Raw genomic sequence first — 55,213 nt, 5'->3', positions numbered from 1 at the left:
ACATCCCTGTGCGCTTGATCTCCGGCCATCCATGGCCTCCGACAGTCCCGGAGCGTGGCACCCGCCAGCACCCTGCACCAAACCGACAGTTTCGAGGAATAACGTATGGCGGACGTGAATAACCTGGTATGGATCGACCTGGAGATGACCGGTCTGGATCCTGAGAAAGAACGGATCATTGAAATGGCGACCATCGTCACCGACTCGGAGCTGAACGTGGTGGCCGAAGGCCCGGTGATCGCCATTCATCAGTCAGATAGCCTGCTGGACGCCATGGACGAATGGTGCACCAAAACTCATGGTGAGAACGGTCTCACCCAGCGGGTGAAAGACAGCAAGGTGTCCGAACGGGAAGCTGAACTGGAAACCATCGAGTTTCTGAAACAGCATGTGGAGCCCGGTAAGTCGCCGTTGTGCGGTAATAGCATCGGTCAGGATCGGCGCTTTCTGGTGAAATACATGCCGGAGCTGGAAGGTTTTTTCCATTACAGGAATCTGGATGTCAGCACTATCAAGGAGCTGGCGTGGCGCTGGCGGCCGGATGTGCTGGCGGGCGTGAAGAAAAAGGGCAGCCACTTGGCTCTTGACGACATTCGTGATTCCATCAACGAACTGCGTCACTACCGGGAAACCTTTTTCAAGCTATAGGCCGTGTTGCCTCAAGGCCCATTGGACGTGTTCCCGCACCATGTCTGATGGGTGGTCCGCGCGTTTCTTGAGGGCTTCGATCACCGGGATGGTGGAGGGCGCGTTGCCCAGGCCTACCGCCAGGTTGCGTAACCAGCCTTCGTAACCGGTACGGCGTATCGCCGAGCCCTCTGTTCGCTTCAGGAACTGTTCCTCTGTCCATAGGAACAATTCCGCCAGTTCGCTGTTGTTCAGGCCATGGCGGGGCTGGAAATCGGGTTCCTGTGTGGGCTTGCTGAACTTGTTCCAGGGGCAGACCAGTTGGCAGTCGTCGCAGCCGAACACCCGGTTGCCCATCAACGAGCGTAGTTCTTCCGGGATGCTGCCCTTGAGCTCGATGGTCAGGTAGCTGATGCAGCGGCGGGCATCCAGCAGGTGCGGGCCCTTGAAGGCGTCGGTCGGGCACAGCTCCAGGCAGGCGCTGCAGCTGCCGCAATGGTCGGTTTCAAATGGCTCGTCCACCGGCAGCGGGGCACTGGTGAAGATTTCGCCCAGGAAGAAAAACGAGCCCGCTTTCGGGTGAATCACCATGTTGTTCTTGCCAATCCAGCCCAGGCCCGCACGCTGGGCAAGGGCTCTTTCCAGTACCGGTGCGCTGTCCACGAACGCGCGGTAATCGTAGCCGCTGACCGCTTCGTCAATGCGTTTGGCCAGGGTAGCCAGGCGTTTTCGCATCAGTTTGTGGTAATCGCGACCCAGGGCGTAGCGGGTGACGTAGGCTTTTTCCCGGTTAGTAAGCGCTTCTTTCGGGCTGTCCGGTGACGCCAGATAATCCATCCGCACAGAGATCACCCGCAGGGTTCCGGGCACCAGGGACGTTGGCGTGTAGCGCTTGTCGCCATGATCACCCATGTAGGCCATCTCGCCGTGGTAGCCTTTTGCCAGCCAGCTCCTTAGGCGCTCACCATGGACACCAGTATCCGGCAACGTGATGCCCGCATCGCTGAAGCCCAGTTCCTTCGCCCAGGTGCGGATGGAATCGGGCAGGTTTTCAATGGCTTCGGTCGGTTTCGCGGTCATGGTCAGGCAAGCAGGATGAGCGTACGGAATTTTAATCTGATTAAGTTATGACCTTTTTCTCTGTTTTGCTATGCTTTACAGGTATCTGGCCAATTTTCTTAAACTGATTTCTTTAGCTGGAGCGCGGGTGCATGCCCCTGTCTGATCCACACAGTCTACCAGAAGACCTGTATTCCGCGGATGCCGTGCGGGAGATCGATCGTTATGTGATTGATCATAAGGGGGTTGATGGTTTCGAGCTGATGCAGGCGGCCGCCGCCTCGGTGTTCCGCCGCCTAGTGAAGCGGTGGCCCGAGCCCGGCAGGATCCTGGTGTTGTGTGGCGCCGGAAACAACGGTGGAGACGGGTACCTGGTGGCAGCAGCTGCCGGGCGCCATGGTCTGGATGTGAGCTGTATTGCCGTGGCGCCGGTTGAAAAGTTGTCCGGTGATGCCCGTCTGGCCTGGCAGAAAGCAAAAAAGGACGGCGTAGACATCATCGACTGTGGAATCAGTGCCGCGGAAGAGCTGGATGCCCGTTTTGCTTCGGCGACCGTGATTGTCGATGCCATGCTGGGGACCGGTGTCGCGGGCGCTCCCCGGGAGCCGTTCGCGGATATGATTCGTCGCTGTGAGGACGCCGTCGCCCCGGTTGTGGCGGTGGATTTGCCGTCGGGACTGAATGCCACAACCGGTGCCGCAGCTGGGGATGTGGTGCGCGCGGATATGACCGTCACTTTCATTGGCCTGAAGGCGGGGCTGTTTACCGGTCATGGTCCGGAAGCCTGTGGCGAGATCTGTTTCGAATCTCTGGCTACAGAACAGTGGCTTGAAGACAGTGGGCAGCTCCCCCTGGCGCGCAGGGTTGACTGGGACGCCATGGGGGCATTGGTGCCGCGCAGGCCGGTTACGGCCCACAAGGGGCGTTTTGGTCATGTGCTGGTGGTGGCCGGTGACCGGGGGTTTGGCGGCGCGGGTATCCTTGCCGCCGAGGCGGCGTCCCGCGCTGGCGCGGGGCTGGTGACGCTGGCTACGCGGCCCGAGTACGTTGCGCCGGCATTGGCGCGTTGTCCGTCGATTATGGTCCAGGGGCTGATCCACGGGTCTGAGTTACCCGCACTGCTGGATGCCGCGGATGTCATCGTGTGTGGCCCAGGGATCGGTCAGGGCCCCTGGGGGCAGCAGATGCTGCAGCAGGTGGTGGCCAGCGGCAAGCCCAGGGTGCTGGATGCCGATGCGCTGAATCTGATGGCCTCCCGGGTTGCACTCAAGGATGATGACCATGTTCTGACCCCTCACCCCGGTGAAGCGGCGCGGTTACTGGACTGCCAGGTGGCAGAGATCGAAATGGACAGGATCAAGGCCGTTACCCGATTGCGTGAGGTGTTTGGCGGCACAGTGTTGCTCAAGGGTGCGGGCACCGTGATTGCATCCGCGGAGGTCCTGCCCGGGGTGATTGCCGGGAGTAATCCGGGGATGGCGACGGGAGGCATGGGCGATGTACTTTCGGGTATCATCGGCGCCTTGTACGGGCAGCTTGGCAATCCATCCCTGGCGACCACCATGGGCGCGTGCCTGCATTTGGCTACTGCCAACCTGGCCTCAGAGAGGCAGGGCTTTATGGGATTGCTGCCTGGTGATGTGATTGAAGCCCTGCCGCAGGTATTGGCAGAGGCAGAGCGAAATAACGGCGGTCTGGAAATGCTGGAGTCGAAAACGTGATGCAGTCTGATCAACCGGGGCTCCGGGTCTTCCTGGCTGACGAAGCCGCTACGGAAGCGTTGGGGGGGCAGTTGGCACAATTGGTATCAGGGGCCGGAGGCGGAGTGACCGTCTTTCTGGAGGGCAACCTGGGCATGGGTAAGACCACGCTGAGCCGGGGTGTCATGAGGGGGCTTGGCCACGAAGGGGCCGTCAAGAGTCCGACCTATACCCTGGTGGAGCCCTATGAGCACCTTCACCCGGCCGCCTATCATTTTGATCTCTACCGGCTGGGTGATCCGGAAGAACTGGAGTATATGGGGATCCGGGATTACTTCGAGGGTGACAACTTTTGCCTGATTGAGTGGCCGGAACGGGGGCAGGGTGTATTGCCGCGACCGGATCTGGTGATCACTCTCAGCCGGGAGGGCACGGGTCGTTCAGCGTGCCTGATGCCCGGAACACAAAACGGTGAGTCGCTGTTGGCAAAGTTACAGGATGCTGGCGGAATTCGACCCGGTGCAGCCGGTGCAGTTGCGGGTCAGGACAAGAACAGGTGAGTCGTATGAGTATCATCAGAACATCAGGCACGTCCCTGGCGGTAGGTATGCTGGCCTTGCTGCTGGCTTTTTCCATGAGCGCCTGGGCGGGCAAGGAAGTGGAAGGTGTGCGTATCTGGCCAGCGCCGGATCACACCCGGCTGGTTCTGGATACTGCAGGCAAAGTGGAACATAACGTATTTTCCCTGTCTGGCCCGTCGCGGTTGGTGATCGACATGAAGAACGTCAGCCTGCAAGCCGATTTTTCGAAGCTGGATCTGACCGACAGCCCTATCCGCAGAATTCGCAGCGCACCGCGAAATGGTAACGACCTGAGGGTGGTGCTGGACCTCAAGAGTGATATCAAACCGCGCAGTTTTCAGTTGGAGCCAAACCAGCAATACGGCCATCGTCTGGTGGTGGATCTGATTGATGAAGGCGGGTCGAAAGTGCAAAAGGACGTCAAGCCAACGGTGACAGAAAACGTCAATGGAAAGCGGGATGTCATTGTGGTTATTGATGCCGGTCACGGTGGCGAGGACCCCGGTGCTATCGGACCGCGGGGTACCCGTGAGAAAGACGTCGTGCTGTCCATGGCGAAAACGCTGCAGAAGCTTATTGATGAGAAGCCCGGCTTTACTGCAAAACTGACACGCACCGGCGATTACTATATCGATCTTCGCAGCCGGACGTTGCTGGCGAGGAAGCATAATGCGGATCTGTTCGTATCGGTGCATGCCGATGCATTCCGGACACCGCAGCCCAGGGGCGCCTCAGTGTTTGCGTTGTCTGAGCGTGGCGCAACCAGTGAATCCGCCCGCTGGCTCGCCCAGAGTGAAAACCGTTCGGATCTCATCGGTGGCGCGGGTGGCGTGTCACTGAATGGTCGTGATGAAATGCTGGCGGGCGTTCTCCTGGACCTGTCGATGACCGCCAGTATCAACTCCAGCCTGGGCATTGGCAGCTCGATCCTCGGCAAGCTCGGCAATATCACCAAATTGCACAAGCGTGGCGTCGAGCAGGCGGCCTTTGTGGTGCTGAAGTCGCCGGACATCCCGTCATTGCTGGTGGAAGCGGGTTTTATTTCCAATCCGCAAGAGGAAAGGAACCTTTCCAGCTCCGCCTATCAGCGCAAGTTGGCCAGTGCAGTATTTGACGGGATTTACGAGTACTTCTCCGACACGCCCCCTCCGGGGACGCTGTTGGCGGCCCGGAAGGCCAGTCGGCAGGGTGGCAATTCCGTCAGCCAGTACCGGATTCGTCGCGGGGACACCCTCTCGGGGCTGGCGCGGGAGAACCAGACGACGGTCAGCGAACTGATGCGTTTTAACGGCCTGAACGACGACCGTGTTATGGTAGGGCAAACCATTCATATTCCCGCATCCTGAACAAGAGGTTTTCCCGAAACATGCCCGCCATCCGATTGCTGACTCCACGGCTTGCGAACCAGATTGCCGCAGGCGAAGTGGTGGAGCGCCCCGCTTCCGTCGTCAAGGAACTGGTGGAAAATGCCCTGGATGCCGGCGCCAGCCGGGTTGACATCGATGTGGAGCAGGGCGGCGTGAAGCTGATCCGGGTGCGGGACGACGGCTCCGGCATCGGTGAAGCGGATCTGCCATTGGCTCTCAGTCGCCACGCCACCAGCAAGATAGAAAGCCTGGATGACCTGGAGGCGGTGGCCTCTCTCGGTTTCCGTGGCGAGGCCCTGGCCAGTATCAGCTCGGTGTCGCGGCTTGCGCTGACCTCCCGCACGGAGGATCAGGAAGCAGCCTCCCGGGTCGAAGTTGAGGGGCGCGACATGGATGCCCGCATCTCACCGGCGGCTCACCCCGTGGGCACCACCGTGGAAGTGCGGGACCTGTTCTTCAATACACCCGCCCGGCGCAAATTCCTGAGAACCGAGAAAACCGAGTTCAACCACGTGGAAGAGTGCGTTCGCAGGCAGGCGCTGAGCCGGTTTGATGCCGGATTCACCCTGCGTCACAACCAGCGGGTTATCCAGAGCCTTAGGCCGGCGGAAAATTCCCTCGACCGGGAGCGTCGTATCGGCTCCCTGTGTGGTCAGCAGTTTATCGACAATGCCGTGGTGATTGATGCCGAAGCCACCGGACTGCGCCTGTGGGGCTGGGTCGCCCTGCCCACCTTTTCACGCAGCCAGGCGGATCTGCAGTACTTCTTCGTCAATGGCCGGGTGATCCGTGACCGCCTGGTGGCGCACGCCGTGCGGCAGGCCTACCGCGACGTGCTGTATAACAACCGTCATCCGGCCTTTGTGCTGTACCTGGAAGTGGACCCGGCCACGGTGGACGTGAATGTTCACCCGACCAAGCACGAAGTGCGTTTCCGGGATGGAAGGCTGGTACACGACTTCATTTTCCGCACGCTGCACAAGGCGCTTGCGGATGTGCGCCCGGATGACCATTTGCGTGGCGCCGTCGCCCAGTCCGCAGTGCGGGAAGAGGTTGGCGGCACGGGTGTGGTTGGCGGCGGTGCATCGCCGTTTGCCGGTGGCAGTGCTGCCTCACCCGCCGATCCGGGGATGTCCCGCAGTTGGGGGGAAACCGCGTCCGTATTTCCGGCCGGGGGGAACGGGGTGCATCAGCCGCAGCACGAATGGCAGGCGCGGGATCAGTTGGGATTCTATCAGTCCCTGAACGAAGGCGGTGGTATGGCCGGGCGAGAGCAGGGCGCCCCGGCCCTCACGGTGGGCCAGCCCACGCCGCCGACCGACAGCGAAGCTGAGCCGCCACTGGGCTACGCCATCGCCCAGTTGCATGGCATATACATCCTGGCCCAGAGCCGGCAGGGCATGATTGTCGTGGATATGCACGCGGCCCATGAACGAATTACCTACGAACGCATGAAGCGGGCGCTGGAAGCGCAGGACCTGAAAAGTCAGCCCTTGCTTGTGCCGGTGTCTCTGGCAGTCAGCCAGAAAGAAGCGGCCCTGGCGGAGACCCATGGCAACGAACTGCAGCAGTTGGGGCTTCAGGTCGAGCGCATTGGCCCCGAAACCCTGGCGATCAGGCAGGTGCCGGCCCTGTTGCGGGGTGCGGATACAGAGCAGCTGGTGCGCGATATCCTGGCCGACCTGATTGAAAACGGCCAGAGTGACCGGGTTGAGGCCGTGACTCATGAGTTGTTGGGGACCATGGCGTGTCACGGCTCTGTCCGGGCTAACCGGCAGCTGACCATTCCGGAAATGAATACTCTGTTGCGGGACATGGAAGCGACCGAGCGCAGCGGGCAATGCAACCATGGCCGTCCGACCTGGACCGTGGTGACCCTCTCCGAGTTGGACAAACTGTTCCTGAGAGGGCGTTAGAGGCGTCATGAGCGAGCACCTGCCCCAAACATCCGGGCTTCCTCCTGCCATTTTCCTGATGGGCCCAACCGCTTCCGGCAAGACTGATCTGGCCATGGCATTGTGTGACCGCTTGCCCTGCGACATCATCAGCGTCGACTCGGCGATGATCTACCGTGGCATGGACATAGGCACGGCAAAGCCATCCGCCGCGGAGCTGGCCCGGGCTCCCCATCGTCTGATTGATATCTGTGATCCGGCCGAAAGCTATTCGGCCGCTGATTTTCGACGGGATGCGTTGCGGGAAATGGAGACTATTACCCGGGCAGGCCGGATTCCGTTGCTGGTGGGCGGTACCATGATGTACTTCAAGGCGCTGCTCCATGGTATGTCGAACCTGCCGTCCGCGGATCCAGTGCTTCGGCAGCAACTGGAGAAAGAAGCACAGGAGAAGGGCTGGAGTGCCCTGCATGACGAGCTTAATGCGCGGGATCCGGTGGCTGCCGGGCTGATACACCCGAATAATCGCCAGCGGTTGATAAGGGCCCTGGAAGTGATCAGGCTGACGGGCAAGCCCATTTCAGAATTATGGCAACATTCCAGTGCGGGGGGCGACAACGGGAATAGCAAGTCCCTGAATGTCGAGGATTACACCTATTTTACCCAATGGCAGGCAGACGAATCCCCCTCGCTTCCGTATACTGTAGCCCAACTTGCTGTTGCTCCGGCCGACAGAAAGGTCCTTCACGAGAGAATTCGCCTGCGTTTCATGAAAATGCTTGAGGCCGGCTTTCTTGAGGAAGTCCGGGCGCTGATGGCCCGGGAAGACCTTCATGTGGGCTTGCCTTCCATGCGTTGTGTCGGATATCGCCAGGCCTGGCATCACCTTGCCGGGGACGACGATTATGACACCATGATCAGCAAGGGCGTGGCGGCGACCCGCCAGTTGGCGAAGCGGCAGTTAACCTGGTTGCGCAAGTGGTCCGATGTGGACTGGCTCGACAGCGAAGATCAACATATCGCTGAAGAAGCCTTGAAAATTATCGGACTTCGCACCACATTTAACTCTGATAAATGACGATCTGCACTTACATATAAACAGGAGAAAACACATGTCAAAAGGGCATTCTTTACAAGACCCTTACCTCAATGCCTTGCGCAAGGAACGCATTCCGGTTTCCATCTTTCTGGTTAACGGCATCAAGCTTCAGGGCCAGATTGAGTCTTTTGACCAATTCGTGATTTTGCTGAAAAACACTGTCAGCCAGATGGTCTACAAGCATGCCATTTCCACCGTTGTGCCCGCCAGGAATGTTCGCATTCCGCCCCAGGCTCCCGGCGGCGAAGGTGAGGTTGAAGACTGAGTTGTCCGGTTTTTCCGGTATTGCCACCCGCGCTTCCGACGAACCCTTGATGGTTCCGAGGGACGCGGGTGTTTGTTTTTATACGGCTAACGGTTTGACTGTTTCGGAGTTGTTACCACTTGTTTGAGCGTCCCGACGTTGGTGAAAGGGCAATTGTCGTCCATATTGATTTTTCCTCTCACGACGAGGCTGAAGATCCGGATGAGTTTCGCGAGCTGGTCACGTCTGCCGGTGTTGAGCCGGTCGGTCAGGTGACCGGTTCCAGAAAACAGCCAAGCCCCCGCCTGTTTGTCGGGGAAGGCAAGCTCGAAGAAATTCGCGACGCGGTTGCTGCCAACGACGCCGACGTGGTGTTGTTCAATCACGCGCTGAGCCCCTCCCAGGAGCGCAACATCGAGCGTGAGCTCAGATGTCGGGTGCTGGATCGTACCGGGGTCATCCTTGATATCTTTGCCCAGCGCGCGCGAACCCACGAAGGTAAGCTCCAGGTGGAGCTTGCTCAGCTTGAGCACATGTCGACACGGCTGGTGCGTGGCTGGACCCACCTTGAGCGCCAGAAAGGCGGTATTGGTCTGCGCGGGCCTGGTGAAACCCAGCTGGAAACGGATCGCCGCCTGCTCCGTGAGCGAATCAAGTCGATTCACAAGCGGTTGGAGAAGGTGCGTCGGCAGCGTAACCAGGGTCGTCGGGCCCGCAAACGTGCCGATATCCCCACGGTTTCCCTGGTTGGGTATACCAACGCCGGTAAATCAACCCTGTTCAACCACATCACCACCTCATCCGTGTATGCTGCGGACCAGTTGTTTGCCACGCTGGATCCGACATTGCGGCGGCTGGAACTTCCGGACATCGGTCCGGTCGTAATGGCGGACACCGTCGGGTTTATCCGGCACCTGCCGCACAAGCTAGTGGAAGCCTTCCGCGCAACCCTTGAGGAAACGACCGAAGCCACCCTGCTTCTTCATATCATCGACTGCCATGACAGTCGTCGTGATGAAAACATGGAGCAGGTTGAAGAGGTGCTGGCCGAAATTGGCGCTGACGAAATCCCGGTGCTTCAGGTCTTTAATAAAATTGATTTGCTTGATAATTTTACACCGCGCATCGAACGGAACGAAGATGGTTTGCCCGTCCGGGTGTGGTTGTCGGCCGTCAGCGGCGAGGGCATCCAGGGGCTATTTGACGCCATCGTGGAGCGTCTGGCGGAGGATGTTATCCACCAGTTTGTGATGCTGGGCCCGCGGGATGGCAAGCTCAGGGCGCTGTTGCACCAGGCTGGATCGGTATTGAGTGAAGAGCATCGTGACAGTGGTGATACAGTACTGGAAGTCCGCCTGCAGCATCGGGACTGGCTCCAGCTGTTGAGCCGTGCAGACATACAGGAAAAAGACATCAGATTAGATGCTGGGGGAAGGTAAACCGGCACTGCTATTGCCGGGGCGCTTATAAATCCCTAGTATTTGCAGCCATTCTATAAGTTAGGAACGGAGAGCATTATGGCCTGGAATGAACCGGGTGGTAACCGTAACGACAATGATCCATGGGGAACCGGTGGTGGTCGTGGCGGCAATGATCAAGGTCCGCCAGATCTCGATGAGGCGCTGAAAAAAGGTCTCGATAAACTGAACAGGATGCTGGGAGGCAAAGGTGGCCGTTCCGGTGGCTCCGGCGGTTCTTCATCCGGCGGTGGCGGCGGTTTTGGCGCCATTCTCGCGCTGGCTGCCATAATTGCGGTGGGTTACGTTGTATTCCAGTCCTTTTACACGGTCGACGAACAGGAACGGGCTGTTGTGCTGCGGTTCGGTGAGTTCAGCCGCACCGAAGAGCCGGGCCTCCGTTTCAAGGTCCCTCTGATCGACGATGTCACCAAGGTTCGTGTCACCAATGTGCGTACGGCCGAATCCAGCGGTCAGATGCTGACCCAGGATGAAAACCTGGTGACGGTGGACCTTCAGGTCCAATATCGTGTTGGCGACGCGAAGGCGTACGTGCTGAATATCAGGGATTCCAATCAGGCGCTGGCATTTGCTACCGACAGTGCTTTGCGTCATGAGGTGGGTAGTTCCACTCTGGACCAGGTGCTGACCGAAGGTCGTGTCGAACTGGCGGTACGCGTTGAACAGCGGTTGCAGAGGTTCCTGCGTGATTACGGCGCCGGTCTGCAAATCGTGCGGGTGAATGTTGAAAGCACCCAGCCGCCTGATGCCGTGCAGGATGCTTTCCGTGAAGTCCAGCGTGCTCGCGAGGATGAGCAGCGCGTTAAGGAAGAAGCGGAAACTTATCGTAACAAGGTTGTGCCGGAGGCTCGTGGCCAGGCCCAGCGCATGATTGAAGAGGCCAACGCCTACAAGGAAGAGGTGATTGAGCGCGCCAACGGTGAAACCGCGCGCTTCCTGGCCATGCTGGAGGTCTACAAGATGTCTCCGGAAGTGACCCGTGAGCGCATGTATCTGCAGGCGCTGGAAGGCGTGCTGTCGAGCACCAGCAAGGTTCTGGTGGATACCGAAAGCAGTGGCAACATGATGTACCTGCCGCTGGATCGGCTGACCCAGGGCCGTATGGCCGGTGGCAGTAAAGGTTCGTCGGGTGGTTCCGGGGAGCAGATGGATATCCAGACCCTTACCGACCAGGTGATTCAGGAACTGCGTGGACGGCAGGAAACCGGCATTCGGAGGAGCAGATAATTATGGGACCCAAAGGTGTAGTGGGCCTTGCAGGCGCCCTCATTGTAGTCCTGCTGGTTTTGTCGAGCGTATACATTATTCCGGAGACTCACCGTGGCGTGAAACTTCGCTTCGGCGAGTTGGTTCAAACGGATCTCCAGGCTGGCCTGCACTTCAAGGTGCCGGTGATCGATCAGATCCGGGAGTTCGATATTCGTGTGCTGACAATGGATCTGCCTTCCCGTCAGTACCTGACGATCGAGAAGAAGCCGCTGGATGTGGACTCTTATATCGCCTGGAAGATCCGCGATGTGGACCAGTTCTATCGGGCGACCGGCGGTGATGAATACCGGGCCCAGTCCCTGCTGCAGTCCCGGGTGGATAACGGTCTCCGTAATGAGTTCGGTGTCCGGACCATGCATGAGGTGGTCTCCGGGCAGCGTGACGAACTGATGCATACGCTGCGGGATCGGGTCAACGAAACGTCTGTGACAGAGTTTGGTATCGAAGTTCTGGATATTCGAGTCAAGGCGATCGAGTTGCCCGGGTCCGTAAGTGAAAACGTCTTTCGCCGTATGGCGACCGAGCGTGAAAAGCTGGCCCAGGAATTCCGTTCCCGGGGCCGCGAGCTCGCTGAAGGTATTCGTGCCGATGCTGATCGTCAGCGCACCGTTGTACTGGCAGAAGCGTTCGCTGAGGCGGAAGAAACCCGCGGTGAAGGCGATGGAGAGGCTGCGAGAATCTATGCCGATGCATACGGGGCGAACGAAGAGTTTTACAGCTTCTATCGTAGCCTGCAGGCCTACCAGACTACCTTCTCAAGCAAGGACGACCTCATGGTGATCGACGCCAACAGCGACTTCCTGCGGTTCCTCAAGGATCCCCAGGGCGGCCGCTGAGAGTCATTGCCCTGACCTAAAACCGGAATACCTCGGTATTCCGGTTTTTTTGTGCCTGCCAACAGTGTAAAATTCTGCCGGTTTTGGTTCGGGTTTTCTCCTGCTCCGGACCTCGCCCTAAAATCCTGTGCATTCCCCCCGGCTTCGGTTGCTGCGGGGCAGAACGGACAACGGAATCTCATGACAGTATCTGATCGCTGGTTACTGCCGGATGGCGTGGAAGACATTCTGCCGCCTCTCGCAGGACAGATAGAATCCCTGCGCCGGGATGTAATGGACACCTGCCAGCGCTGGGGGTACCAGCTGGTAATCCCGCCGCTGATTGAATACCTGGAATCCCTGTTTACCGGAACCGGCCACGATCTTGAACTGCAGACGTTCAAACTGACCGATCAGCTGACCGGCAGGATGATGGGCGTTCGCGCGGACATGACCCCCCAGGCGGCCAGAATTGATGCCCATACCCTCGGGCAGGAAGGCATTACCCGGTTGTGTTATGCCGGCCATGTGCTGCATACCCGTCCACGGCACATGCTCACGGGCCGTACTCCGATCCAGGCCGGTTGTGAGCTGTTTGGCAGTGCCTCCGAAGCGGCGGATATGGAAGTGATCAGTCTGATGCTGGAGACCCTGCGGGTTTCCGGCATGCCCAGGGTGCACCTGGACCTGGCTCACGTCGCCATCTATGAAAGCCTGATGGGAGAAGCCAGCTTCGATCGGGATACCGAAGCGGCCATTTTTGACGCCATGGCCCGCAAATCCGTTCCCGAACTGGACGAACTGCTCGGTTCCTGTGCTGCCGACACCGCCGGTGGTCGTCTGCGGGAACTGGCCCGGGTCAGTGGCGGAGCGGAAGCTTTGCAGGAAGCCAGGAAGATTCTTGAAGGTGCGCCCGAAGCCCTGACTGGCGCCCTTGACCAGTTGGGCCGCGTGGCGGATATGCTGACCCGTGACTTCCCGGAAATCAGTTTCGGCTTCGATTTCTGCGAATTGCGTGGCTACAACTACCACACCGGTCTGGTGTTTGCCGCCTACGCGCCGGGCCACGGTGATGCGGTGGCCAAGGGTGGCCGCTACGACGCCATCGGTAGTGACTTTGGCCGCGCCAGGCCGGCAACCGGCTTCAGCCTGGACGTTCGTGCACTGGTCTCCCTGGGGGAGCGCGTGGTGCGCCGCACCGGCGCTGTGTGGGCGCCCGCCGATGCAGATCCTGCACTGGAAGGGGTGATTTCCGGACTGCGCCTGACGGAAACCGTGGTGCGGGCATTGCCGGAAGATGCGGATACTGACCCGAAAGCCAGGGGTTGTGACAGAGTTTTGGTAAAGCGTGACGGCCAGTGGGTCGTGGATCAACTGAGCTGAATTGAGAGAGAATCATGGGTAAAAATGTAGTTGTGCTGGGCACCCAGTGGGGTGATGAAGGCAAGGGCAAGATTGTTGATCTGCTGACTGACAAGGTCGCAGCCGTGGTTCGTTTCCAGGGTGGCCATAACGCCGGCCACACCCTGGTTATTGAAGGCAAGAAGACCGCGCTGCATCTCATTCCGTCCGGTATTCTCCGTCAGGAAGTACAGTGCCTGATTGGTAATGGCGTTGTGCTGTCACCGGAAGCCCTCCTGAAGGAGGTGCGTGAACTGGAAGCCAATGGTGTGGCGGTGCGTGATCGCCTGCGTATCAGCCTGGCGTGCCCCATAATTCTCAGAACCCACGTCCGTATTGACCAGGCTCGCGAACGCGCCAAGGGCAATGAAAAGATTGGTACTACCGGTCGTGGTATCGGGCCGGCCTATGAAGACAAGGTGTCCCGCCGTGGCGTTCGCCTTGGGGATTTGTGTAATCCGGCAGCGTTTGAGGAAAAGCTGCGGGAGATCATGTCCTACCACAACTTCGTGTTGACCGAGTATTTCAAGGAAGAGGCCGAGGATATCGACGCCGCATTGGCGGAGCTCAGGCTGATGGCTGAAGAAATTCTGCCGATGGCTGCGGACGTCACCGACATCCTGCATGACTACCGCAAACGCGGTGAGAATATCCTGTTCGAAGGCGCTCAGGGCTCGCTGCTGGATATTGACCTGGGTACCTACCCCTATGTCACCTCGTCCAACACCACGGCGGGTGGAACCGCAACCGGTTCCGGTTTCGGTCCGCTGTTCCTGGATTATGTGCTGGGCATTACCAAGGCCTACACCACCCGCGTGGGTTCCGGTCCTTTCCCGACCGAGCTGTTCGATGACATGGGGCATCACCTGGCGGTGAAAGGCAACGAAATCGGTACCACTACCGGGCGTTCCCGTCGTTGTGGTTGGTTTGATGCGGTAGCCCTGCGCCACGCGATCCAGATCAACAGTGTCTCCGGTATCTGTCTGACCAAGCTGGACGTACTGGACGGCATGGACACGGTGAAGGTGTGCGTGGGTTACAAAACCCCCAAGGGTGAGATTTTCCGTCCCCCCATTGGGTGTGACACCTACGATGACATTGAGCCGGTGTACGCTGAACTGCCGGGCTGGCAGGAAAGCACCGTTGGCCTGACCAGTCTGGAGCAGTTGCCGGAAAATGCGAAAGCCTATATCCGCTTCCTGGAAGAACAGATCGAGGCCCCGATCGACATTATCTCAACCGGGCCGGATCGGGTGGAGACAGTGACACTCCGTCATCCGTTTGGCGAATAAGGCCGAAGGCCTGGCGATAAAAAACCCGCTTCCGAGCGGGTTTTTTCATAGACGGAGCCGGGAAATCAGGGCTTGCTGGCGATGACCGTCGCCCGTTTGGGGCCGGGGTAGCCTTCAACGGTTTTAGCCGGGTCGTCCGGGTCGAGGAAATCCGCCAGGGAGTTGAACCGCATCCAGTCGGTCTGGCGCTGTTCCTCAATGGTGGTCTCGGTGACATCCACCACCCGCGCGTCCCTGAATCCGGTGCGGTCAAGCCACCGCAACAGGGTGTCGCAGCTGGGCAGAAACCACACGTTGCGCATCTGGCCGTAGCGATCCTCAGGCATCAGGCTGTAGCCTTCCGGGCCATCCACCACCAGTGTTTCCAGCACCAGCTCACCGCCACGGCGCAGGGTGTCCTTCAGCTCCAGTAAGTGATCTAGAGGGGATCGGCGGTGATAGAGCACGCCCATGGAGAACGTGGTGTCGAACGATTCCAGTTTGCCGGGAAGGTCTTCCATGCGCACCGGAAGCAGGTCCACGGGGGCGTCTGTCACATACTTTTTAACGCTGAGGAACTGGAACAGGAACAGCAGGCCGGGGTCGATTCCGATGACCCGCCCGGCACCTTCCCCCAGCATGCGCCAGCAGTGATAGCCGGAGCCGCAGCCCACGTCGAGAATGCGCCGCCCCGTTAAATCCGACAGGTAAGGGGCAACCCGGTCCCATTTCCAGTCGGAACGCCATTCGGTGTCGATGTAGGTGCCAAAGAAATCAAAGGGTCCCTTGCGCCAGGGCATCAACCCCCTCAAGCCAGATTTCAGTTGCTTCTGCTGTGAATCGCTGAGGGTCGTTTCCGTGCCCAGGGTAATGGCGGACGTGTCCAGCCTGGAACGGGCGTCGGGAACCTCGGGAAGCTGAGCCAATGCCCCCATCCAGCGGGCGATGTCGCCGTGGGGGTTGTCCTCGAACCGGCGCCGGAGTTGTTGGGTCAGCAGGGTGGACCAGCGCTCCTGGCCGTCCGTGTTTAATTCGTCGAGGAGGGCCTGGTAGCAGCCCTGCCAGTCAAAGGTTGCCATGGAAACTCCTCAGGCAGCGGATTTGATGGCCAGCATGGACACGAAGTTGAAGCATTGGTACCAGACCACAATCTGGTCAAAGCCGGCCTGCTCCAATCGCGTGCGGTGATCGGCCAGGCTTTCCGGAATCAATACCTGTTCAATGGCGGAGCGCTTCTGGCTGATTTCCAGGTCGGAATAGCCGTTGGCCCGCTTGAACTCATGGTGCAGGCGGGTCTGGGTGTCCTGTTCTTCGGGTGACTCGAAGCGGATCTTTTCCGACAGGATCAGAACCCCGCCCGGGCGGGTGGCGCTGGCAATGCGCTTTAGCAGGGCTGCCCGCTGATCCGGTGGCACGAACTGCAGCGTGAAATTGAGCGTGGTAACCGAGGCATCGCTGAGTTCTGTCTCAAGAATGTCTTCGCAACGGAGCTGCACCGGCAGGGCGCTGTCATCCAGGGCGACGTAGTGTTCGCAGCGCTCGATCATGGCATCGGAGTTATCGACGCCGATAAGGGTGCAGTCGTCGAAAGGTATGCCGTGTCTCATCGCCAGGGTGGAGGCACCGAGGGAACAGCCCAGATCGTAGCAATTGGAACCGGCCTGGACGTACTGTTCGGTGATCACCTCGATCATCGGAATGATAGTGGTGTAACCGGGAACCGAACGGCGGATCATGTCCGGGAACACCCGGGCCACCGAGGCATCGAAGCGAAAATCCTCCGGGTTACGCTCGGTGGCGAACAGGCGATCGGTTTCCTGCATCGGCACGCGGGGCTTGTCACTCATTGCCGGCGGTGTCCTCTGACGGCTGCTGGGCAGAAGGGCGGCTGCATCTTACCCCCCGGTTCTTGTAGTCCACGACAATGCCACGAAAATCCGGGTCCACGTCTGCGGCGATGGCCAGGTAGCCCTGTTCGCAGGCGGCGTGCAGCTCAGAGGATTTGGGCGACATGCGGAAGTCGTCTCCGGGGGTAACATGAATGGCCTGGAATTCGCCGACCGGTACGTTGTCCTTGTTATTGGAGTGATCAATGCGACCACTCACCTCAAGGATCACCACGGTGGCGATGGCTGTGCCAATAGCCGTAGCGATCAGACTGCGGACCGTGAATCTGGCCTCTTTCTCGCTCATCAGAAATTCTCCGGGTTAATGCGTCTGTCCGGTCGTCAGTACTGACCGGGAATATTGATTGGCGGCGCCTGCAGGGCGGCAAGCTGCTCCCGCATGGCCAATACCTGGTCTGACCAGAACCTGGGCTGGGTAAACCAGGGGAAGAATCTGGGGAACGCCGGGTCATCCCAGCGTTTTGCCAGCCAGGCGCAATGGGCAATCTGCCGGTAGCAGCGCAGGGGCTCGATCAGGTGGCGCTCGCGTCGATTGAAGTCGCGAAACATCTCATAGCCTTCCAGCAGTTCGCCGAACTGCTCGCCCCGTTCGGCATCGTCGCCATTGAGCAGCAGCCAGAGATCCTGGATCGCCGGCCCGGTGCGGCAGTCGTCCAGGTCGACAAACAGCATCTGTTCTTCACGGCACAGGATGTTGCCGGCATGGCAGTCGCCATGGAGTCTCAGGGATTCGACTTCACCGGCGTCATCAATCCTGCGGGCACAGGCATCGTACAGATCGGGAATCAGGCTGTCCCAGGCCGGGCGCAGGTCTGCGGGGATCCAGTCGCCGTCAATCAACAGCTGATTCTTGCTGGTGATGCCGTCGAGGATATTGAACGCGGGGCGGTGCTCGAAAGGCTTGCTGGCACCGATGTTGTGGAGCTGTCCCAGCCACTGGCCGAGCCGGTAGAGGGTGTCCGTGACACTGGTGTCCGGCGCCTGACCGCCGCGCTGGGGAAAGACTGCAAACTGAAACTGCTGCCATTGGCCCAGGGTATCTCCGGAGGGCATAGCCATCGGGGCGACCACCGGGATATCTGCCGCAGTCAGTTCTGCCGTGAAGGTATGCTCCTCACGTATCTGGGCCTCGGACCAGCGGCCGGGGCGATAGAACTTGGCAATGATCGGCGTGCTGTCCTCAACGCCAATCTGGTAAACCCGGTTTTCGTAGCTGTTCAGGGCGAACAGGCGGCCGTTGATCACGAAACCTGCACTTTCCATGGCGTCCAGAATGGTGTCGGGAGTCAGGGCGTCGTAGGGGTGGGTGGAGGTCTCGGTCATAGGATCGGTATCAGCGCCTTGAGTCTTGCCTGGCCTGCATGTTGCTGAGGTGGTACCAATTGTCATCCAGCTCCCAGCGAACACGGTCGATGCCGGAAGCGTTCAGTACAATATCACCAGCCCTGGCCTGGACCTGGGCAAGCTCGCGCTCTGCCCGCTGCCAGTCCCGGTGATTGTCACCCAGATTCTGCATGCTCGGAAAAATGGTGGTCAGCGCCTGGTGGGTGGAGATGTTGTGGGACCGTAAGGAACTCATGATGGCGGTATTGCCTTCGACCCTCAGCACCCGGTGCTGGTAGGGGTAGTCTGCCACCATGGCGTCTGCTTTCAGGCTGTTGTTGAGGCTGATGACCTCGAATCCTCTCCAGCCCAGCCATCCCACAAACAGGGCGGCAACCAGCATGACCGTTAAAAACTGCTTCCTGTCCGACATCTCACACCTGCATCCTGCACTAACGTGACTTCCCAGTATAACGCGTCCGGTGCGGGTTCGTAATGCGAATACCGATGAGTCCGCAGGCTTTTTCGCGGTTATCGGGTTTTGCGGTACTCTCGGGTGCAAAGATCAACGAAAAGGCAGGAAAAAATGGCGCAGCTGGAGACGCTCCAGGCGGATACGGTGGTGATCGGGGCGGGAGTCGTCGGGTTAGCGGCTGCCCGGGCTCTCGCCAGGCAGGGCAGGGAGGTACTGGTACTGGAAGCGGGGGATCATTTTGGCGAGGGGCTCTCCTCCCGGAACAGCGAAGTGATCCACGCGGGTATCTATTATCCGCAGGATTCCCTGAAGGCCTTGCTGTGCGTGCGCGGGCGGGATCAGCTCTATGAATACTGCCGGAAACGTCACATTGGCCACCGCAAAACCGGTAAATGGATTGTGGCAACCCGGGAGTCGCAAATCGAAAAACTGGAGGAGATCCAGGCCCGGGCCAGGCTCAATGGCGTGGCGCTGGCCATGAATGAGGCGGATGCCGTGAACACCCGCTTGCCCGGAGTTTCCGCCTGCGCGGCGCTGTATTCGCCGGAAACCGGCATTATCGATAGTCACGGCCTGATGGTTTCCCTGTTGGCAGACCTGGAGTATGCAGGCGGGCAACTGGTGAGGCGTGCGCCGGTGACCGCTGCCTGCTCCGATGACGCAGGGCATCGTCTGATAATCGGCGGGGCCATGCCGTGTGAGTTGTCGGCCCGGCGCGTCATCAATGCCGCTGGCCTGGGTGCCGTGCCGTTGGCGGGAATCTGGCAGGGGTTGCCGGATTCCGGCCGACCCGAGCAATGGTTCGCGCGCGGCGTCTACTTCAGTTACAACGGCCGTCATCCTTTCAACTCCCTGATTTATCCGGTGCCCGAACCTGGCGGCCTGGGTGTGCATCTGACACTCGACCTTGCCGGGCAGGCCCGTTTTGGACCGGACGTGGAATGGATTACCACTGAGGACTATACCGTCAATCTGGAGCGGGTAAACGCGTTTATCGACGGGATCAGGCAGTGGTGGCCAGAACTGGACGCCGACCGTTTGCAGCCTGCCTATGCTGGCGTTCGTCCCAAGCTGAGCGGGCCAGACGGCGGTTTCGCCGATTTCCGGATTGATGGGCCCGCGGACCACGGTGTGCCGGGACTGGTGAACCTGTTCGGGATCGAGTCACCGGGCCTGACCTCCTGCCTGGCCATTGCCGATTATGTCGCTGCCAGGGTCTAGCCGGGTGTCCGGGCCAGCGCCCAAACCTGCACGTCCGCCGCACCTGCCTCCATCAGTGCCGCCGTCAGCATCCGGGCGGTGGCGCCGGTGGTGACCACGTCATCCACCAAGGCTATCCGCGCCGGTACCGCGCCGCTCACGTCAAACATGCCGCGCAGGTTTTGCAGCCGCGCTTCCCGGCCAAGTTCCCGCTGTGGTCTGGCGTGTCGGAGGCGCCTGATCCGGGTGCTGGACCAAGGTATTTTTAGTGCCAGGGATAACTGCTCCGCAATATCCTCTGCCTGGTTAAAGCCCCTTTGGCGCCTGCGCTTGCGGTGCATCGGGGCGGGTACTATCAGGTCCGGTTTCAGTTCCGGCATGGCCTGAAAGTGTCGGTGCAGGTGCTCTGACAAGCCGGCCACCAGTGGTCTCGCATACTTCCTCTGACCGTTGTACTTGTAGCGCCCAATCATCCCGTCCACCGGGTACTGATACCGCCAGGGCGCGATGGTATGGCTGAAAGGTGGCGGCGTGGACAGGCATTCACCGCAGGTCAGCGTGTCTGCGGGAAAGGCCATGGGCAGGGCGCAGCACCGGCAATGCCAGCGGTTAACCGGTAAGTCATCGCGGCATCCCGGGCATAAGCCGTTGATTGCCTTATGGTCCAGGCAGGCGACACAGCTTCCTGCTGTTTTCTCGCTGTTAACCTTTAGTTCTATCAAGGTTGACAGCAGTCTCAGTCCCTTTATCATTCGTCTATCCGTAAACCAGTAACCCTATAAAGGTTAACAGGGCCCTATTATGACCGCTACTACTCCCCGTCACGACTGGACGCTTCAGGAAGCCCGCGAACTGTTCCAGCTGCCGTTCAATGACTTGCTGTTCCGTGCCCAGAGCGTCCACCGGGAATTCTTCGATCCCAATGAAGTTCAGGTGAGCACGCTGTTGTCGATCAAGACCGGCGCCTGCCCGGAGGATTGTAAGTACTGTCCCCAGAGCGGTCATTACAACACCGGCCTTGAGAAAGAAAAACTGCTGGAAATTGAGAAAGTGATCGCAGAAGCGCAGGCCGCCCGCGAGAAAGGGGCCTCCCGCTTCTGTATGGGCGCTGCGTGGCGCAGTCCCACCAAAAAGGACATGCCCTACGTTCTGGACATGGTGCGTCAGGTGAAGTCCCTGGGGCTGGAAACCTGCATGACCCTGGGTATGCTCCAGGAAGACCAGGCCAAAGAGCTCGCCGATGCGGGGCTGGATTACTACAACCATAACCTCGACACGTCCGAAAAGTATTACAGCCATATCATCACCACCCGTACTTACCAGGATCGTCTCGATACCCTCGACAATGTCCGCAAGGCCGGCATGAAAGTCTGTTGTGGCGGCATCATGGGGATGGGTGAAGACGAGGACGATCGTGTTGGCCTGCTGGTTCAGCTGGCTAACCTGCCCCACCACCCCGAGAGTGTGCCGGTCAATATGCTGGTGAAGGTGAAGGGCACGCCCATGGAGGACGTGGAAGATCTCGATCCGTTTGATTTCGTCCGTATTATTGCCGTGGCCCGCATCATGATGCCGGAATCCCACGTGCGGCTGTCCGCCGGGCGGGAGAACATGAATGAGCAGATGCAGGCGTTGTGTTTCATGGCTGGCGCCAACTCCATTTTCTACGGCGAGAAGCTGCTGACGACGGCCAACCCGGAAGCCGATGCCGACATGGCGCTGTTCCGTCGTCTGGGAATCAACCCTGAGCAACGGGAGCAGTGTGCGACCGAGGAACAGGAAGAAGAGGAGATTGCCGAGGCCGTAGAGTACGAAGCCACTCGCCATATGTTCTACGACGCCACCCGGGAATCCGCGTAAACCGACAGACACCGCTATCAACTCCCAGGAATTGACCAGTGCGAGACTTCGCGGCAGAACTTGAGCAACGCAAACAGGCGGGCCTGTACCGGACCCGCCGGCAGATTTCCGGCCCCCAGCAGCCGTCCCTGACCTCCGATGGTCAGCGCCTGCTGTCGTTCTGCAGCAACGATTACCTGGGCCTGGCCAATCATCCCGCTAATATTGAAGCCCTCAGGGATGCCTTGCCGGAGACCGGCCTGGGTGGCGCGGCGTCTCATCTGATTTGTGGCCATCACGATGCCCACCACCGCCTGGAAGAGCGTCTGGCGGCGTTTACCCAGCGCAGCGCTGCGTTGTTCTTCTCCACCGGTTATATGGCCAATATGGGCGTCATCTCTGCCCTGGCCGGACGGGGAGATACGATTTTCTCCGACCGCCTCAACCATGCGTCCATCATAGACGGCTGTATTCTCAGCCGCGCCAAGGTTCGTCGCTACCCCCACAGCGATATGGCGGCACTCGAGCGGATGCTGGCGGACACGTCGGGCCATAAACTGGTGGTGACCGACGGGGTGTTCAGCATGGATGGTGACTTGGCGCCGCTCAGGGAATTGGCTGCGTTGTGCAAGACCCATGATGCCTTGCTGGTGGTGGATGATGCCCACGGCGTTGGTGTGCAGGGCCCCCAGGGGCGTGGCAGTGTCGCGGAACTGGGCTTGTCCGAGGATGATGTGCCGGTACTGATTGGTACCCTTGGCAAGGCGGTGGGAACCAGTGGCGCCTTTGTCGCCGGGCCCAGGGTGTTGATGGATTACCTGGTGCAGAAAGCGCGAACCTATATCTATACCACGGCCATGCCGCCGGCTATCGCCAAAGCGACCTGTGCCAGCCTGGACCTGATCGAGCGGGATGATGAACGGCGAGCACACCTGCGTGAGTTGATCGAGCGATTCCGTCGTGGGGCCATCGAACTTGGGTATCAGTTGATGCCTTCCGAAACACCGATCCAGCCGATCATGGTGGGTGACAACTGGTCTGCGCTGGCACTGAGCAAAGCGTTGGAAGAGAAAGGTCTGCTGGTGACAGCGATTCGTCCGCCAACAGTCCCTGAAGGCGAGGCAAGACTGCGGGTAACCCTGAGTGCCGCCCACCGGATGGCGGACGTAGACACGTTGCTGCAGGGGCTGGCGGACTGCCGCGCACTGTCGGGCATCGTGGTGGAACAGACGGCATGAACACTGTGGGCAGCGACACGCTGGTTGTTATTGGTGGTTGGGGCGTACGGTGTGAAATGCTGTCTGGCTTATATGACCGCTGGCCCGGCGAGGTGATACCGGTCAGTCTGAATGATGAGCTGATGGCCGGGTGCGACTCGGTCAGTGCGGTTGCAGACGAATTACTGGGCCGCTTTCCAAAGCCCGCGGTGTGGATGGGGTGGTCCCAGGGTTCACAGATTGCCATGGCGGCCGCTGCTCGCAACACCGGTGCCGTGACTTCCCTGGTCACCGTAGGGGGATTCCCCCGATTCACCGAAACAGCGGGGTGGCCTTCTGGCATGCCGCAAGGCGAATTTGAGGCGTTTGCCAGAGGTATCGCCAGGGATCCTGATCGGTACTGGATGCATTTCCTGTTGCTGATGATCAATGGCGATGCCGGGGAAGGTCGGGCCCGGGAGAGGCTGAAATTCTGGTTGAAGCAGGGCCCGCCGGTATCCGGCGAGAATCTCGTCAAAGGGCTGGACTGGCTCAGGAAAGAGGATTTCAGGTCGCTATGGGGTAGCCCCGGCGTGCCGGCGTTGCATCTCATGGGAGAACAGGACGTTGTGGTCAGGCCCTGGCGTGAGCGGTCTGAGCTGTCCGGGCAAAGCTGCGCTGGCGTTATCTCGGGGATGGCTCACTGGCCAACGGGCGAAGCTGCCGATGAATGTCAGCAGGTCATGGCAGAGTTTCTGGCGGGCACGCGGGAGGTGGGTCAATGGACGTCCTGATGCGTTCACCCGGCGAGGCCCAGCGCAACGACCAACCGCGAAAGCAGGACATTGCGCGGGATTTTGGTGGGGCTTCTGAAACCTACGAATCCGCGTCGCGGCTGCAGCGCCACATGGGCGACGTAATGCTGGACCGGCTTGGCCAGTGGCGGGCAGGGGGCGATAACCCAGATATTCTCGACCTTGGCTGTGGTACCGGATGGTTCACGCGCAAACTGCTCAAGGCTTGTCCCGGGGCTCATGTCACCGGGGTCGATCTGTCGCCGGGCATGATCAATCACGCCAGCCTCAACAGTCCGGCCCCCATTGATTGGCTGGTGGCTGATGCCGGGAGTTTGCCGCTTCCCGACAACAGCGTGGATATCGTCTTCAGTAACCTGATGATTCAATGGTGCGATCATCCTCAGCAGGTTCTGGCCGAATGCCGGCGCCTGTTACGCCCTGGCGGCATGCTGGTGTGTTCAACGCTGCTGGATGGCACCCTGGAAGAGCTGGAGCAGGCGTGGGCGCAGGCCGATCCGGGGCGCCGACATGTCAATCGGTTCGAGGCCGCATCCGCCATCAATCGGTACGTGGACGAAGCGTTGCCTGGCGGCGAAGTAACGACAGGCACCGTCACCCTGGACTATCCCTCGCCCCTGGCGCTTACCCGTGAGCTGAAATCCCTGGGAGCGGGATACAAGGGCCAGGACCGGCGTCGCACAGCGACAGCCCCGGGGCGTCTGCGAGCCATGTGTGCGAACTATCCGCGAACCCCCGAAGATACCATTCTGGCGTCTTATCAGGCGTGTTGGATTATCTACTCATCCCCTTTCCCTAACCCTAATTTCTGAACAGGTTGATCATGGCCAGGAAAAGCTTTTTTGTCACAGGCACAGACACCGGCGTGGGCAAGACCATTGCATCGGCTGCCATACTGGAGGCCGCCAGGGCGATGGACAAACGTACCATTGCCATGAAGCCGGTGGCCTCCGGCTGCGAGCAGACACCGGAAGGTCTGCGGAACGAGGATGCGCTGATTCTGCAGGCTTCGATGACGGAATCCTTGCCCTATGATCAGATCAACCCGGTCACCCTGGAACCGGCGATTGCGCCCCATGTGGCGGCGGAGCAGGCCGGTCGGCAGCTGACGGCGCAACGGCTGGTTGGATTTTGCCGGGGCTTGCAGATGCAGCCTGCGGATCTGATGCTGATCGAAGGAGCCGGTGGCTGGCGGGTACCCCTGAACGACAGGGAAACCTACTCGGCGGTGCCGCGGGAGCTGGGCACCGGGGTGATCCTGGTGGTGCCCCTGAGGCTGGGGTGCATAAACCACGCACTGCTGAGTGCGGAAGCCATTCGTCAGGATGGATTGAAGCTGGCTGGCTGGGTCGCAAACCGTCCCGAACAGGAGGCCATGAGTTGTGAGCAGGAAACCCTGAACTACCTGCTTACCCACCTCGGGGCGCCCTGTCTGGGTGTTCTGCCCTGGCATCAGAACCCGAATCCGAAGGAGCTGGCGGAGTTCCTTAAAATCGAAGCCCTGTTTGAAAATTGATCAAATTTGTGGCCTACTGAGTTCAGTCAGGGTCATCAGGTATCGCAGTCATGATCAATAACGCATTGGGTATTGGTATCCAGGGCATCCAGGACGGCATGGCGGGCATGGAGAATGCAGCCCGGAAGATTGCCCGTGGTGGCGCCGATGGTCCCCAGGGTAGTGCAGGGGGCGCCGGCTCTCTGGTCGAGCCCATAGTCGAACTGAATCTTTACGAACGCAGTGTTGAGGCGTCGGCACAGGTTGTCAAAACCGCTGATGAAACACTCGGCACCCTGCTGGATATCAAGGCCTGACAGCAGGCCTCTTTCCACCTTGAATCGTCCACATTGAACCGGTTTTCGAGCCAACCCGATGATGATATCCGGCGCGCTTCCTTCCTTTTCTCCCGCCTTTTCCCCGGCCACGCCTGAGGGGAAATCTGCTGTTTCCGGTGCAAGCGAACCGGGAAGACCTGATGAACCCGGAAGCACCAAGCCGTCCGCCGAACAGGATAAATCTTCTGCGCCCCGCAGGACGGACAGTGCTCCCGGAAGCGCCCAATCGCTGGATGAGGCGCAGCTCAAGGAATTGACCGAGCTGAAGGCGCGGGATCGGGAGGTGCGGGCCCACGAAACTGCGCACAAGGCGGTCGGTGGCCAGTACGCCGGTGCGATTTCCTACGACTACCAGCGTGGGCCCGATGGCGCTCGCTATGCCGTCGGCGGCGAAGTATCCATTGATGTCTCGCCGGTACAGGGCGACCCGGAAGCCACCATTGATAAAATGCGCGTGGTTCGTGCCGCTGCCATGGCGCCTGCGGAGCCTTCCTCCCAGGACCGCGCCGTGGCGGCCGAGGCTACGCAGGTTATGCTGCAGGCCCAGGTCGATCTTTATCGGCAGGCCAGTGACACCTATCAATCGGTGTCGAAAATGAATGATTCTGATACCGAGTCAGGGCGCTCATCCTCTCACTCTGTAATGGCCTGATTGGCCAATCTTTTCTCTTCAGATAGGCGCTGCATCCGCATCGCCCCGGTCTTTCTGGCCACAAATCGCAACACAAATTTCCGGCCGGGCTATTGACAATTCTGTGCCTCTAAACGTATGTTTCAAACAAGTGTTTAATTAAGGCTGTGGTGCGATAGCGTCACAGTGTCTGAGCAAACCCCAAGGCCAAGTACTGCAACCTGCGTTGCAGATGTGACCAAAACCTGAGGTGGATTACATGCCTGAATACAAAGCGCCCCTGCGTGACATCAAATTCGTAATGAACGAGCTGCTGAACAGCGAGCAGCACTACGCCAATCTGGAAGGTGCCGAGGATGCAACTCCGGATATGGTGGACGCCATTATCGGGGAAGGTGCCAAGTTCTGTGAGCAGGTACTGTCTCCGCTGAACCAGGTGGGTGACAAGGAAGGCTGTACCTGGAGCGAAGACGGTGTGAAAACACCGACTGGCTTCAAAGAAGCGTACCAGCAGTACGTTGAAGGTGGCTGGCCGTCCATGACTGCCGATCCCAACTACGGTGGTCAGGGCCTGCCGCACTCCCTGGGCCTGGTCATGAGCGAAATGGTCGGCACTTCCAACTGGTCCTGGGGCATGTACCCGGGGCTGAGCCACGGCGCCACCAACACGATTGAAGCGCACGGCACCGAAGAGCAGAAGCAGACTTACCTTACCAAATTGATCAGCGGTGAGTGGACCGGCACCATGTGCCTGACCGAGCCGCACTGTGGTTCCGACCTGGGCACCCTGCGTTCCAAGGCCGAGCCGAACGCCGATGGCACCTACGCCATCACCGGCACCAAGATCTTCATCTCCGCCGGTGAGCACGACATGGCAGAGAACATTGTTCACATCGTTCTGGCACGCCTGCCGGGCGCTCCGGAAGGCACCAAGGGTATTTCCCTGTTCATCGTGCCCAAGAACCTGCCGAACGAAGACGGTTCTTCCGGTGAGCGTAACGCCGTTTCCTGTGGCTCCATTGAGCACAAGATGGGCATTCACGGCAACGCCACCTGCGTGATGAACTTCGACGGCGCCAAGGGCTGGCTGATCGGGCCGGAGAATAAGGGCCTGAACTGCATGTTCACCTTTATGAATACCGCTCGTATCGGTACCGCCATCCAGGGTCTGGGTGCGGCCGAGCTGGGCTTCCAGGGCTCGCTGACCTACTCCAAGGACCGTCTGGCCATGCGCTCCCTGAGCGGCCCCAAGAATCCGGAAGGCATTGCTGATCCGATCATCGTTCACCCGGACGTCCGTCGCATGCTTCTGACCCAGAAGGCCGTTGCTGAAGGCGCCCGTGCCCTGATCTACCTGACTGCACAGCAGGCGGATATCGTTCACAGCGGCAAGACCGAAGAAGAGCGCAAGGCCGCTGACGAAGCCCTGGGCTTCCTGACGCCGATTGCCAAGGCCTTCCTGACCGAAATCGGTTACGAAGCGGCCAATCTGGGCATGCAGGTGTTCGGTGGTCACGGCTTCATTTCCGAGTGGGGCATGGAACAGAACGTACGTGACGCCCGTATCGGCATGATCTACGAGGGCACCACCGGTATCCAGGCGCTGGATCTGCTGGGTCGTAAGGTTCTGATGACCCAGGGCGAGTCCCTGAAGGGCTTCACCAAGCAGGTACACGTGTTCTGCAAGGAAAACGCCGACAACGAACAGCTCAAGGAATTCCTGGAGCCGCTGGCGGCCCTGAACAAGGAATGGGGCGATCTGACCATGAAGATCGGCATGACCGCGATGAAGAACCGCGAAGAAGTCGGTGCTGCGTCCGTGGACTACCTGATGTACTCCGGTTACGCCGTGTTCGCCTACCTTTGGGCTCGTATGGCCAAGGTGGCACTGGACAAGATGGCCGAAGGAACCAGCGAGGAGCTGTTTTACAACGCCAAGGTGCAGACCGCGCGGTTCTACTTCAAGCGTATGCTGCCCCGTGCCAAGGCCCATGCCGAGAGCATGCTGGCCGGCGCTGACAGCCTGATGGATATGCCGGAAGACGCCTTCGCCATCTAAGGCGCGGGCAGGCAGACCCAGAAAAGCCCGCTCTCCCCGGAGGCGGGCTTTTTTCATGAGTTAGGCTCGCCAATAGGGTAGAATACGCCCTCATAAAAATAACGTTGAGCGGACACATAGCCGAGGTGCGCGACAGCAAACAGCTGGGTGCGTGCCGACAGACTGACTGGATTTTTGGAGAGTTTTTAGATGGCTGATTATCAGGCACCTTTACGTGACATGCGCTTTGTTCTTAACGAAGTTTTCGATGCACCGGCACTTTGGGCGTCACTGCCGAAAGTGGCGGAGAACGTGGACCCGGACACTGCCGATGCCATTCTGGAAGAAGCCGGCAAAATCACCAGTGGCGTGCTGGCCCCGCTGAACCGTGAGGGTGATGAGCAGGGCAGCAAGTGGAACGAAGGTGAAGTGACTGCGCCAGAGGGCTTCAAGGAAGCTTACCAGACCATCGTGGAAGGTGGCTGGAATGGCCTGGGCGGTAACCCGGAATTTGGCGGCATGGGCATGCCCAAGACCCTGGTGGCCCAGTTCGAGGAAATGATGCAGGGCGCCAACATGGCGTTCGGCCTGGCGCCGATGCTGACAGCCGGCGCTTGCCTGGCCCTGGACGCCCACGGTAGCCAGGAACTGAAAGAAAAGTACCTGCCCAACATGTATTCCGGCGTCTGGTCCGGCGCCATGGATCTGACCGAGCCCCACGCCGGTACCGATCTGGGCATTATCCGCACCAAGGCCGAGCCGAACGACGATGGCTCCTTTAACGTCACAGGTACCAAGATCTTTATCACCTGGGGCGAGCATGACATGGCGGAAAACATCATCCACCTGGTGCTGGCCAAGTTGCCGGACGCGCCGAAAGGGCCGAAGGGCATTTCCCTGTTCCTGGTGCCGAAGTTCATGGTGAACGAAGACGGTTCGCTGGGTGAGCGCAACAGCTTCAGCTGTGGCTCCATCGAGAAGAAGATGGGCATCAAGGGCTCCGCCACCTGCGTGATGAACTTCGACGGCGCCAAAGGCTGGCTCGTGGGCGAGGAAAACAAGGGCCTGGCGGCCATGTTCACCATGATGAACTACGAGCGCCTGGGTGTTGGTATCCAGGGCATTGGCGCGGCGGAAGCTTCCCTGCAAAGTGCCCGTGAGTATGCTCTTGAGCGCACCCAGAGCCGTGCCCCGACTGGCGCCGAGCAGCCGGAGAAGACCGCAGACCCGATTCTGGTGCACCCGGACGTCCGTCGCATGCTGCTGACCATGAAAGGCTATGTGGAAGGCGGTCGCACCTTCTCCACCTACGTTGCCCAGTGGCTGGATATTTCCAAGTACGCCGAGGATGATGAGCGCCGCAAGCACGCCGAAGGCATGGTGGCGTTGCTGACTCCGGTAGCCAAGGCCTTCCTGACCGACCGCGGCCTCGACGCCTGCATCATGGGTCAGCAGGTCTTCGGTGGTCACGGCTTCATCCGTGAATGGGGCCAGGAGCAGTTGGTTCGTGACTGCCGCATTACCCAGATCTACGAGGGTACCAACGGTATCCAGGCGCTGGACCTGATGGGCCGTAAGGTGGTTGGTAGTCAGGGTAAGCTGTACGAGCTGTTTGCCAATGACGTGGCGTCCTTTATCGAGGAAAACAGCGGTGATGAGCACCTGCGTCCTTACCTGGAGCCACTGGCTGCCGCGTTCGAGCGTCTGTCCGATGTCACAGAACACGTGATCAACCAGGCGGGGGATAACCCCAATGCCATCGGCGCTGCGTCCGTGGACTACCTGGACCTGTTTGGTCTGACGGCCCTGGGCTATATGTGGGCGAAGATCGTCAAGGCCGCTGCTCCGAAAGCGGAAGGTGACACCTCCGGTTTCTACACCGGCAAGCTGAAGACAGCGCGGTTCTACTTTGACCGTCTACTGCCGAAGACGGTATCGCTGGCGGAAGGTATCCGCAGTGGTAGTGACTCGATGATGGCGCTGACTGCCGAGGAGTTCTGATCGTTACGGTCAAATGACACGTAGTCGGAAAAAGGCAGGTCCTGGGAGGGACCTGCCTTTTTTTGTGACTGGCAGCACATACTCGCTATCTTCTTGAAAAAGTACGCTCGGAACAGCCTGATATTGCTACACTAATCCACGAGATTGGTTTTATACAACAGCAGTACACAGGGATGAAAATGCAGTCAGCTCAGCCATCAGGGAAGGTGGATACCGGCCTTGCCGTGCTTGTAATGTTAGCGCGGTACCATCAAGTAGCCGCAGATTCCAACCAGCTTCGCCATCACTTTGGAACACACGAACGACCTTTTCAAAGGTCGGAGATTCTCAGGGCTGCCCGCCATCTCAAGCTTAAAAGCCGAGCGCTGACCGCAGGCTGGGACAAGCTCGCCTCCATCAGTCTTCCCGCCATTGCCGAAACGACGGACGGCCATTTCGTCGTACTCGCAAAAGCGTCCGATGAAGAAGTCCTGATCCAGGATCCACTGGCCAACGCACCGGAAACGCTGACCAGGGAAGAATTCCTGGAGCGATGGAGCGGTGGGCTCATCCTTGTTTCCAAGCGGAGCCTCCTGCCGGGAGGAGGCGAGAAGTTCGATATCAGCTGGTTCATTCCGGCAATCCTCAAGTACAAGCACCTTCTCCGTGATGTCATCATCGCCTCCTTCTTCATTCAGCTCTTTGCGTTAATCACGCCGCTGTTCTTCCAGGTGATGATTGACAAGGTGCTGGTTCACAAGGGGCTGACCACGCTGGATGTCCTGGCCTTCGGCTTGATTGTCATCTCGATATTTGATGTTCTGCTAAACGGCCTACGGAATTACGTTTTTACCCACACCACCAACCGTGTCGATGTCACCCTTGGTTCAAAACTGTTCCACCACCTGACTCACCTCCCAATCTCATACTTCATGAGCCGGCAGGTTGGCAATACCGTGGCCAGGGTCCGGGAACTGGATACGATCCGGAACTTCATTACCAGTTCGGCGCTGACCCTGGTGATCGATCTGTTCTTCACGATTGTTTTCTTCGCTGTTATGTATTTCTACAGCCCCACGTTGACCTGGGTTGTGCTTGGCTCGATACCTTTTTACATCGTTCTTTCGGTCGTTATCACGCCCATTCTCCGTCGGCGACTGGATGAGCAATTCAAACGTGGCGCCGAAAACCAGGCATTCCTCACCGAGTCCATGTACGGCATTGAGACGGTCAAGGCGATGGCTGTTGAGCCGCAGATGCAGCGCCGTTGGGAAGAAAACCTGGCGGCTTATGTGGCGGCGTCGTTCAAGGCAACCAACCTGGGAAACATTGCAAACCAGGCTGCCCAGTTCATCAACAAGATTGTGACCGTGCTGATCCTCTGGATCGGGGCCTCTCTGGTAATGGCCAATGAAATGAGCATTGGCCAACTGATAGCGTTCAACATGATTGCGGGCCGGGTCAGTGGCCCGATCCTTAAGCTGGTACAGCTCTGGCAGGACTTCCAGCAGGCAGGTATATCGATCAAGCGGCTGGGTGACATCCTCAACACCCCTGCCGAACCCGGCCATAACCCGAACCGGACAACCCTGCCACGTATCGAAGGCAATGTCCGTTTCGACAACATCAACTTCCGTTACAACCCCAGTGCCCCTTTCGTCCTTCAGCAACTCTCTTTAGATGTAAAAGCTGGCGAGATTGTTGGAGTAGTGGGCCGTTCGGGGTCTGGCAAGAGCACCCTTACAAAACTGATCCAAAGACTGTACCTGCCGGAATCGGGACGGGTTCTGATTGATGGCATTGACCTGGCCCAGATGGAGCCTGCGTGGCTGCGAAGACAGGTCGGCGTAGTGCTTCAAGAAAACCGACTGTTCAATGGATCGGTCAAAGACAACATTGCGTTTGTGGACCCAAGCCTCCCAATCGAGGCGGTCATGAACGCCGCAAAGCTCTCGGGTGCTCATGAGTTCATTGTCGAGTTGCCGGAAGGTTATGACACGCAGGTGGGAGAGCAGGGCGCCAGCCTGTCTGGCGGCCAACGCCAGCGCATCGCCATCGCCCGGGCACTGATCACCAATCCCCGGATCCTGATATTTGATGAAGCAACCAGTGCCCTCGACTATGAATCAGAGCGTGTGATTCAGGAGAACATGCGGGCCATGTGTGAGGGGCGCACGGTCTTCATCATTGCCCATCGCCTCACCACCGTTCGGCACGCCGACCGCATTGTTGTAGTGGAGAGCGGCAATATTGTCGAGAACGGGAGCCATGACGAGTTGCTCAGGCAAAAAGGCTATTACTCAAGGCTCCACGACTACCAGAGCACATCCATTCCCATAAAGGCGCCACCGAGAGAGGAAGCAAAAGAGGAGGGCGTAGAGGTCGCACCCGCGTCTTCGAGAAAAGCCGGGGGCACGGTGGGCTTTGCCTACGGACCACAGAAAGTCCAGTCGGTGAGGCTGACATGAAAGGCAACGAAAGCCCGAAGCCAAAGAAGAAAAACGTTCTCTCGGAGAACGACATTTACGAGTTCATGCCAGCGGCAATCGAAATCGAAAAGACGCCGGCATCGCCGATCGGGCGCACTATTCTCTACGCCATTGTGTTGCTGTTCGCTATCGCGGTCTTGTGGGCCACGTTCGGCAAAATCGACATCGTCGCTGTTGCACAGGGAAAAGTGGTTCCCAGTGAGCGGGTAAAAATCATACAGCCCCTGGAGACGGCGGTTATCGAGCTGATTCATGTTGAGGAAGGGCAGGCGGTAAAAGCGGGAGACCCACTGATTACCCTGAACACCAACATAACAGAGGCTGATGTCCGGCGGTTCCGGCAGGAGTGGCAGGGCACTGCCCTGAAACGCATAAGGCTGACAGCGCTGGCGGACTGGTTCGTAAACTCTGACAACAACGCTCTAAAGCTGGAATCGGATAACCCGGCCTTGACTCCCTACCTGGACGGTCATCGTGTGCTTCTGACTCAGGAAGTCAACGAGCTGCAGGCAAACCTGCGGAACATCCAGCAGGAGTCTGAGCGGTTAATGGCCGAGCAGCAGATGGTGCATGCTGAAGCGAGAAAAAACCGTCGGCTGCTGGAAGTGCTGAACGAGCGAGTCGCTGCCTATGACCAGCTCCAGCAGCGCGGGACGGGGTCACGCATGGATTATCTGGAGGTGAAGCAGGAGCAGATTGAAGTCGAGCAAAACGTATCGGTCCAGCTTGCACGCATCGAGCAGCTCAAGGCCAGCATCCAGGCCAACGAGTCAAAACGTGAAATGATGATATCGGAACGCTACAAGCTCACTCTCCAGGAGCTGCAGGAGCTTACGACCCAGGAGTCCACGTTGCGGGAAGAGCTGCTGAAGGCTGAACAACGGAACAGCAATTATCTGCTTAAGGCGCCTATTGACGGAACCGTTCAGGAACTGGCGGTCACGACCATCGGAGGGGTGGTTACGCCTGCCCAGGAAATCATGAAGATCGTACCGGAAAACAGTGCGGTTGAGGTAGAAGCCCGGTTTCTGAACAAGGACATCGGGTTTATCCACCCCGGCCAGTTGGCTGAAATAAAGGTCGATACGTTCAATTTCACCAAGTACGGCGTGGTGGATGCCGAGCTCTCCGATATTTCCAGTGATGCGATTCAGGATGAACAGCTGGGCCTGGTCTATAAGGCGCGGTTGATCCCCTCGGAATCTGCATTGCAGGTGGGTGGAAAGCTGGTGAATCTCGCGCCTGGGATGACAGTGACAGCGGAAGTTAAAACGGGACAGCGGCGGGTTATTGAGTTTTTTTTGTCGCCTTTGCTTCGGTATAAGCAGGAGAGTTTGGGGGAGAGGTGACGTTCTCAGCAACTCACATACTCAATCCAATTATTCACTAAACCTAAAGGTAGGAAAGATTTTTGCCATTCCCAATCATGTGGATTGTTCAGTAAGACGAATGGCGTGAGGATGATTTTAAAGGCGAAAGGCACCCTTTCTCGACAGTTAACTGTTGGTGCGTTATAGGAGTTTTGGTTGTTTGGGCTAATGCCATACTGGCTGTCTTTCGTAATTTCGGTATTCTGCCAATTTAATGTCTTCTTTAAAATGCGTTAAGGGGCAACTAATGAACGTGATTTCAAGACTTGTATTATGGGGAGCTTTGTCCGTTTCTCCTTTATTTTGTTCAGCATTAGAGAGGTCTGTTGAAAGCAACAGTGCCGAGGATTCGAATTTCTCGTATTTTTACTCTGACAGAGAAATTGCTATTGTCGAATTGGGTGGTAGCGCTAGTATTTGTCAATGGGTGTATGAACGACTCGATAAGCCAAACGGATTCTTTGACGAAAAGTATAACTGGCTCAATGTTGATTATGATCTTCTCAAGTTCCCTGGCGAATATTATGGAAAAATCAAATATTTAAAAGTAGATATTGATGGGGATATGCAACCGGAAACGGTTGTTAAGTTAAATTCCTATGTAGGGGGAGAGCTAAATTGGACAGATCTTCTAGTCATGGAAGACTCATATGAGTTTAATTACCCAGTTTCCGTGGAATCCATCTATAAAAATACAAGATTTTCACTTAATCGGTCTGGAAAAGATGGGTTTTTGGACAAAGTTCGAAATTGGGAAAGGGAAGGAGTTGATGTCGTTTCTTATCCTGATCGGCTATATGGGTATTTGGTTTATCCTATTAGTAGTAATGCCGCTCATTTATTTGAATACAATGAACAAGTTTATATTTTCGTGCGTGGTCGCGCCGAGGACGAGAATAGGAGAATTGGCTTAGTGCTTCGTGTTGTCAGATCTGGTTCCGGAGAATACAACAATAGAGATATCTGTTTTTTTCGTAAATAAATCGTGAGATAAGGAGGTCGTTATGGCGTTAAATAATACAAATTCGAATTGGGTTCATGGAAGCTACGAAAGTGACAGGAATGAGGAAATTAAGAGAGCAGAGAATGACCATCTTAGAGTTTACCGCCAGTCATTGGATATCCATCCTGTGGACGGCAATTTGACTATTGGCTATGGCTGGGATCTTACTCAGCATAGCGCAGCGAAGACAGCTGCAGTGTTATAGACGTCTCAATTACTGTCCCTATTTTAAACTTTTATCATTGATGATGGGTTCATGAAGAAACCAAAATAAACTAAAATTTAATGAGCGAGGGGTGCTGGGGTTGAAAAGATATTGTCTTTTTATTCATAAGATTATGTGCGGTTTTTCTTTGATCCTCCTAATAAGTTCACAGTCATGGGCTGGCGATTATATAAGGATCTTGGAATCAAAAGCTTCAGTGTGTGATTACGCTTCAATGGCAATAAATGAAAATGTAGAAAACCAAATTAAGTCCGGTGTATTGAAGAAATATGTTGATATAAGTATACCGTCTGGTCGAGGTTTTGAAAAAGTAAACTGGAATTCCGGAATATATGATTTGATAAGTCAGGATGGACGCACCACTAAAGTTGAGTTGGATACTGTCAGTTTTGATGTCAATAACGACGGAGTAGAGGAGTTCCTGGTTAGACTGCGAAGCACAACTAGATGGGGCGATCGTGACAATATCTATTTTTTCGAAAAAGTTTCTGATCATCATTTTAATGGTCACGTATTTTCATCCGATTTAATTAATGAAGCAGCGAGTATAGATTGGTCAGAAACAAGCTTCATGGTCGAGAATTATGGATCTGTGGCGGCATCAAAAATCGAACCGACGTCATTTCGTGGTACCAATTATTTAAGTCTTAATGCGGACGGCTTGCGAATTTTCTTGGTGAAAGTGCCTCCCTTCCTTGTTCTTAGTAACCAGAAAGAAATTTTAAATAATGTTGATTTATTATGTCATTTAGAATTTAAATAGGTTTGATAAGGAGATCAAAAAATGAGCTTTACTACGCACCAAAATTGGATCCATGGTTCTTACCAAAATGATCGAAATTACTATGTGAAACGGTTTGAAAACGAGCCCCTGGCATTAGGGGTTGACCTTTCTGGACTTCAGCCTCACCAAGACTCTGGGCCAGGAAATGGAACGTCTATTGGGGACAGTATAGCGATCGGGTATGGCTTAGATCTTCTTGTTCGGGATAATTCGGAGATTAATAGCATACTATCGGCCGCTGGGTTAGCAACGCTGTCGTCTGGGGATGAGTCGCTTCTTGGCAGTGTGCGAAAGATAAGGGATGTTTATTTGGGGCTATCATCAGTCCCGGTCGCCTCGACCGGCCAGGCTCAAACTTTACGGCAATACCTTGTTTCCGAAGCTAATGATTCGAATGTGGCTATTAATCAAACTGACTCTGATGCTTTAGTTTTTAAAAAGATAAGAGACGCTTACTCTTCTAATATTTCTTATTATTTTGCTAGCGAGGCAGATGCTACAAGTGTACTAAATGAGATTTTTTTAAAGTTTGAAAGTAGCCTAAGCCTAGCTTCGCTTTCAGAATCGAAAGAACGTGCTGCAATAATGTGCCAGTTATATCAGTTCGGTCCGTCAGGACTGCCAAGTACCTTATCCTTAGCTCAAGGATCTGACCCTAGAAAGCGTGTCAAGATATGGTGGGAGATGAGATATAACTCTGATGACGTTAATAATAGGCGACGCGCTGAATCCGATATGTTCGGTCTGTTCGATTCCGTCGATGGAACTTATCAAGGTGATGAACAGGATGCTCTTGGAGCTCTGGATTATCTGTATACAGATGGGTACTCTACTATTGTCTCGAAGGGTCAATTGTCAGATTTTAATGCGAACATTGGAGTCGTAAAAACCGGCCTTGAGTCGAAGTACGCCAATGGCAAGCCTGTAGATACCGTACTTTCGGATGTGGGGCATACAGGCCCGGTTGATGCCAATGTAGTAGCTCACTCAGGAGACGACCTCATATTTGCTAATGTCGCTGATGGTGGTGGAGGGAACGACTTTATTTATGCGACTGGCATAGGAGCCACCCTCAATGGCGGCACCGGAAATGACAATATCACGGGTTCTGATGGCGCTGACACCATAGATGGTGGTGATGATCAAGACGAATTGAGCGGGGGAAAGGGAGACGATACCTATGTTGTCGACAATATTGACGATACGGTAAATGAGGGGCATGCGGAGGGCAATGACAAAGTTGTATCTTCCGTGAACTTTACTCTTTCCCAGAATGTAGAAGATTTATTCCTTGTTGATGCGGCAGTTGAAGGCACAGGGAATAGTTTTGGCAACGTTATCAAGGGCAACAATTTTGATAATACGTTAATCGGTTTAGCTGGTCTTGATGTGCTCGAAGGCGCAGGTGGCTCAGATCGGCTTGAGGGTGGGAGTGACTATGATACCTACAAAGCCGATGACGAAGACACGATTCTGGACTCCGATGGCAAAGGCCTCGTTAAACTTAATGGCAAGGTTTTAACCGGCGGCTCACGGACAGAAGATGATCCCGAAGGTGTTTATAAAAATGGTAACGATACATATAAGCTGAGCGAAAACACGCTAACCATCAATGGCGGTTTAGTAATTGAGGAATACACGAAGAGCTCAAACGACCTGGATATCGAACTCAAAGATGAGGACGAAGAAGAGGATGAGGATCCCTCAACACCGTCTATTGATGATGCCGAAAATACCACTTCGCCGCTCATTCTGGACTTGGACGGCGACGGTATCGAAACAACGAGACTTCTCAATTTCTTCGATCATGACTGGGATGGCTTTCAGGAGAAGACAGGCTGGGTAGGCGCTGGAGATGGTTTTCTTGCAAGAGACTTGAATGGTGACGGCAACATTAACTCCGGTTTGGAGCTGTTCGGCAATAATACCCAACTGGAGTCTGGCGCAAAGGCCGAAAACGGGTTTCAAGCCCTGGATGATCTGGATAGCAATGAAGATGGTGTTATTTCCAGTGAAGACAGTGCGTGGGCCGAACTGAGTGTCTGGAAAGACAGCAATGGCAACGCAGCAGTAGATGATGGTGAGTTGTTGTCTCTGGACGAGCACGGGATCGCCAGCATCAATATCGATTACACGGATAGCAGCTTCGTCGATGCTCATGGCCATCAGCACCGTCAATCATCCAACATGACCATGACGGACAACACTGAACGTCAGGTTTCTGATGTCTGGTTCCAGGTTGACCACGCTCAGCGTCTGCAAGCCGAAACAAACCTTTCCGACGATATTTTAAGCCTCCCGGATGCGCAGGGCTTTGGCAAGGTGGCTGACCTTCGAACCGCCATGGCGGGGAATGAGACTCTAAAAGCTATGGTCGCGGACTATGTGGCCGAAGATGACTCCTCAAATCGGCACGCCATGATCGAAAGTCTGGTCTACGAGTGGGCGGGCGTTACGGATGTCGATCCTAATAGCAGGGATCCGTCTCGCATCTACGGTCACGTTATGGACGCCAGGCAGTTGGAAGCCTTGGAAGCTCTGGTTGGTAGAGACTACGTCGGAATTTGGTGTTGGGGAGAAAAAGATCCGAACCCTCATGGAAACGCTGCGCCTAAGCTGATCGCAGAATTCAACAAATTTGCTGATTTTTTTGAAGCTCAGCTCGTGGCTCAAACCCAGTATCAGGAGGAATTCTCCTGGATTCACGCAGGATTCAATACGAACGGAAAAAGCTTCATTGGTGATTTCGGTGCGTTCGAATCGCTGATTCTTGATCTCGAAAACCAGGGGGATCTCAATAAAATTTCTGGTCTGGTTGATATCGCAAGAGGGCTGGGAGCCTATTCCTCACGGTTTAGAGACAACCTGTCAGGGAGTTTTTCGGCAATCATAGCCGAGAAGCCGGTGCTGGCGGAGTTGTTGGACGGATCGTTCATTGAGGGAACGGAAGGTGGCGATAACCTCAGGGGTAGTAACGACTCCGACGTCTTGCAGGGAAAAGCTGGTGACGACTTTTTGTATGGAAACCGAGGCAATGATGTCTATTTCTTTCAGGAGGGGGATGGTTTTGATCGAATTCTTGACTCTGATGGCATTGACTCGATCAGGCTTGGTGCCGGTTACGCTTCTGACAAAGTAAAGGTATCGCGCGACGCAACGACGTTGTGGATTACCAGGCTCACGGAAAGCGGTTCGCCCAGTAATGACCAAATTCAAGTAGACAACTTTTTCAACTTCGATGGAACGTTAGATTCTCCCATTGAGAGCATCATATTCGACGAGGGAGAAACGTGGGATCTTGCCAGAATACAACAGGAGATCTTGGGAAGTATAGATCTTGATGATAATGACATATACGGGAGTGAAACTGGCGATCAGTTAAACGCTCTCGCGGGCAATGATGTGGTTTGGAGCTATGCCGGAGATGACGTGATTGATGGCGGCGACGGTGACGACCAGATCAATGCCGGAACCGGAGACGACACACTAGTCGGTGGCGAGGGAGATGATTCCCTTCTTGGGGATGAGGGTAACGATGAATACCTGTTTTCCGCCGGCCATGGTCAGGATGTCGTTAACAATTACGATGAAAATGACGCATCAGTCGATCGTATTCGATTTGATGAGACTATTAATTCGAATGACGTCACCTTGGAAAGAAGTGGAAATGATTTGCTCGTTTTCACTCAAGCGGATGACCAGATACTGGTTCGTTCCTTTTTCGAAGAGAGTGGAAATAGCGCTTTTGCCCTGGAGGGTATCGTCTTCAGCGACGGCACTTCTTGGGATAAAGATTATATCCTCGATGCGGTCAAGGTGGTTTCTGAGGGAGACGATGTTGTCATTGGCTATGACACCAAAGATGAGGTTATTGATGCTCTAGGGGGCAATGACAGGGTCCATGGTCGCGCAGGTAATGATGTCATTCGCGGTGGCAATGGGAATGACAGGCTCTATGGTCAAGATGGCAATGATCAGCTGTATGGCGGCAATGACACTGATCAGCTATACGGTGGAGAAGGCGACGACAATTTATTCGGCGATAGTGGAAACGACTCCTTACACGGTGACGATGGTGACGACTATCTGCATGGAGGGGATGGTGATGACATCCTGGCCGGCGGTCGGGGGCATGATCATCTCTTCGGTGGAGATGGCAACGACAGAATGATCGGTGGCCGTGGTGACGATATCTATTATTTTGCACAGGGCGGAGGTGTTGATCACATTGTAGACCAACAAGGCGAGCTGACTATTTATGTGTCCAACCTTGATCCAGAGCAAGCGGTTTATCGTCGTGAAGGCACTAATCTTGTCATTACGTTCGCCAATAACCCGGAATCAGACGCGATTTACATAGACGACTGGTTTGATCCTGTGTCCTATTTTGCGTATTCGGGTTTCTCCATCGGCATGAGCAATGGCGCTATCTCCTTCATGGACTCTTACGCAATTCAAGCCGCGACAATGAATGCGACTGAGCTGGACGATTCTTTGTTCGGTAATGCAGATCACAACTATATCGAGGGCTGGGGCGGAAATGATGCCATTTACGGCTTAGACGGTGATGACACGTTACGTGGCGATGGCGGGGATGATTCGGTTTTCGGTGGAGAGGGAAATGACGACATCGAAGGCGGAACAGGTGATGACGCACTCTCTGGCGGAGCTGGGGATGATGTCTACCGCTTCAGCAAAGGCGACGGGAACGACTCCATCCGCGACGCCTCTGGCCAGGACCGAATTGAATTCATAGATGTGGATTCGAGCGAGGTAGTGGTTCGCAGAGAGGGCGATCATCTTCGCATCACCATTCCTTCCAGTGGCGATTCCGTGCTGGTTGAAAACCACTTCAACGACACCGAGACGGATGCCCAAGTCACCAGCCTGGAAACCGTAGAATTTGCCGACGGCGTCAGCTGGAACTTTGATAATTTGGTTGCGAACGCCGTCGAAGGGACCGAAGCGGATGACGTCATCCAAGGCTTCAGCAGCGACGAGTCGATCAATGGCGGCGCCGGTGCGGACGAAATTTATGGCCACGAGGGCGCGGATACGATCCTCGGCGGTGCCGGGAATGATAATCTCGACGGTGGTGACGGTCAGGACACGCTGATCGGCGGCACGGGCAACGACGAGCTTCGCGGTGGCTATGCAGCCGATAGGCTGGAAGGCGGCGACGGCGCCGACACGCTCCATGGAGGTCAGGACGACGACGTTCTCCTTGGCGATGTCGGTAACGATGAGCTACACGGCGGCGCCGGCAACGACGAGTTGAGCGGCGGTGATGATGCCGATGAGCTCTTCGGCGACTCGGGCGCCGATACGCTGGCCGGTGGCGCAGGAGATGATGTTCTGCATGGTGGTAGTGGCGACGACACGCTGAGTGGCGATGCGGGTAACGATATCCTTCATGGCGACGGCGGCTTGGACACACTAACAGGCGGCGATGGCAACGATGAGCTTTACGGCACCGGCGAACTTTTCGGTGGCAATGGCGATGATGTTCTCGAGGGCCGTGGAACACTCGACGGCGGCGCGGGTAATGATCGGCTGCAAGGCAAGGGTTCAGACACGCTGCTGGGCGGCGCTGGCGATGATCTGCTGATTGCCAACACCGATGCCTGGCAGGAAACCGCTAACACCTTAGAGGGTGGTGCAGGTGCCGACCAGCTCTTCGGCTCCTACGGCAACGATGTGTACCGCTTCAATCTGGGCGATGGTCAGGATACTTTGATCGAGACACCCGATGGGGAGGCCTACAGTAATATTGACCCCTCAACCGACATTCTGGAGTTTGGCGCAGGTATTGCCGCTGATGATCTCAGTTTCACGCGTACTGGCAATGATCTGCAAATCAGCCATGCGAACGGCACTGACGGCATACTGATCAAGAACTGGTTCCAGGAGCCTACCGATCACTTCAAGGTCAATCGCTTTATCTTTGCGGATGGCACAGAGTGGTCCGATCTGGACGTTGAGGAAGCCTCGATCACGTTGGGGACCGGTGATCCCGATACCCTTACAGGCTATCGGCATCTCAATGAAGAGATCTACGCTGGAGAGGGTGATGACAAGGTTTGGGGGCGCACTGGGGATGATGTACTGCACGGTGAAGCCGGTGACGATTACCTGGACGGCGAAGAGGGTGATGATCACCTAATTGGTGGTGCTGGCGGCGACAACCTGGTTGGCCGCTCCGGCGCCGATACCCTGGACGGGGGGATCGGAAATGACACCCTCCAGGGTGGCGCGGGAGATGATGTGCTACTTGGCGGTGCTGGCGAAGATAGTCTGTTTGGCGGCGATGGTAACGATCAGCTTGATGGCGGTGCCGATGATGATTTCTTCGAGGCAGGTGCAGGAAACGATGTGCTCAACGGTGGCGACGGCTCCGATCAACTGAGTGGGGGCACAGGTGACGACGTGCTCACCGGGGGACTCGGAGACGACAAGTACGTCTTTGCTGCCGGTGATGGCCACGACACCATCCATAACTCAGACGGTGGCAACGACGGTGTGTTGTTCACGGGCGGAGCCACGGAAGATCGTATCAGTTTCACTCGTGACGGAGATGACCTTGTTCTCCTCATAGACGACGGAACTGAGGGAAGCGTACGAGTCGTAAATCATTTCCTCGGTGGCGATCACTCGATCGACTGGGTGCAACCGGATAGCGGCAACATGATTTCGACCTCCCAGATCAATCAACGCGTTGCGGCAGGCGAAACTGACGGTGACTACGATTCTGTCGTCACCGGTACCGGCGACGGCGAGCAATTGGCCGGCGGAAGTGGTCGTGATCTGCTTGAGGGCCTCGCGGGTGACGATACGCTGTTCGGCATGGGCGGTGACGACCAGGTGGAAGGCGGTGCTGGCGATGATCAGCTCTATGGCGGGAATGGTAATGGCACCGGCAGCGGCAATGATGTGCTCATTGGTGGCGACGGCAATGACGTCCTGGCCGGTGAAGACGGTGACGATACGCTGATCGGTGGTGCTGGCAACGACAGTTACTACTACAAAGCCGGCCAGGGTGTGGATGTTATCGACAATCAGGGCGGTGGCTCTGATGGGGTGTTCTTCCTGGATGGCCTTGACCGTAGCCGCTTGAGCTACCATCAAGATGGAAACGATCTTGTCATTCTTGTCGACGGTGACCTGGAGCAGCAAGTGCGGGTGACGGATCACTTCCTGGGTGGGGATAACGCGATTGCGTACGTCCAGCCTACCGATGGCGGTAATGCCATCATGGCCGGTGATATCGCAAACCTTCTGTCTGAGATGCCAAGCGGTACCAGTGATCCCGGTGATGGTACCGGAGATGGCTCTGGCGAAGACAGTGGTTCGGGTGATGGCGGCGATCAAGACACCGACCCGGATCCAGGCACGACACCGACGCCTGAGTTGGGCGGTGACGATGTACTAACAGGCAGCGCAGGTAACGATATCCTGATCGGCGGTGTTGGCAACGACACACTGGACGGCGGTTCAGGTAATGACCGGCTTGAAGGTGGCGTTGGAGATGACACCTACATCTTCACCGGTGGCCAGGATGTCCTGAGGGAAAGTGGCGGCGCTGATGTGTTGAAGTTTGGTGCCGGCATTACCTTTAACCAGGTTGCCTCCGGCTTGATGAAATCCGGTGACGATCTTGTTCTGCAGGTAGACGGTGGCCCAGATCAGGTTACGTTGACCAACTTCTTCCTCGGTGGCGAGTCTGTTATCGAAACCATTGAATTCGAGACCGGCGGCCAACTGACATCGGATCAGATATACGGCGCTTTTGGCCTGTCTGAGCCGACACCTGCTTCCGGATTCTCCCAGACGGTTGAGGGTACATCTGGTGACGATAGCGCATTGGACGGTGGATCAGACGCCGATCTGGTCCGGGGTTTCAATGGTGACGATGGCCTTTCTGGCGGTGCCGGAAACGACCGACTGGAAGGTGGCAACGGCCATGACACCCTCCGCGGTGGGCTTGGGGCTGATACTCTAATCGGTGGGCGTGGAAACGATATCTACCGGTTCAGCTCAGGTGATGGTCAGGATGTGATCGATAACGTGGGTGGCGGTAACGATACCCTGCACTTCGAAGACATCACCTTCAATCAGGTCGCCAGCGGCCTGATGAAATCGGGCAACAGCCTGGTGCTCCAGGTTGACGGAGGGGCAGACTCAGTAACGATCCGGGACTTCTTCTCCGGTGGTGACCAGTCCATTGACCTGATTGAGTTTGGATCAGGTGGTCAGCTTACCTCGGATCAGGTCTTCGGGGCCTTTGGGCTGAGCAATCCGGACCCGCAAGGGTCGCCAGACTATCAAGGATTGCCCGACGAGCGTGAATTCGGAAACGTGGTCAATGGTACGGCATCCGCTGAAACCATTCTGGCATCCTCCGATGCGGACTTCATCGACGGCGGTGCCGGTGATGACATCCTCGTAGGCGGCTTGGGCGATGACTATCTCCTGGGCGGCGAGGGCGATGATACTTACCAATTCGCGGGCGGTGACGGTCAGGACACGATCAATAACCTGTCAAATGGTGCGGGAAATGACCAGCTGCAGTTCGCATCAGGCATCGATGAGTCGCAATTGTGGTTCTCGCGCGACGGAGATGATCTGGTCACAAGTGTTCTGGGAAGCGATGACCAGGTACGCGTTCAGGATTGGTACAGCACCGATGCCCAGAAGTTGGACAGCATCCACACTGACGACGCCATGATCTCCGCTAGCCAGCTAGAGCAATTGGTAACTGCCATGGCGGCATTCGGCCAGCCTTCTGGCGGAGAGATGACATTGACCCCACAAGAGGAGAACCAGATACAAGCGACTATAGCGAGTTCGTGGCAACCCAGTGCTTGAGGCAGGTTAATACAGCCTGAGAAGCCGACAAAATAACCGCGACCTGGTTCGCGGTTATTTTTGTTACAGGCCCCGAGAGCCGAAAGGGGGTGTTGTCCGGTCAGTGCAGCAGGGGCTACAGATTTTCCATAGCTTCCGGCTTCAGGATAAACGGGTTCTCGTTACCCTGAAGCTCACTGACCTGACGATGGCGCGTCAGCTCGCTGTCGTCCGGCGGATCCATCCGGTTCCAGCTTTTAAAGACCGAAGACGCGCCGACCCAGGGCAGGTCGTAGGTGTCCACCATGTAGGCAACCGCTCGGGCGACATCGCCTTTCACCTTGCCGGGTGGCTCGAAAAACTGGGCACTTTCCCGGTTGCCACACTCATCCTCCCGTGCGCCTGCACTGAGTTCCTCGTAGCGGGCGTTGCGGCGACGCATTTCAACACGGCTGGTGACAGGCACCATGTTGTGGAGATCGGAGGCTATTTGGCGATAGCGGTCGTCCCGGTCACATTGGCTGGAGGTGCCGCAGCCCAGTGCGCTTCGGACTGCGGCGAGAGGGTATATGTGGCCATCCGTCATGGTGAACCCCTTGTTTTTAAAAGGGGTCTCGCAGAAGAAGGAGGTCCCCCCGTCGGCGTAAAGGGTTCCCCAGAACTGGTCCCGGACAACGCTGTCGGGATCACTGAATCGGGTGTTCTGACCGTTGGTCAGGGGTGGGGCCAGTAACAGTATGAGTGTAACGATTAAGGCACTTGTTTGGTTCATGCGTTCTTATACCCCGCTACAGGGGTGAGTGCCTTTGCCGATCAGGCCCAAACCCCATTACTTCAAGCGATCACGAATGCGCTGATACCCCGCACGAACCTCCTCTCCGAGCTGGTGGGCTGTCTGCCGGGCTTCGTGGGTGGCATCCTCGGCATCGTGAAGGATCTTGTCGAATTTGTGGCGAAACTTCTCCCAGTCCTTTTCCAGGTCGTCCCACTCATCCTTGACGTCTTCACGGGCGAGGTGAAGCTGGACGCGGGCCTCGTCACGATACTGTTTGATTTTTTCGGACAGTTTCTTGAGGTCATTCTGAAGCGTCATATGGAGCACCTCCTTTGACAGAGACTGTCTTAACAATGCTCCCGAACGTGAGAAGCTGTCAAGAGGGGGATTGGGTGCGCTGCAACCCTTCAGGCAGGGCGGGCCAGTAGGATGGCCATGTCTTCCAGATAGTGCCAGGGCGAGGAGGGGGCAAACCCCTTGGCGGCGCGATCGATATCGCTGCACAGTTCCAGGGCAGAGTGAAGCTGGGGGCGGGAAAGCCGGCGTGCGGCCTGCTCAATGGTACGCGCGCGTTGTGGCTGGAAGACGCCGCGTTGCTTGAGGAAGGCTGATGGGTTCTCACGTTGTGCAGTCGCTGCCCGCAGTTCCATGGTCAGGTTCAGGTCGCGGATCAGTACCGCCAGCAGCCCCAGAGGGTTTTCGCCTTCCTGTCGGAGTACCCCAATCATTTTGCGGGCGTGGGGAGCGCGCCCGGCCAGCAGTTCGGTTACCAGCTCGAATCCGCTGAAGCGGGAACTGTCCTGGACGGCCTGTTCGATCGCTTCTTCGTCGATGGTCTTGCCGGTGCCAAAGAGCGCGAGTCGGTCCAGCTCCTGGCTGGCAGCCAGCAGGTTGCCTTCCAGTTTCTCGGTGAGAATGTTCAGGGCGCCCCGGGTCAGGCTCAGGCCGCGGGATTTGGCGCGTTGTTGCAGCCAGCCGGCAAACTTGTCGCCATCCACCGGCCACACCGGAACATGCACGCCTTTGTTCTGCAGTTCCTTGTACCATTTCCTGCGGGTCTCGGCGGCATCAAGCCTGGCGCTTATCAGCAACAGGACGATGTCTTCGGGAGGATTCTGCAGAACCCGCTCCAGCACGGCACGACCGTCCCCGAGCTTGCCCGTCGGCAAGTGGATCTCGATGCGGCGTTTCTCGGCAAACAGGGACAGGGAACCAAATTCCTCACCCACCGTATTCCAGTCCAGCTGGTGATCGGCGTGGAAGGTCATGCGTTCCTGGAAACCGGCTTCCCGCGCGGCGCTGCGGACCTGGTCGCAGCATTCCTGAACCAGCAGGGGCTCATCTCCGGAAATCAGATAGACCGGTGCCAGGGATTTCTTCAGTAACTGGGGAAGCTGGGCCGGTTGGGTCTTCATAATCAGCGAGAGTCTTGCTCTTGATCGTCGGCCGCCTGTTCACGCAGCTGTTCTCGTAATTGGGTCACCCGGGCGTCCGTCAAGGGTGCAAGCCGGAAAATGATCTGCTGCGCCAGCCGTTCGTAGAGTTGCTGTCGCAGCTCTTCTTCTTCCCGTTGTTTGGCGAGCACATTGGTTTCATCGTAGCGATAGGTCTCGCTGCTGTTGAGGCTGGTTTCCGCAATCAGCGGCAGCTCATCACGGGTGAGCAGGTCCATTTTAACTGTCTGCCGCAGGGTGTACTCGGCGGCGGACGCCCGCACTGTAATGGCGCTGGCACGCCGGTCCTGCTGGAATCCGCGAAGGCGCAGGATATAGTCTGCCTGTTCGGGATCACGAACATCGATCTTGCCCAGTTCCAGTTGCTCCTTCACCGCGCGGCAAAGTTCCCCCGGTATCTGTTCAACGCAGGAAACTGCCAGCGGCTGAAGGCCGGGGGGAACCGGTGGCGCCCCCCGTAACTGAAAACCACACCCCGCCAGTACCAGGGACAGGAGCGCCGCCACTGGCAGTCTGACGTTGCGGAGTGGGTGAGGAGCAGTCATCTTAATTGGCCACCACGTTGACCAGTTTGCCCGGCACCACGATCACCTTGCGAACGGTCTGGCCCTCGGTAAAGCGCACCACGTTCTCGTTCTCCAGGGCCAGCTTTTCCAGGTCGGCCTTGTCGATGTCGGCGGGTACGTCGGCCTTGGCGCGGACCTTTCCGTTCACCTGCAGTACCACCTGGATCTGGTTGCGAACCATGGCTTCCCGGTCAGCCTGTGGCCATGTGGCATCCACGACGGGCGTTTCGTGTCCCAATGCCTGCCACAGACTATGGCAAATATGGGGCACGATGGGGGACAGCATCAACACTGCGACTTCCAGCGCCTCTTTGCGAACGGCACGGCTCTGGGGGCTATCGTCGGTCAGCTTTCCAACCTCGTTAAGCAGTTCCATGACCGCAGCAATAGCGGTATTGAAGGTGAGACGGCGGCTGATGTCATCGCTGACTTTGGCGATGGTTTCATGGGTCTTGCGGCGCAGATCTTTCTGGGCGTCGGTCAGGCTGTCCACGTCCAGCGCTGGCGTGTCGCCACCGGCCGCCAGTTCATTCACCATGCGCCACAGGCGCTTGAGGAAACGATGGGCGCCTTCCACGCCGCTGTCTGACCATTCCAGGGATTGTTCGGGCGGTGCCGCGAACATCATGAACAGCCGCACGGTATCAGCGCCGTGCTGATCAATAATCGCCTGGGGATCAATGCCGTTGTTCTTGGACTTGGACATCTTGGTGACGCCGCCAACCTCAACCGGCTGGCCGTCTTCCTTGTGGACCGCTCCAATAACCTGACCCTTGGCATCCCGCTCGACGGTGACGTCAGCCGGTGAAATCCAGGTCTTACCGCCATTGCCATCTTCGCGGTAGTAGGTCTCCGCCAGAACCATGCCCTGGCACAGCAGGCGGTTGAAGGGTTCAGAGCTGGTGACCAGGCCCACGTCCCGCAACAGTTTGTGGAAGAACCGGGCGTACAGCAGGTGCAGGATGGCGTGTTCGATACCACCGATATACTGGTCAACCGGGAGCCAGTAGTTGGCAGCGGCCGGGTCCAGCATGCCCTTGTCGTAGTTGGGGCTGCAGAAACGGGCGTAGTACCAGGACGACTCCATGAAGGTGTCGAAGGTGTCGGTTTCCAGGGTTGCGGCCTGACCTTCAAAGGTGGTCTTGGCCCACTCCGGGTCGGCTTTGATGGGAGACTGGACGCCATCCATTTCCACATCTTCCGGCAGGGCGACCGGCAGCTGGTCATCCGGGACCGGCCGTTCGGTGCCGTCTTCCAGGGTCATCATGGGAATCGGCGCACCCCAGTAACGCTGGCGGGAAACACCCCAGTCACGCAGGCGATAGTTCACGGTGCGTTTGCCGATACCGTTCTCTTCCAGGTAATCCGCAATGGCATCAAAGGCTTCTTCACTGGTCAGGCCGCTGTATTTGCCGGAGGACACCAGGGTGCCTTTTTCGGTAAACGCCTTTTCCTGTATGTCGATCTCGCGACCATCGAGGGCCGCGATGACCTGCTTGATTGGCAGGCGGTACTTCACGGCAAACTCGTGGTCCCGCTCGTCGTGGCCGGGAACGGCCATCAGGGCGCCGGTGCCGTAATCCGTCAACACGAAGTTGGCGACCCAGACCGGAATCTCTTCCTGGGTCAGGGGATGAATGGCTTTGAAGCCGGTATCGATCCCTTTCTTTTCCATGGTGGCCAGCTCGGCTTCAGCGATCTTGCTGTTGCGGCACTCGTCGACGAATTCCGCGACATCAGGGTGACGCTCCGCCGCGGCTTTTGCCAGCGGGTGCTCGGCGGCTACGGCCATATAACTGACGCCCATCAGGGTGTCCGGACGGGTCGTGTAAACGGTGAGGCCGTCATCCCCGCCTTTCAGCGGGAAGGTCAGCTCGGTACCGATGGACTTGCCGATCCAGTTGCGCTGCATGGTCTTGACCTGTTCCGGCCAGTCTTCCAGGTCATCCAGGTCGTTCAGCAGTTCTTCGGCGTAATCGGTGATACGGATAAACCACTGGGGAATCTTCTTCTGCTCAACCAGGGCGCCTGAGCGCCAGCCGCGGCCGTCGACGACTTGTTCGTTGGCCAGTACGGTCTGGTCCACAGGGTCCCAGTTGACCGTGGACATTTTCTTGTACACCAGGCCTTTCTCGTAAAGGCGGGCGAAGAACCACTGTTCCCAGCGGTAGTAGTCCGGCTTGCAGGTGGCCAGTTCGCGATTCCAGTCATAACCGAAGCCCAGCTGCTTGAGCTGATTCTTCATGTATTCGATATTGGCGTAGGTCCACTTGGCAGGCGCGGTCTTGTTGGCGATCGCGGCGTTTTCAGCGGGCAGGCCGAAGGCATCCCAGCCCATGGGCTGCATCACATTCTTGCCCTGCATGCGCTGGTAGCGGGAAATTACGTCGCCAATGGTGTAGTTGCGGACGTGGCCCATGTGCAGTTTGCCGCTCGGGTACGGGAACATGGACAGGCAGTAGTACTTGGGCTTGCCGGGCTCTTCCTTGACGGTGAAGGTGTTGTTCTCTTCCCAGAAAGTGCGGGCATTCTGTTCTACGTTACGTGGATTGTATTGCTCGTCCATTCCTGCCATTACCGAAATTACCTTGTGTGAAAAATAGAACCCTGTATCAAAATGATGTCCGGAGCGGGCCGGACATTCTAACGCACACGGAGGTTAACAGGTAGTCTGCCAAAAATCGTTTCATGTGCCAGACTTGTTATCAGGCGGGCAGGATCAGGCAGTTACCCCCTCTCCGGGACACGCTGTGGATACATCCCTGTACGCTTGACTGCAGCATCCATGCTGCAGACAGTCCCGGAGAGGGGGTAACTGCCTGATCCCCGAACCATAGTGAGGATTATATATGGCCGAGTCAGAACGCAGTCACCTATCCGGAAAAGCCCTGGAAGTCTACGACCGGATGCTGGAGCGGGTGCAATCGCGCCTCAACCAGTTACAGGAAACGTCCTACCAGACCCTTGAAGAGGAAGTTCGCAAAGCCGTTGAGTTTGAATACGAGCTGGAGGAAATGACTCGTGAGGAGGCGGACCTGCTGGGCGCCTATCTACAGCGGGATCTGGAGCACCTTATGCACTTCGTGGGGGAGACCGGCGAAGGGCTGACTGAGTGGTTACAGCTGGATATCGCGCTCCTTGAGCACCAGCTTGCGGATCGCCTGCTGTCCGTCGCGGACAAGACGCTGGTGGATACCCTGGAGCTGAGCCAGAAACTGGAGAACCAGGAGGCCGGCCATTACATTTCCGGCGAGGTAGCCACGGCCGGCATGTTCCAGTGCCTCAACTGCGGCCACATGCGCTGCCTGACCGCAACCAGTCACCTGGAGCCCTGCGAGGCCTGTGGTTCCCACTACTACGAACGGGTGACCAGCCGCTGGCCCCGTAGGTCGGATTAGGCGAAGCCGTAATCCGACACCAGAGCCAGTGTAGATCATGGTTTGGGAATCACCCGTTCGCGTACGAAGACTATGAGGATAAGCGCCAGGGTCAGAACCGGCCAGGAGCCGGTCTGCATATAGGGCGTGTTGCCGTCGGCGGAGAATACCTCACCGGTCAGGACCGCGCGTTTGAACTGGGGAATGGTCTCCGCCAGTTGCCCCTTGTGATCGATGATCGCAGTCACGCCGTTGTTGGTGCCTCGAAGCATGTATCGGCCGGTTTCCAGTGCTCGCATGCGGGCGATCTGCAAATGTTGCAACGGGCCGATGGAGTCGCCAAACCAGCCATCGTTGCTGATGGTCAGCAACAGGTCGGTGTTTCGGGCATTGCGGGCAACAAAGTCCGGGTAGGCCACTTCGTAGCAGATGAACGGCATGATGTGCGTGCCGTTGGCGATCAGGGGCGACTGGTTCGCCGGCCCGCGGCTGAAGCTGGACATCGGCAGATCGAAGAAGCCGATCAGCCCACGTAGCCATTGCTGCAGGGGCACGTACTCCCCGAAGGGCACCAGCTTCTGTTTGTGGTACATGCCTTCGCCATTGCCAATGGCCATGATGCTGTTGTGAAAGGTGAAATCCTCAGCCCGATCACTGAACCCATACCAGGGAATGCCGGTAATCAGGGTGCTGTTGTCACCCAGTTCCCCGGCGATGTGATCAATGATCTTGCCGGCCTGATCCTGGGGGATGGGAATGGCGGTTTCCGGCCACAGGATAAGGTCGGTGTCCCACTGGTCCTCCGTGAGCCCCAGATACACCACGATCTGGTCCCGCAGAAAATCCGGATCCCACTTGATCTGCTGGGGGATGTTGCCCTGCATGGAGGCAAACGTGGTGGCTTCGTCGCTGACGTCGGTCCATTCAATTTTTGACAGGGCCGGGCCGGTTACCCAGGGCAGGAGGGTTAGCACGGCGACGATCCCGGCATTGGCGGCGCGCTTGTTGAGGGCCAGCCACCACACGCCGTAGATAGCGACACCGGTGACCGTGATCCAGAATGTGATGCCATGCACGCCAATCAGTGGCGCAAACCCGCCCAGTGGTCCGTCCACATGGGCATTGCCGAGGTACAGCCAGGGAAAACCGGTCAGCAACCAGCCGCGCACCCAGTCGCCAAGAATCCAGATGGCGGGGAACAGCAACAGCCGACGCACCAGGCTCTCTTTCGCCAGCTTGCCCCAGCCCCAGAACGCGATGGCATGAAACAGCGCCAGGCCCGCGACAAACAGCGTCGTCAAAAGGATGGCGACGGGGATGGAGGTGTTGCCGTGTTCACTGATGCTGATGTAGACCCAGCTGGCGCCACTGCCAAACAGCCCCAGCCCGGCAAACCACCCGGCCCGGAAAAGCTTCCGGGGGGCGAGTGGAACGCTGACCAGCAGGATCAGAGCGATGGAAACGGGGCCCAGCCACCACCATTGAAACGGTGACAGGGTCAGGGTTTGCAGCGCGCCGGCAATGACGAGGGTAATGCCCCCCAGCCAGTTGTTGCCGGACAGGCGCGTATCGGGAAGTCGGGAATCGGTGTCGTTATTGCTCACTACGGGTTACCTGCAGCAGACGGATGACTCGGTTATCAGCGTTCGCAATAGTAAATTGCAGCCCGCCAAATGCAACCGATTCGCCTCGCCTGGGCAGGTGACCGAATTCTTTGAGTACCACACCGCCAATGGTGTCGAACTCCTCTTCATCCAGTTCCGTCTCGAAAAACTCGTTAAAGTCATCCACCGGTGTGACCGCTTTTACCGCAAAGGTGCCGTCGCCCCGGGCCTTGATGTGGGTTTCCTCATCAAAGTCGTGTTCGTCCTCGATTTCTCCCACGATCTGTTCCAGCACGTCCTCAATGGTAATCAGCCCGGCGGTGCCGCCGTACTCATCCACCACGATGGCCATGTGGTTCCGGTTTTCCTTGAACTCTTTCAGCAGCTGGTTCAGCCGTTTGCTCTCGGGCACGAAGGTTGGCGGGCGCAGTATTTCGCGAATGCGCGACCAGTTGACCTCATTGTTCAGGGCCAGTGGCAGCAGGTCTTTAGCAAGGAGTACGCCAATCACATCGTCCTGGCTGTCGCCAATAACGGGAAACCGGCTGTGGGCGGAGGAGATGATTTCGCCAAGAAACTCTTTTGGTTCCTGGGCCGCCTTGACGGTGACCATCTGGGAGCGGGGGATCATGATCTCATCCACCCGCATGTCGATCACCTGCATCGCGCCTTCGATGATGCTCATGGCATCGGCATCGATGATGTTCTCGGATTCCGCATCCCGCAGAATCTCCAGCACGTCCTCTACGGACTCAGGCCCGCTGGAAAAGGCCTGTGATATACGCTCCAGCCAGGACTTGCTGCCCTGACTGCGACTCGACTGATCGTCGCTCATGAGTCTTGTTCCGCTTCCTCTGATTCGTAAGGATTGCCATACCCAAGCTGCTTCAGCAGCTGGACTTCGAGGGCTTCCATGACCTCGGCATCGTTGTCTTCAATATGATCATAGCCCTGAAGATGCAGCATGCCATGTACAACCATGTGGGCCCAGTGGGCCTCAAGCTCTTTATGCTGGTCTTTGGCTTCTTTTTCAACAACCGGGGCACAAATGATGAGATCCCCGGCCAACGGAACTGTTATACCCGCTGGGGCCTCAAATGGGAAGGACAGCACATTGGTTGGCCCGTTTTTGCCGCGGTACTCGCCATTGAGCGCCGCGCTCTCGTCGGTATCGACAATACGGATGGTCACTTCGGATGGATCGTCTCCGAGCCAGGCACGCTGGGCCCAGCGCCCGAACGCGTTATCGTCAGGAATGCCCGGCGCCTCAAATACGCGTTGCAGATCTACTGTCAGCTCGCTCACTGGCCTGTTGCGCTCCCATCATCAAAGTGGTCATAGGCTTCAACTATGCGCTGCACCAGCGGGTGGCGAACCACATCCCTGGATTCGAAGCGCGTAAAACCAATACCGGAAACCTTGCTCAGCACGCCGGCGGCATGAATCAGTCCGGAATTTTGTCCCCGGGGCAGGTCAACCTGGGTTGTATCGCCAGTGATTACCGCCGTGGAGCCAAAACCAATCCGGGTCAGGAACATCTTCATCTGTTCCCGGGTGGTGTTCTGGCTTTCATCCAGAATGATGAACGAGTTATTCAGCGTACGGCCACGCATGAAGGCCAGAGGCGCAATCTCGATCACACTCTTTTCAATCAGCCGGGTGACATGGTCAAAGCCCAGCATTTCATAAAGAGCGTCGTATAGCGGGCGAAGGTACGGGTCCACCTTCTGGGCCAGATCGCCAGGCAGGAAGCCCAGCTTTTCGCCAGCTTCCACCGCCGGGCGAACCAGCAGGATACGTTTGACCTGTTCATCCTTAAGGGCTTCCACCGCACAGGCCACCGCCAGCCAGGTCTTGCCGGTACCGGCCGGACCAATACCGAAGTTAATATCATGGGTGCGGATATTGTGCACATACTTCTGCTGGTTGGCCCCGCGAGGCTTGGCCTGAAGCTTGGGCGTCTTGATGACGGTCACCGCGCCATCGTATGGCACGTCCTCGGGCAGCCGCTCGAAGCCGGTCTCACGGATGAACAGGTGAACGGTGTCCGGGGAAAGATCGTCTGTGGCTTCGGTTTCCCGGTAAAGATGGCGGATCACCTCCACCGCTGCGGCGACATGCTCGGTTTCGCCTTCCACCCGGAAATGGTGATTGCGGCGGCCAATCCTGACCTGCATGCGCCGTTCAATGTGCTTGAGATGCTCATCGAACTGGCCACAGAGGGTAGTCAGCCGATGCTGGTCGACCGGGTGCAGATCAAATTGTCTGGAATCGTTGGCTTTCAAAGGTGCTCCGTTTGTTTACTCCCCCGTTTTTGGTTGGGAGTGTGTCTGTCTGATAATTGGAGTATGGCCGCTGCGTGGTATCGCTTCCGCAGAGACGCTTGAAACATCCATGTGCGCTTAGTTCGGGCCATCCATGGCCCTCAATACTCTGCGGAAGCGATACCACGCACCGGCCTTTCAGACTATGTGCAGGCCTGATGCTAAAAAACAAGTAGGTCGGATTAGACGAAGTCGTAATCCGACAAAGTTCGCGGTTGCATGTTTTTGTTGGATTACGACTTCGTCTAATCCAACCTACGATCAAATCCATCTAGCTAAACTCTGCTCCAAGCATGCACGCTTAAAGTCAGCGGAGAGTGGTGGGAAGCCCCTCCCAAAAATTTCGAAGGCCAT

44 protein-coding genes are annotated in these 55,213 nt (G+C 57.2%); 28 read left to right on the top strand and 16 right to left on the bottom strand.

All coding sequences use genetic code 11. From position 1 onward, the window contains the following. Positions 1 to 105 precede the first annotated feature (105 nt). Complete coding sequence (gene orn / locus ACJO3M_RS01780; protein WP_406999170.1) at positions 106 to 648, top strand: oligoribonuclease; 543 nt, start codon at positions 106 to 108, stop codon at positions 646 to 648. Here orn and queG read toward each other — a convergent pair. Next, positions 643 to 1,707: a tRNA epoxyqueuosine(34) reductase QueG gene (gene queG / locus ACJO3M_RS01775; protein ID WP_406999168.1), complete on the bottom strand. Its 1,065-nt coding sequence runs from the start codon at positions 1,705 to 1,707 to the stop codon at positions 643 to 645. The genes orn and queG overlap by 6 nt on opposite strands. 131 nt (positions 1,708 to 1,838) lie before the next feature. Between queG and ACJO3M_RS01770 the strand changes: the two genes are divergently transcribed. From ACJO3M_RS01770 to ACJO3M_RS01720, 11 genes are all read left to right on the top strand, one after another. Continuing rightward, on the top strand, positions 1,839 to 3,407 hold the full coding sequence (locus tag ACJO3M_RS01770; protein ID WP_406999166.1) for an NAD(P)H-hydrate dehydratase: 1,569 nt from the start codon (positions 1,839 to 1,841) through the stop codon (positions 3,405 to 3,407). Then, positions 3,407 to 3,946, top strand: coding sequence for a tRNA (adenosine(37)-N6)-threonylcarbamoyltransferase complex ATPase subunit type 1 TsaE (gene tsaE, locus ACJO3M_RS01765; RefSeq protein ID WP_406999164.1), 540 nt, complete (start codon positions 3,407 to 3,409; stop codon positions 3,944 to 3,946). The genes ACJO3M_RS01770 and tsaE overlap by 1 nt, the downstream gene beginning before the upstream one ends. Before the next feature lie 5 nt (positions 3,947 to 3,951). Then, on the top strand, positions 3,952 to 5,313 hold the full coding sequence (locus ACJO3M_RS01760) for an N-acetylmuramoyl-L-alanine amidase (protein WP_406999162.1): 1,362 nt from the start codon (positions 3,952 to 3,954) through the stop codon (positions 5,311 to 5,313). 20 nt (positions 5,314 to 5,333) lie between these two features. Then, on the top strand, positions 5,334 to 7,250 hold the full coding sequence (gene mutL, locus ACJO3M_RS01755) for a DNA mismatch repair endonuclease MutL (protein ID WP_406999160.1): 1,917 nt from the start codon (positions 5,334 to 5,336) through the stop codon (positions 7,248 to 7,250). Between the two features lie 7 nt (positions 7,251 to 7,257). Next, complete coding sequence (miaA, locus tag ACJO3M_RS01750) at positions 7,258 to 8,307, top strand: tRNA (adenosine(37)-N6)-dimethylallyltransferase MiaA (protein WP_406999158.1); 1,050 nt, start codon at positions 7,258 to 7,260, stop codon at positions 8,305 to 8,307. Positions 8,308 to 8,341: 34 nt separating this feature from the next. Further along, the gene (gene hfq / locus ACJO3M_RS01745; protein WP_297791709.1) at positions 8,342 to 8,593 is read left to right on the top strand and encodes an RNA chaperone Hfq; all 252 of its coding nucleotides are present in this window, start codon (positions 8,342 to 8,344) and stop codon (positions 8,591 to 8,593) included. Positions 8,594 to 8,712: 119 nt separating this feature from the next. Beyond that, on the top strand, positions 8,713 to 10,011 hold the full coding sequence (gene hflX, locus ACJO3M_RS01740) for a ribosome rescue GTPase HflX (protein WP_406999156.1): 1,299 nt from the start codon (positions 8,713 to 8,715) through the stop codon (positions 10,009 to 10,011). A 78-nt stretch (positions 10,012 to 10,089) separates the two neighbouring features. Further along, the gene (gene hflK, locus ACJO3M_RS01735; protein WP_406999154.1) at positions 10,090 to 11,277 is read left to right on the top strand and encodes an FtsH protease activity modulator HflK; all 1,188 of its coding nucleotides are present in this window, start codon (positions 10,090 to 10,092) and stop codon (positions 11,275 to 11,277) included. Positions 11,278 to 11,279: 2 nt separating this feature from the next. Then, positions 11,280 to 12,155, top strand: coding sequence for a protease modulator HflC (gene hflC, locus ACJO3M_RS01730; protein ID WP_406999152.1), 876 nt, complete (start codon positions 11,280 to 11,282; stop codon positions 12,153 to 12,155). 180 nt (positions 12,156 to 12,335) lie between these two features. Next, positions 12,336 to 13,517: an ATP phosphoribosyltransferase regulatory subunit gene (locus ACJO3M_RS01725; RefSeq protein WP_406999150.1), complete on the top strand. Its 1,182-nt coding sequence runs from the start codon at positions 12,336 to 12,338 to the stop codon at positions 13,515 to 13,517. Positions 13,518 to 13,531: 14 nt separating this feature from the next. Then, positions 13,532 to 14,827: an adenylosuccinate synthase gene (locus ACJO3M_RS01720; RefSeq protein WP_406999148.1), complete on the top strand. Its 1,296-nt coding sequence runs from the start codon at positions 13,532 to 13,534 to the stop codon at positions 14,825 to 14,827. 65 nt (positions 14,828 to 14,892) lie between these two features. Here the strand turns inward: ACJO3M_RS01720 and cmoB are convergent, their stop codons facing one another. From cmoB to ACJO3M_RS01695, 5 genes are read right to left on the bottom strand one after another with little or no spacing between them, the layout of a single operon-like run. Further along, on the bottom strand, positions 14,893 to 15,885 hold the full coding sequence (cmoB, locus tag ACJO3M_RS01715; protein WP_406999146.1) for a tRNA 5-methoxyuridine(34)/uridine 5-oxyacetic acid(34) synthase CmoB: 993 nt from the start codon (positions 15,883 to 15,885) through the stop codon (positions 14,893 to 14,895). Positions 15,886 to 15,894: 9 nt separating this feature from the next. Continuing rightward, a complete protein-coding gene (gene cmoA / locus ACJO3M_RS01710; protein WP_406999144.1) occupies positions 15,895 to 16,653 on the bottom strand; it encodes a carboxy-S-adenosyl-L-methionine synthase CmoA in 759 nt (252 codons plus the stop codon). Further along, a complete protein-coding gene (locus ACJO3M_RS01705; RefSeq protein ID WP_406999142.1) occupies positions 16,646 to 16,999 on the bottom strand; it encodes a PA3694 family proteiin in 354 nt (117 codons plus the stop codon). Before ACJO3M_RS01705 ends, cmoA begins: the two co-directional genes overlap by 8 nt. Before the next feature lie 35 nt (positions 17,000 to 17,034). Further along, positions 17,035 to 18,036 (bottom strand): serine/threonine protein kinase, encoded by a 1,002-nt coding sequence (locus tag ACJO3M_RS01700; RefSeq protein WP_406999140.1) that lies wholly within the window; start codon positions 18,034 to 18,036, stop codon positions 17,035 to 17,037. Between the two features lie 10 nt (positions 18,037 to 18,046). Beyond that, positions 18,047 to 18,469, bottom strand: coding sequence for a hypothetical protein (locus ACJO3M_RS01695; protein ID WP_406999138.1), 423 nt, complete (start codon positions 18,467 to 18,469; stop codon positions 18,047 to 18,049). Positions 18,470 to 18,622: 153 nt separating this feature from the next. Between ACJO3M_RS01695 and ACJO3M_RS01690 the strand changes: the two genes are divergently transcribed. Next, positions 18,623 to 19,732, top strand: coding sequence for an NAD(P)/FAD-dependent oxidoreductase (locus ACJO3M_RS01690; RefSeq protein ID WP_406999136.1), 1,110 nt, complete (start codon positions 18,623 to 18,625; stop codon positions 19,730 to 19,732). On the opposite strand, the gene ACJO3M_RS01685 is transcribed toward ACJO3M_RS01690, so the two are convergent. Continuing rightward, on the bottom strand, positions 19,729 to 20,289 hold the full coding sequence (locus tag ACJO3M_RS01685) for a ComF family protein (RefSeq protein WP_406999134.1): 561 nt from the start codon (positions 20,287 to 20,289) through the stop codon (positions 19,729 to 19,731). The genes ACJO3M_RS01690 and ACJO3M_RS01685 overlap by 4 nt on opposite strands. 223 nt (positions 20,290 to 20,512) lie before the next feature. Between ACJO3M_RS01685 and bioB the strand changes: the two genes are divergently transcribed. From bioB to ACJO3M_RS01615, 14 genes are all read left to right on the top strand, one after another. Beyond that, on the top strand, positions 20,513 to 21,571 hold the full coding sequence (gene bioB, locus ACJO3M_RS01680; RefSeq protein WP_406988867.1) for a biotin synthase BioB: 1,059 nt from the start codon (positions 20,513 to 20,515) through the stop codon (positions 21,569 to 21,571). Positions 21,572 to 21,609: 38 nt separating this feature from the next. Next, the gene (gene bioF, locus ACJO3M_RS01675) at positions 21,610 to 22,788 is read left to right on the top strand and encodes an 8-amino-7-oxononanoate synthase (RefSeq protein WP_406999132.1); all 1,179 of its coding nucleotides are present in this window, start codon (positions 21,610 to 21,612) and stop codon (positions 22,786 to 22,788) included. Next, complete coding sequence (locus tag ACJO3M_RS01670) at positions 22,785 to 23,540, top strand: alpha/beta fold hydrolase (RefSeq protein ID WP_406999130.1); 756 nt, start codon at positions 22,785 to 22,787, stop codon at positions 23,538 to 23,540. The genes bioF and ACJO3M_RS01670 overlap by 4 nt, the downstream gene beginning before the upstream one ends. After that, the gene (gene bioC / locus ACJO3M_RS01665) at positions 23,528 to 24,373 is read left to right on the top strand and encodes a malonyl-ACP O-methyltransferase BioC (protein ID WP_406999128.1); all 846 of its coding nucleotides are present in this window, start codon (positions 23,528 to 23,530) and stop codon (positions 24,371 to 24,373) included. Before ACJO3M_RS01670 ends, bioC begins: the two co-directional genes overlap by 13 nt. An 11-nt stretch (positions 24,374 to 24,384) precedes the next feature. Further along, positions 24,385 to 25,077: a dethiobiotin synthase gene (bioD, locus tag ACJO3M_RS01660; protein ID WP_406999126.1), complete on the top strand. Its 693-nt coding sequence runs from the start codon at positions 24,385 to 24,387 to the stop codon at positions 25,075 to 25,077. Positions 25,078 to 25,127: 50 nt separating this feature from the next. Then, on the top strand, positions 25,128 to 25,373 hold the full coding sequence (locus ACJO3M_RS01655; protein WP_406999124.1) for a flagellar basal body rod C-terminal domain-containing protein: 246 nt from the start codon (positions 25,128 to 25,130) through the stop codon (positions 25,371 to 25,373). A 274-nt stretch (positions 25,374 to 25,647) separates the two neighbouring features. Then, positions 25,648 to 26,046, top strand: coding sequence for a putative metalloprotease CJM1_0395 family protein (locus tag ACJO3M_RS01650; protein ID WP_406999122.1), 399 nt, complete (start codon positions 25,648 to 25,650; stop codon positions 26,044 to 26,046). A gap of 238 nt (positions 26,047 to 26,284) precedes the next feature. Continuing rightward, a complete protein-coding gene (locus ACJO3M_RS01645; RefSeq protein WP_406999120.1) occupies positions 26,285 to 28,084 on the top strand; it encodes an acyl-CoA dehydrogenase C-terminal domain-containing protein in 1,800 nt (599 codons plus the stop codon). A gap of 189 nt (positions 28,085 to 28,273) precedes the next feature. Beyond that, a complete protein-coding gene (locus ACJO3M_RS01640) occupies positions 28,274 to 30,064 on the top strand; it encodes an acyl-CoA dehydrogenase C-terminal domain-containing protein (protein ID WP_406999119.1) in 1,791 nt (596 codons plus the stop codon). Between the two features lie 173 nt (positions 30,065 to 30,237). After that, entirely contained in the window at positions 30,238 to 32,511 is a 2,274-nt protein-coding gene (locus ACJO3M_RS01635) for a type I secretion system permease/ATPase (protein WP_406999117.1), read from the top strand. After that, positions 32,508 to 33,881: an HlyD family type I secretion periplasmic adaptor subunit gene (locus tag ACJO3M_RS01630; protein WP_406999115.1), complete on the top strand. Its 1,374-nt coding sequence runs from the start codon at positions 32,508 to 32,510 to the stop codon at positions 33,879 to 33,881. The genes ACJO3M_RS01635 and ACJO3M_RS01630 overlap by 4 nt, the downstream gene beginning before the upstream one ends. 268 nt (positions 33,882 to 34,149) lie before the next feature. Beyond that, positions 34,150 to 34,884 carry a hypothetical protein gene (locus ACJO3M_RS01625; protein ID WP_406999113.1) on the top strand — a complete coding sequence of 245 codons (735 nt, stop codon included), beginning with the start codon at positions 34,150 to 34,152 and terminating at the stop codon, positions 34,882 to 34,884. Between the two features lie 425 nt (positions 34,885 to 35,309). After that, positions 35,310 to 35,894, top strand: coding sequence for a hypothetical protein (locus ACJO3M_RS01620; RefSeq protein ID WP_406999112.1), 585 nt, complete (start codon positions 35,310 to 35,312; stop codon positions 35,892 to 35,894). A gap of 21 nt (positions 35,895 to 35,915) precedes the next feature. Beyond that, complete coding sequence (locus ACJO3M_RS01615) at positions 35,916 to 44,780, top strand: calcium-binding protein (protein ID WP_406999110.1); 8,865 nt, start codon at positions 35,916 to 35,918, stop codon at positions 44,778 to 44,780. 115 nt (positions 44,781 to 44,895) lie between these two features. On the opposite strand, the gene ACJO3M_RS01610 is transcribed toward ACJO3M_RS01615, so the two are convergent. The 5 genes from ACJO3M_RS01610 to leuS form a co-directional block, all read right to left on the bottom strand. Beyond that, positions 44,896 to 45,531 (bottom strand): endonuclease, encoded by a 636-nt coding sequence (locus ACJO3M_RS01610; RefSeq protein ID WP_406999108.1) that lies wholly within the window; start codon positions 45,529 to 45,531, stop codon positions 44,896 to 44,898. Between the two features lie 57 nt (positions 45,532 to 45,588). Beyond that, positions 45,589 to 45,852, bottom strand: a complete 264-nt coding sequence (locus ACJO3M_RS01605) for a hypothetical protein (RefSeq protein ID WP_406999106.1) — start codon at positions 45,850 to 45,852, stop codon at positions 45,589 to 45,591. Between the two features lie 89 nt (positions 45,853 to 45,941). Next, entirely contained in the window at positions 45,942 to 46,949 is a 1,008-nt protein-coding gene (gene holA / locus ACJO3M_RS01600; protein ID WP_406999105.1) for a DNA polymerase III subunit delta, read from the bottom strand. Between the two features lie 2 nt (positions 46,950 to 46,951). Further along, the gene (locus tag ACJO3M_RS01595; protein WP_406999103.1) at positions 46,952 to 47,533 is read right to left on the bottom strand and encodes an LPS-assembly lipoprotein LptE; all 582 of its coding nucleotides are present in this window, start codon (positions 47,531 to 47,533) and stop codon (positions 46,952 to 46,954) included. A 1-nt stretch (position 47,534) separates the two neighbouring features. Further along, complete coding sequence (gene leuS, locus ACJO3M_RS01590) at positions 47,535 to 50,120, bottom strand: leucine--tRNA ligase (protein ID WP_406999172.1); 2,586 nt, start codon at positions 50,118 to 50,120, stop codon at positions 47,535 to 47,537. 283 nt (positions 50,121 to 50,403) lie between these two features. On the opposite strand from leuS, the gene ACJO3M_RS01585 reads away from it, so the two are divergent. Continuing rightward, a complete protein-coding gene (locus tag ACJO3M_RS01585) occupies positions 50,404 to 50,952 on the top strand; it encodes a zinc ribbon-containing protein (RefSeq protein ID WP_406988888.1) in 549 nt (182 codons plus the stop codon). A gap of 35 nt (positions 50,953 to 50,987) precedes the next feature. On the opposite strand, the gene lnt is transcribed toward ACJO3M_RS01585, so the two are convergent. The 4 genes from lnt to ACJO3M_RS01565 are packed head-to-tail and all read right to left on the bottom strand — an operon-like array spanning position 50,988 to position 54,820. Then, complete coding sequence (gene lnt, locus ACJO3M_RS01580; protein ID WP_406999101.1) at positions 50,988 to 52,535, bottom strand: apolipoprotein N-acyltransferase; 1,548 nt, start codon at positions 52,533 to 52,535, stop codon at positions 50,988 to 50,990. Next, entirely contained in the window at positions 52,525 to 53,370 is an 846-nt protein-coding gene (locus ACJO3M_RS01575; RefSeq protein WP_406988891.1) for a CorC family transporter, read from the bottom strand. Before ACJO3M_RS01575 ends, lnt begins: the two co-directional genes overlap by 11 nt. Beyond that, entirely contained in the window at positions 53,367 to 53,840 is a 474-nt protein-coding gene (gene ybeY / locus ACJO3M_RS01570; protein WP_406999099.1) for an rRNA maturation RNase YbeY, read from the bottom strand. Before ybeY ends, ACJO3M_RS01575 begins: the two co-directional genes overlap by 4 nt. After that, positions 53,837 to 54,820: a PhoH family protein gene (locus ACJO3M_RS01565; protein WP_406999097.1), complete on the bottom strand. Its 984-nt coding sequence runs from the start codon at positions 54,818 to 54,820 to the stop codon at positions 53,837 to 53,839. The genes ybeY and ACJO3M_RS01565 overlap by 4 nt, the downstream gene beginning before the upstream one ends. Positions 54,821 to 55,213: the final 393 nt, after the last annotated feature.

This window comes from Marinobacter alkalisoli (assembly GCF_045449795.1).
Taxonomy (GTDB): Bacteria; Pseudomonadota; Gammaproteobacteria; order Pseudomonadales; family Oleiphilaceae; genus Marinobacter.
This window is presented reverse-complemented; position numbering and strand designations above follow the sequence as displayed.

Excerpts from the sequence above, each read along its gene's own strand:
- orn (WP_406999170.1), top strand. The coding sequence starts at position 106 with ATGGCGGACGTGAATAACCTGGTATGGATCGACCTGGAGATGACCGGT.
- queG (WP_406999168.1), bottom strand. The coding sequence starts at position 1,707 with ATGACCGCGAAACCGACCGAAGCCATTGAAAACCTGCCCGATTCCATC.
- ACJO3M_RS01770 (WP_406999166.1), top strand. The coding sequence starts at position 1,839 with ATGCCCCTGTCTGATCCACACAGTCTACCAGAAGACCTGTATTCCGCG.
- tsaE (WP_406999164.1), top strand. The coding sequence starts at position 3,407 with ATGCAGTCTGATCAACCGGGGCTCCGGGTCTTCCTGGCTGACGAAGCC.
- ACJO3M_RS01760 (WP_406999162.1), top strand. The coding sequence starts at position 3,952 with ATGAGTATCATCAGAACATCAGGCACGTCCCTGGCGGTAGGTATGCTG.
- mutL (WP_406999160.1), top strand. The coding sequence starts at position 5,334 with ATGCCCGCCATCCGATTGCTGACTCCACGGCTTGCGAACCAGATTGCC.
- miaA (WP_406999158.1), top strand. The coding sequence starts at position 7,258 with ATGAGCGAGCACCTGCCCCAAACATCCGGGCTTCCTCCTGCCATTTTC.
- hfq (WP_297791709.1), top strand. The coding sequence starts at position 8,342 with ATGTCAAAAGGGCATTCTTTACAAGACCCTTACCTCAATGCCTTGCGC.
- hflK (WP_406999154.1), top strand. The coding sequence starts at position 10,090 with ATGGCCTGGAATGAACCGGGTGGTAACCGTAACGACAATGATCCATGG.
- hflC (WP_406999152.1), top strand. The coding sequence starts at position 11,280 with ATGGGACCCAAAGGTGTAGTGGGCCTTGCAGGCGCCCTCATTGTAGTC.
- ACJO3M_RS01725 (WP_406999150.1), top strand. The coding sequence starts at position 12,336 with ATGACAGTATCTGATCGCTGGTTACTGCCGGATGGCGTGGAAGACATT.
- ACJO3M_RS01720 (WP_406999148.1), top strand. The coding sequence starts at position 13,532 with ATGGGTAAAAATGTAGTTGTGCTGGGCACCCAGTGGGGTGATGAAGGC.
- cmoB (WP_406999146.1), bottom strand. The coding sequence starts at position 15,885 with ATGGCAACCTTTGACTGGCAGGGCTGCTACCAGGCCCTCCTCGACGAA.
- cmoA (WP_406999144.1), bottom strand. The coding sequence starts at position 16,653 with ATGAGTGACAAGCCCCGCGTGCCGATGCAGGAAACCGATCGCCTGTTC.
- ACJO3M_RS01705 (WP_406999142.1), bottom strand. The coding sequence starts at position 16,999 with ATGAGCGAGAAAGAGGCCAGATTCACGGTCCGCAGTCTGATCGCTACG.
- ACJO3M_RS01700 (WP_406999140.1), bottom strand. The coding sequence starts at position 18,036 with ATGACCGAGACCTCCACCCACCCCTACGACGCCCTGACTCCCGACACC.
- ACJO3M_RS01695 (WP_406999138.1), bottom strand. The coding sequence starts at position 18,469 with ATGTCGGACAGGAAGCAGTTTTTAACGGTCATGCTGGTTGCCGCCCTG.
- ACJO3M_RS01690 (WP_406999136.1), top strand. The coding sequence starts at position 18,623 with ATGGCGCAGCTGGAGACGCTCCAGGCGGATACGGTGGTGATCGGGGCG.
- ACJO3M_RS01685 (WP_406999134.1), bottom strand. The coding sequence starts at position 20,289 with ATGGCCTTTCCCGCAGACACGCTGACCTGCGGTGAATGCCTGTCCACG.
- bioB (WP_406988867.1), top strand. The coding sequence starts at position 20,513 with ATGACCGCTACTACTCCCCGTCACGACTGGACGCTTCAGGAAGCCCGC.
- ACJO3M_RS01670 (WP_406999130.1), top strand. The coding sequence starts at position 22,785 with ATGAACACTGTGGGCAGCGACACGCTGGTTGTTATTGGTGGTTGGGGC.
- bioC (WP_406999128.1), top strand. The coding sequence starts at position 23,528 with ATGGACGTCCTGATGCGTTCACCCGGCGAGGCCCAGCGCAACGACCAA.
- bioD (WP_406999126.1), top strand. The coding sequence starts at position 24,385 with ATGGCCAGGAAAAGCTTTTTTGTCACAGGCACAGACACCGGCGTGGGC.
- ACJO3M_RS01655 (WP_406999124.1), top strand. The coding sequence starts at position 25,128 with ATGATCAATAACGCATTGGGTATTGGTATCCAGGGCATCCAGGACGGC.
- ACJO3M_RS01645 (WP_406999120.1), top strand. The coding sequence starts at position 26,285 with ATGCCTGAATACAAAGCGCCCCTGCGTGACATCAAATTCGTAATGAAC.
- ACJO3M_RS01640 (WP_406999119.1), top strand. The coding sequence starts at position 28,274 with ATGGCTGATTATCAGGCACCTTTACGTGACATGCGCTTTGTTCTTAAC.
- ACJO3M_RS01635 (WP_406999117.1), top strand. The coding sequence starts at position 30,238 with ATGAAAATGCAGTCAGCTCAGCCATCAGGGAAGGTGGATACCGGCCTT.
- ACJO3M_RS01630 (WP_406999115.1), top strand. The coding sequence starts at position 32,508 with ATGAAAGGCAACGAAAGCCCGAAGCCAAAGAAGAAAAACGTTCTCTCG.
- ACJO3M_RS01625 (WP_406999113.1), top strand. The coding sequence starts at position 34,150 with ATGAACGTGATTTCAAGACTTGTATTATGGGGAGCTTTGTCCGTTTCT.
- ACJO3M_RS01615 (WP_406999110.1), top strand. The coding sequence starts at position 35,916 with ATGAGCTTTACTACGCACCAAAATTGGATCCATGGTTCTTACCAAAAT.
- ACJO3M_RS01610 (WP_406999108.1), bottom strand. The coding sequence starts at position 45,531 with ATGAACCAAACAAGTGCCTTAATCGTTACACTCATACTGTTACTGGCC.
- ACJO3M_RS01605 (WP_406999106.1), bottom strand. The coding sequence starts at position 45,852 with ATGACGCTTCAGAATGACCTCAAGAAACTGTCCGAAAAAATCAAACAG.
- holA (WP_406999105.1), bottom strand. The coding sequence starts at position 46,949 with ATGAAGACCCAACCGGCCCAGCTTCCCCAGTTACTGAAGAAATCCCTG.
- ACJO3M_RS01595 (WP_406999103.1), bottom strand. The coding sequence starts at position 47,533 with ATGACTGCTCCTCACCCACTCCGCAACGTCAGACTGCCAGTGGCGGCG.
- leuS (WP_406999172.1), bottom strand. The coding sequence starts at position 50,120 with ATGGACGAGCAATACAATCCACGTAACGTAGAACAGAATGCCCGCACT.
- ACJO3M_RS01585 (WP_406988888.1), top strand. The coding sequence starts at position 50,404 with ATGGCCGAGTCAGAACGCAGTCACCTATCCGGAAAAGCCCTGGAAGTC.
- ACJO3M_RS01575 (WP_406988891.1), bottom strand. The coding sequence starts at position 53,370 with ATGAGCGACGATCAGTCGAGTCGCAGTCAGGGCAGCAAGTCCTGGCTG.